45 protein-coding genes, 2 pseudogenes and 2 other annotated features (1 of these 49 running past the window's edge) are annotated in these 57,671 nt (G+C 48.7%); of the genes and pseudogenes, 29 read left to right on the top strand and 18 right to left on the bottom strand.

Features of this window, described 5'->3' with window-relative positions:
• From AM231_RS16365 to AM231_RS16335, 7 genes and pseudogenes are all read left to right on the top strand, one after another.
• A protein-coding gene (locus AM231_RS16365; RefSeq protein ID WP_054403459.1) for an extracellular solute-binding protein crosses the window boundary here: on the top strand, positions 1–919 show its 3' portion. Its footprint begins 602 nt before the window's first position; 919 of the gene's 1,521 nt are visible here — the last part of the coding sequence; its start codon lies off the left edge, out of view; the stop codon is at positions 917–919.
• Positions 920–1,036: 117 nt separating this feature from the next.
• Positions 1,037–2,680 carry a DUF4091 domain-containing protein gene (locus AM231_RS16360; RefSeq protein ID WP_054403685.1) on the top strand — a complete coding sequence of 548 codons (1,644 nt, stop codon included), beginning with the start codon at positions 1,037–1,039 and terminating at the stop codon, positions 2,678–2,680.
• A 54-nt stretch (positions 2,681–2,734) separates the two neighbouring features.
• Positions 2,735–4,504, top strand: coding sequence for a glycoside hydrolase family 35 protein (locus AM231_RS16355; RefSeq protein WP_054403458.1), 1,770 nt, complete (start codon positions 2,735–2,737; stop codon positions 4,502–4,504).
• An 84-nt stretch (positions 4,505–4,588) separates the two neighbouring features.
• The gene (locus tag AM231_RS29110; protein ID WP_207383584.1) at positions 4,589–9,523 is read left to right on the top strand and encodes a polysaccharide lyase family 8 super-sandwich domain-containing protein; all 4,935 of its coding nucleotides are present in this window, start codon (positions 4,589–4,591) and stop codon (positions 9,521–9,523) included.
• Between the two features lie 4 nt (positions 9,524–9,527).
• Positions 9,528–10,649 (top strand): glycoside hydrolase family 88 protein, encoded by a 1,122-nt coding sequence (locus AM231_RS16345; RefSeq protein ID WP_054403457.1) that lies wholly within the window; start codon positions 9,528–9,530, stop codon positions 10,647–10,649.
• A gap of 456 nt (positions 10,650–11,105) precedes the next feature.
• Positions 11,106–11,582 (top strand): annotated as a pseudogene (locus AM231_RS16340) (alpha amylase N-terminal ig-like domain-containing protein); the annotation flags it as partial.
• A 77-nt stretch (positions 11,583–11,659) separates the two neighbouring features.
• Positions 11,660–12,583: pseudogene (locus AM231_RS16335) on the top strand (condensation domain-containing protein); the annotation flags it as partial.
• On the opposite strand, the gene AM231_RS16330 reads toward AM231_RS16335, so the two are convergent.
• A complete protein-coding gene (locus AM231_RS16330; RefSeq protein WP_082341666.1) occupies positions 12,580–13,275 on the bottom strand; it encodes a MerR family DNA-binding transcriptional regulator in 696 nt (231 codons plus the stop codon). The pseudogene AM231_RS16335 and the gene AM231_RS16330 overlap by 4 nt on opposite strands.
• Before the next feature lie 148 nt (positions 13,276–13,423).
• On the opposite strand from AM231_RS16330, the gene AM231_RS16325 reads away from it, so the two are divergent.
• Positions 13,424–13,942 (top strand): DUF6022 family protein, encoded by a 519-nt coding sequence (locus AM231_RS16325; RefSeq protein WP_082341665.1) that lies wholly within the window; start codon positions 13,424–13,426, stop codon positions 13,940–13,942.
• 158 nt (positions 13,943–14,100) lie between these two features.
• Here AM231_RS16325 and AM231_RS16320 read toward each other — a convergent pair whose 3' ends face one another.
• The 3 genes from AM231_RS16320 to AM231_RS16310 form a co-directional block, all read right to left on the bottom strand.
• Positions 14,101–15,765 (bottom strand): MutS-related protein, encoded by a 1,665-nt coding sequence (locus tag AM231_RS16320; RefSeq protein ID WP_131724761.1) that lies wholly within the window; start codon positions 15,763–15,765, stop codon positions 14,101–14,103.
• Positions 15,766–16,062: 297 nt separating this feature from the next.
• On the bottom strand, positions 16,063–16,596 hold the full coding sequence (locus AM231_RS16315; RefSeq protein WP_082341664.1) for a glycosyltransferase family 61 protein: 534 nt from the start codon (positions 16,594–16,596) through the stop codon (positions 16,063–16,065).
• A 1-nt stretch (position 16,597) separates the two neighbouring features.
• Positions 16,598–17,305, bottom strand: coding sequence for a glycosyltransferase family 61 protein (locus AM231_RS16310; protein WP_054403452.1), 708 nt, complete (start codon positions 17,303–17,305; stop codon positions 16,598–16,600).
• Positions 17,306–17,533: 228 nt separating this feature from the next.
• Positions 17,534–17,766: a binding site (T-box leader), on the top strand.
• A 91-nt stretch (positions 17,767–17,857) separates the two neighbouring features.
• On the opposite strand from AM231_RS16310, the gene tyrS reads away from it, so the two are divergent.
• From tyrS to AM231_RS16280, 6 genes are all read left to right on the top strand, one after another.
• Positions 17,858–19,117 carry a tyrosine--tRNA ligase gene (gene tyrS / locus AM231_RS16305; RefSeq protein WP_054403451.1) on the top strand — a complete coding sequence of 420 codons (1,260 nt, stop codon included), beginning with the start codon at positions 17,858–17,860 and terminating at the stop codon, positions 19,115–19,117.
• A 172-nt stretch (positions 19,118–19,289) separates the two neighbouring features.
• Positions 19,290–20,390, top strand: a complete 1,101-nt coding sequence (locus AM231_RS16300; RefSeq protein ID WP_054403450.1) for an NAD(P)H-dependent flavin oxidoreductase — start codon at positions 19,290–19,292, stop codon at positions 20,388–20,390.
• A gap of 158 nt (positions 20,391–20,548) precedes the next feature.
• Positions 20,549–23,179, top strand: a complete 2,631-nt coding sequence (locus AM231_RS16295) for a winged helix-turn-helix domain-containing protein (protein ID WP_341271615.1) — start codon at positions 20,549–20,551, stop codon at positions 23,177–23,179.
• A 110-nt stretch (positions 23,180–23,289) separates the two neighbouring features.
• Entirely contained in the window at positions 23,290–24,210 is a 921-nt protein-coding gene (locus AM231_RS16290; protein WP_054403448.1) for an NAD(P)-dependent alcohol dehydrogenase, read from the top strand.
• Between the two features lie 150 nt (positions 24,211–24,360).
• Positions 24,361–25,668: a hypothetical protein gene (locus AM231_RS16285; protein WP_054403447.1), complete on the top strand. Its 1,308-nt coding sequence runs from the start codon at positions 24,361–24,363 to the stop codon at positions 25,666–25,668.
• Positions 25,669–25,799: 131 nt separating this feature from the next.
• On the top strand, positions 25,800–27,281 hold the full coding sequence (locus AM231_RS16280) for a stalk domain-containing protein (RefSeq protein WP_054403682.1): 1,482 nt from the start codon (positions 25,800–25,802) through the stop codon (positions 27,279–27,281).
• 173 nt (positions 27,282–27,454) lie between these two features.
• Here the strand turns inward: AM231_RS16280 and AM231_RS16275 are convergent, their stop codons facing one another.
• Positions 27,455–28,516 carry an LLM class flavin-dependent oxidoreductase gene (locus tag AM231_RS16275; protein WP_054403446.1) on the bottom strand — a complete coding sequence of 354 codons (1,062 nt, stop codon included), beginning with the start codon at positions 28,514–28,516 and terminating at the stop codon, positions 27,455–27,457.
• Between the two features lie 57 nt (positions 28,517–28,573).
• Positions 28,574–29,791, bottom strand: coding sequence for an MFS transporter (locus AM231_RS16270; RefSeq protein ID WP_054403681.1), 1,218 nt, complete (start codon positions 29,789–29,791; stop codon positions 28,574–28,576).
• A gap of 336 nt (positions 29,792–30,127) precedes the next feature.
• On the opposite strand from AM231_RS16270, the gene AM231_RS16265 reads away from it, so the two are divergent.
• The 4 genes from AM231_RS16265 to AM231_RS16250 all read left to right on the top strand — a co-directional run bounded on the left by AM231_RS16265 (position 30,128) and on the right by AM231_RS16250 (position 32,445).
• On the top strand, positions 30,128–30,709 hold the full coding sequence (locus tag AM231_RS16265; protein ID WP_054403445.1) for a TetR/AcrR family transcriptional regulator: 582 nt from the start codon (positions 30,128–30,130) through the stop codon (positions 30,707–30,709).
• Between the two features lie 85 nt (positions 30,710–30,794).
• On the top strand, positions 30,795–31,307 hold the full coding sequence (locus AM231_RS16260) for a GNAT family N-acetyltransferase (RefSeq protein WP_054403444.1): 513 nt from the start codon (positions 30,795–30,797) through the stop codon (positions 31,305–31,307).
• Positions 31,308–31,538: 231 nt separating this feature from the next.
• Positions 31,539–31,823 (top strand): autorepressor SdpR family transcription factor, encoded by a 285-nt coding sequence (locus AM231_RS16255; RefSeq protein WP_054403443.1) that lies wholly within the window; start codon positions 31,539–31,541, stop codon positions 31,821–31,823.
• A complete protein-coding gene (locus AM231_RS16250; RefSeq protein ID WP_054403442.1) occupies positions 31,807–32,445 on the top strand; it encodes an SdpI family protein in 639 nt (212 codons plus the stop codon). Before AM231_RS16255 ends, AM231_RS16250 begins: the two co-directional genes overlap by 17 nt.
• Before the next feature lie 92 nt (positions 32,446–32,537).
• On the opposite strand, the gene AM231_RS16245 is transcribed toward AM231_RS16250, so the two are convergent.
• Together AM231_RS16245 and mgtE are read right to left on the bottom strand one after the other, a co-directional pair.
• The gene (locus AM231_RS16245; protein WP_054403441.1) at positions 32,538–33,521 is read right to left on the bottom strand and encodes a glycoside hydrolase family 43 protein; all 984 of its coding nucleotides are present in this window, start codon (positions 33,519–33,521) and stop codon (positions 32,538–32,540) included.
• Positions 33,522–33,722: 201 nt separating this feature from the next.
• Entirely contained in the window at positions 33,723–35,078 is a 1,356-nt protein-coding gene (mgtE, locus tag AM231_RS16240; protein WP_054403440.1) for a magnesium transporter, read from the bottom strand.
• 374 nt (positions 35,079–35,452) lie between these two features.
• Between mgtE and AM231_RS16235 the strand changes: the two genes are divergently transcribed.
• Positions 35,453–36,409, top strand: coding sequence for a 3'-5' exoribonuclease YhaM family protein (locus AM231_RS16235; protein WP_053492053.1), 957 nt, complete (start codon positions 35,453–35,455; stop codon positions 36,407–36,409).
• Between the two features lie 64 nt (positions 36,410–36,473).
• Here AM231_RS16235 and AM231_RS16230 read toward each other — a convergent pair whose 3' ends face one another.
• Together AM231_RS16230 and AM231_RS16225 are read right to left on the bottom strand one after the other, a co-directional pair.
• Positions 36,474–37,934, bottom strand: coding sequence for a sensor histidine kinase (locus tag AM231_RS16230; RefSeq protein WP_054403439.1), 1,461 nt, complete (start codon positions 37,932–37,934; stop codon positions 36,474–36,476).
• Positions 37,931–38,620, bottom strand: coding sequence for a response regulator transcription factor (locus AM231_RS16225; protein ID WP_054403438.1), 690 nt, complete (start codon positions 38,618–38,620; stop codon positions 37,931–37,933). The genes AM231_RS16230 and AM231_RS16225 overlap by 4 nt, the downstream gene beginning before the upstream one ends.
• Positions 38,621–38,962: 342 nt before the next feature.
• Between AM231_RS16225 and AM231_RS16220 the strand changes: the two genes are divergently transcribed.
• The 7 genes from AM231_RS16220 (at position 38,963) to AM231_RS16200 (ending at position 45,980) form a co-directional block, all read left to right on the top strand.
• On the top strand, positions 38,963–40,183 hold the full coding sequence (locus AM231_RS16220; protein WP_054403437.1) for a DUF418 domain-containing protein: 1,221 nt from the start codon (positions 38,963–38,965) through the stop codon (positions 40,181–40,183).
• 406 nt (positions 40,184–40,589) lie between these two features.
• On the top strand, positions 40,590–41,657 hold the full coding sequence (locus AM231_RS16215) for a bifunctional 3-deoxy-7-phosphoheptulonate synthase/chorismate mutase (protein WP_054403436.1): 1,068 nt from the start codon (positions 40,590–40,592) through the stop codon (positions 41,655–41,657).
• Positions 41,658–41,736: 79 nt separating this feature from the next.
• Positions 41,737–41,966 (top strand) — a binding site (T-box leader).
• Positions 41,967–42,061: 95 nt separating this feature from the next.
• A complete protein-coding gene (locus AM231_RS16210) occupies positions 42,062–43,630 on the top strand; it encodes a 2-isopropylmalate synthase (RefSeq protein ID WP_053492058.1) in 1,569 nt (522 codons plus the stop codon).
• Positions 43,620–43,769 carry a hypothetical protein gene (locus AM231_RS29555; protein WP_207383583.1) on the top strand — a complete coding sequence of 50 codons (150 nt, stop codon included), beginning with the start codon at positions 43,620–43,622 and terminating at the stop codon, positions 43,767–43,769. The genes AM231_RS16210 and AM231_RS29555 overlap by 11 nt, the downstream gene beginning before the upstream one ends.
• 417 nt (positions 43,770–44,186) lie before the next feature.
• Positions 44,187–44,312: a hypothetical protein gene (locus AM231_RS30240; protein WP_278044627.1), complete on the top strand. Its 126-nt coding sequence runs from the start codon at positions 44,187–44,189 to the stop codon at positions 44,310–44,312.
• A 20-nt stretch (positions 44,313–44,332) separates the two neighbouring features.
• Positions 44,333–44,635: an ArsR/SmtB family transcription factor gene (locus AM231_RS16205; protein ID WP_054403680.1), complete on the top strand. Its 303-nt coding sequence runs from the start codon at positions 44,333–44,335 to the stop codon at positions 44,633–44,635.
• A gap of 142 nt (positions 44,636–44,777) precedes the next feature.
• Positions 44,778–45,980, top strand: a complete 1,203-nt coding sequence (locus AM231_RS16200; RefSeq protein WP_054403435.1) for an MFS transporter — start codon at positions 44,778–44,780, stop codon at positions 45,978–45,980.
• 169 nt (positions 45,981–46,149) lie between these two features.
• Here the strand turns inward: AM231_RS16200 and AM231_RS16195 are convergent, their stop codons facing one another.
• On the bottom strand, positions 46,150–47,031 hold the full coding sequence (locus AM231_RS16195) for a LysR family transcriptional regulator (protein WP_054403434.1): 882 nt from the start codon (positions 47,029–47,031) through the stop codon (positions 46,150–46,152).
• Between the two features lie 126 nt (positions 47,032–47,157).
• Between AM231_RS16195 and AM231_RS16190 the strand changes: the two genes are divergently transcribed.
• Both AM231_RS16190 and AM231_RS16185 read left to right on the top strand, forming a co-directional pair.
• On the top strand, positions 47,158–47,844 hold the full coding sequence (locus tag AM231_RS16190; protein ID WP_054403433.1) for an ankyrin repeat domain-containing protein: 687 nt from the start codon (positions 47,158–47,160) through the stop codon (positions 47,842–47,844).
• 33 nt (positions 47,845–47,877) lie between these two features.
• Positions 47,878–49,107 carry an amidohydrolase gene (locus AM231_RS16185; protein ID WP_054403432.1) on the top strand — a complete coding sequence of 410 codons (1,230 nt, stop codon included), beginning with the start codon at positions 47,878–47,880 and terminating at the stop codon, positions 49,105–49,107.
• A gap of 105 nt (positions 49,108–49,212) precedes the next feature.
• On the opposite strand, the gene AM231_RS16180 is transcribed toward AM231_RS16185, so the two are convergent.
• Positions 49,213–50,562 carry an alpha-L-fucosidase gene (locus AM231_RS16180; protein WP_054403431.1) on the bottom strand — a complete coding sequence of 450 codons (1,350 nt, stop codon included), beginning with the start codon at positions 50,560–50,562 and terminating at the stop codon, positions 49,213–49,215.
• Between the two features lie 58 nt (positions 50,563–50,620).
• Between AM231_RS16180 and AM231_RS16175 the strand changes: the two genes are divergently transcribed.
• Positions 50,621–51,508, top strand: a complete 888-nt coding sequence (locus AM231_RS16175; RefSeq protein WP_242615177.1) for an AraC family transcriptional regulator — start codon at positions 50,621–50,623, stop codon at positions 51,506–51,508.
• A 68-nt stretch (positions 51,509–51,576) separates the two neighbouring features.
• Here AM231_RS16175 and AM231_RS16170 read toward each other — a convergent pair whose 3' ends face one another.
• The 6 genes from AM231_RS16170 to AM231_RS16145 form a co-directional block, all read right to left on the bottom strand.
• Entirely contained in the window at positions 51,577–51,879 is a 303-nt protein-coding gene (locus tag AM231_RS16170) for a putative quinol monooxygenase (RefSeq protein WP_053492066.1), read from the bottom strand.
• Between the two features lie 6 nt (positions 51,880–51,885).
• Positions 51,886–52,878 carry a helix-turn-helix transcriptional regulator gene (locus AM231_RS16165; protein WP_054403430.1) on the bottom strand — a complete coding sequence of 331 codons (993 nt, stop codon included), beginning with the start codon at positions 52,876–52,878 and terminating at the stop codon, positions 51,886–51,888.
• A gap of 63 nt (positions 52,879–52,941) precedes the next feature.
• Complete coding sequence (locus AM231_RS16160) at positions 52,942–53,439, bottom strand: DinB family protein (RefSeq protein WP_053492068.1); 498 nt, start codon at positions 53,437–53,439, stop codon at positions 52,942–52,944.
• Between the two features lie 224 nt (positions 53,440–53,663).
• Positions 53,664–54,803 carry a zinc-dependent alcohol dehydrogenase gene (locus AM231_RS16155; RefSeq protein ID WP_053492069.1) on the bottom strand — a complete coding sequence of 380 codons (1,140 nt, stop codon included), beginning with the start codon at positions 54,801–54,803 and terminating at the stop codon, positions 53,664–53,666.
• Positions 54,804–55,184: 381 nt separating this feature from the next.
• Entirely contained in the window at positions 55,185–56,546 is a 1,362-nt protein-coding gene (locus AM231_RS16150; protein WP_053492070.1) for a dipeptidase, read from the bottom strand.
• A gap of 153 nt (positions 56,547–56,699) precedes the next feature.
• Positions 56,700–57,542, bottom strand: a complete 843-nt coding sequence (locus AM231_RS16145; RefSeq protein WP_054403429.1) for a cupin domain-containing protein — start codon at positions 57,540–57,542, stop codon at positions 56,700–56,702.
• Between the last annotated feature and the right edge of the window lie 129 nt (positions 57,543–57,671).

Raw genomic sequence — 57,671 nt, 5'->3', positions numbered from 1 at the left:
TCAGAACGGAAAGAACGACACTTATGGTCTTGCACAAGCAAGTGTAAGCTCTTACCTGATGTCGATGTTCGGTGCGGGAACGAACTGGAAAGAGCAGGCTGACGGCTCGCTTCTTCCATACTGGATAACAGAGGAAGCCAAAACGGCGCTTGAGTTTTGGAACAAAGCCTATGTAGACGGCTTGATCACGCCGGACCTGCCGGTCATGAAGTCCAGCCAGGTCAAAGAAATGTTGATCCAGGGTAAAGCGGGCATGGCGATTGCCAACGTCAACGAAGCCTTTATGTTTGGCCAGGAATTGAAAAAGGTCAACGCGAATGCCGAGCTGAAAGCATACGAAATTCCTAGCGCTCCGGACGGCAACAAATATCATGATCAGGCGTACGGCTCCTATGGCGTATTCCTGATCAATAAATTAACGGTTGACGAAGCGAAGCTGAAGAAAATTCTTGAGGTTTACGACAAAACCGCTTCTGTTGAGGGTTACAATCTGGTTACTTACGGCGTCAAGGACGTGCACTACACGATTTCCGAGGACGGCTCCATCGTACAGACTGAAGAAGGCAAGAACAAGGCATATGGAACGGCTACGACTGCACAATGGATCTCCGGCTATTTCAACAAGTATCAGCGTGCGGAAGCACCGGATATGCCGGCCGACGTGAAGGATTACAACTACAAGCTGATCGATGCCATCGCCAATTCCTCCGTGGCTAACCCTGCTGCAGGCTTGCCTGTGACTCAGGCTTGGATGGAAAAGGGCGCCGACTGGCAGAAGAAATTCGTGGATATGTTCACGAACGTGCTGATCGGCAAGTCCAGCATGGCGGATTGGGATAACTTCATTAACGGTTTGAAAGCAGATTCGAGCTTTCAGCAGCATTTGAAAGATACAACAAACAGCTACAAAGCCAAGTAATGAAATAATGATCTGGAAGCACCCCGGTAAATTCGAATAGCACACTCGAGTTTGCCGGGTTTTTATTATACCGCTCAAGGAGGAGATCAAGTGGAAACAATCTATTCGGCGGACCAGATGGAAACGAGACTGGTCAGCTCGCTGGTCAAAGTGTTTGCGGATGAGGAACTGCATGCGCCCGTTCATCCCTCCGGTTCTGCTTTGCGCGGCGAAACCTATTCTTTTCAGGTAGCTTACCGCTCCAAGGTGCATATGAGATCGCTGCAGGTTCAAGCGGAGTCCGAGCTGCTGCCGGACCTATCTATTCGAACCGTGGAATTATCCCCTGCGAATTTCGTCAACTATCATGATGCGGATGATTTTGTGCTACGTTCCACACCGGGATTGTACCCTGACCCGCTGTTTCCGCTGGATGCTGCGCGCGGATTGACGGGGTACCCGCATCAATGGCGTGCGCTTTGGGTCGCTGTGGAGGTTCCTGAGCAGGCTGCGGCAGGCTCGTATGATATTGCCATCAAGATCAGCGACAGCCAAGGAAATCTGTTGGGAGAAGAAACGTTCAAGCTGGAAGTGATCGCGGCGGAACTTCCGGAACAGAGGCTGCTGCACACCGAGTGGTTCCATGTGGATTGCTTGTCGACCTATTATAAGACGGACGTATTCAGCGAACGGCACTGGGAGCTGATTGAGCAGTATATCGAAACAGCAGTCAAGCATGGCATGAATATGATTCTGACCCCGCTCTTTACGCCTCCGCTGGATACCGAAATCGGAGGAGAACGCCCGACGGTTCAGCTGGTGGATGTGAAACGGACGTCGGGAACCTATCGGTTTTCTTTTGAACGGCTGAAGCGCTGGATCGAGGTATGTAACCGCACAGGCGTGAAATATTTGGAGTTCTCCCACCTGTTTACGCAGTGGGGGGCAAAACATGCGCCGAAAATTATGGCTGACGTGGACGGCCGGCACATCCAGCTGTTCGGATGGGAAACGGACTCCAGGGACCCGGAATATACCGCATTTGTCACGGGATTTTTGCAGGAGCTTGTGCAATTCATTAAGGACAACTCACTGACGGACCGGGTGTTTTTCCACGTATCGGACGAGCCGAAGCCGGAGGATCTGGACACCTATCGAACCGCCAGCGAGCTGGTGAAGCCGATTCTGAAGGATTTTCCGATTATCGACGCTTTGTCGGACTTTGAGTTCTACAAGAGCGGGTTGATCGAGCAACCGATACCGGCCAGCAATGACATCCAACCATTTTTGGACAACGGGATTGAAGGGCTGTGGACGTACTACTGTTGTGCCCAATATAAGCTTGTATCCAACCGCTTCTTCCATATGCCATCCTCGCGCAACCGCGTGCTGGGCATGCAGCTTTACAAGCTGAATTTGAAGGGCTTTTTGCACTGGGGATATAACTTTTGGTACGCACAGTTCTCGAAATATGCAATCAACCCGTTCCAGGTGACGGATGCCGGCGGGGGATTTCCGGCAGGCGACCCGTTCCTGGTCTATCCTGGCGAGGAAGGGCCGATTGAATCGATCCGGCTGGAAGTGCTGGCCGAAGCGCTGCAGGATCTGCGGGCGCTTGAGTTGCTGGAGCGGAAGTTGGGTAGAGAAGCAGTCGTTGCGATGCTTGAAGAGGGGCTGGAGGAAGAAATCACGTTAACCGTTTATCCGCAGGAGACCGAATGGTATATCCAAAAGCGGGAGCAAATCAATACCATGATTCGTGACAGCATGATGAAGGCGTAAGCGCAGTTTGGATCAAAAGCTATCACTGATCATGAGCAGAAGGGGCGAATATCGATGACATCATTCATGATACAAGGGGATCAATTCGTAATGGACTGCCAGCCGATCCGGCTGCTGTCCGGAGCTATACATTACTTCCGCATCGTGCCGGAATATTGGAAGGACCGCCTGCTCAAGCTGAAGGCTTGCGGCTTCAACACGGTGGAAACCTACGTGGCCTGGAATATGCATGAGCCGAAGGAAGGGCAGTTCAATTTCACCGGGATGGCCGATATCGTCAAGTTCATAGAGACGGCGGCGGAGGTCGGACTATATGTCATTGTCCGTCCGAGCCCGTACATCTGCGCGGAATGGGAGTTTGGCGGAATGCCCGCATGGTTGCTGGCGGATGAAAGCATACGCCTGCGGTGCTACGACCCGAAATTCCTGGCGAAGGTCGATGCTTATTATGATGTGCTGCTGCCGAAGCTGAAGCCGCTGCTATGTACGAATGGCGGTCCGATCATTGCCATGCAGGTGGAGAATGAATACGGAAGCTACGGCAATGACCTTAAATATCTCGAATATTTGAAGGACGGCATGATTGCCCGCGGGATAGACGTCCTGCTGTTTACGTCTGACGGCCCTGAGGATTTCATGCTGCAGGGCGGCATGATTCCAGGCGTGCTGGAGACGGTGAACTTCGGTTCGCGGGCGGAGGAGGCCTTCGAGAGCCTTAAGCAGGTGCAGCCAGATAAACCGCTGATGTGCATGGAGTACTGGAACGGCTGGTTCGACCACTGGAACAAGCCGCATCATACGCGCGATGCCCAGGATGCGGCGAACGTGTTTGAAGATATGTTGAATGCCGGCGGTTCCGTCAATTTCTACATGTTCCACGGCGGCACGAACTTCGGATTTTACAACGGGGCCAACAACCACGGGACATATGAGCCGACGGTAACCAGCTACGACTATGACAGCCCGCTGACCGAATGGGGAGATATTACCGAAAAATTTGTGCTCATAAAGGAGACGATCGAGCGGCATTTTGATGTAGAACCGATGCCGCTCCCGGAGCCCGTCCGCAAGCAAAGCTACGGTTCCGTAGAGTTGAAGCCGATTGCCCCGCTTTTTGATGTGCTGTCCGTTCTCTCCGAGCCTGTTCAGCGGACTTGCCCGGAGCCGATGGAAAAGCTGGGCCAGGATTACGGCTTTATTCTGTATACGACACAAATTTCCGGTCCCAGGAAGCAGTGCTCGCTGGAGCTTCAGGAGGTGCATGACCGGGCGCTAGTATTCGTTAATGGCGAATACAAAGGGGCCGTTGAGCGCTGGGACCCGAAACCTATCGAGTTTCAGGTTCCGGAAGGCGGGGCAGAACTGCGCATTTTGGTCGAAAATATGGGCCGTATCAACTATGGCCCTTACTTAAAGGACTACAAGGGAATCACCGAGGGCGCCAGACTGGGCTTCCAGTTCTTGTTTGACTGGACTATCCATACGCTGCCGCTGGATAACATCGGCTTGCTGAATAAACGAACTGTCGACCAGCCGGCAGAGGGGGAGCGTCCGTCGGAAGGACCTGTTTTCTATAAAGGCAGCTTCCATATCGCGGACGAGGCTGATATTGCCGATACCTTCCTGAAGCTTGAGGGATGGACCAAAGGCGTTGCGTACGTGAACGGCTTCAACCTGGGACGCTATTGGGAGGCCGGTCCGCAAAAGTCGCTGTACGTACCCGCTCCGCTGCTGCGGGCGGGCGATAACGAAATTGTTTTATTTGAGCTTCACGGAACTTCACAACAGCAGATTACGCTTCAGGATCACGCAGAATTAGAGTAGGACTACTATACTTAGCTTCAGACGAAAAGGAGCGCGATTATGGATATCGAAAAGAAACAGATATCAATCATAGTAGTATTCTGTATGACGATTCAGCTGGTTTTTGCGGGGTTGCCCATATTTAATGGGCAAGCCTACGCGAGCACGCAGACGGATCCAGCGGCGAATATGGTCGTTAACGGCGGATTCGAGAACGGGGCGTTGACGCCGCATGCGGACTGGACGGGCGGCAAGCCCGAGGACTGGAGCGTTTGGAAGCCGACGCCGGGCGGACAGGTGTCCGTTACGGAGTCCGTCTTTCACAGCGGCACCCGCGCAGTAGAGATCAGGCACGATACGACTGCGAGAACAGCGGTATCGCTGAGTCCGCTGGCGCCTGTCACGCCGGGGCAATCGTATACAATGCAGTTCTGGCTGAAAACGGACAATGTACAGCCTGCTGATGTCAGCAAAGGCGTGAACATTCGTACACAGTTCTGTGCGGAAAGCGGCACCAAGATCCAGGATGGACCGAGCATTCCTTTTGTGAAAGGAACTAGTGACTGGACGCTGTATGAGTTGAACATCCAGATTCCCAACGATGCCAAGGTTACAAGATTCAAAATTGAAGCGCTGCTGGAGACGGGCACGGGAACCTTCTGGATGGATGATGTTTCCCTAGTTCCAGAGAAAGGCCTCATTGCGCTGGATATCTCTCCGAAATCGGCCAACACGAAAAAAGGCGAAACCTTGCAATTGACGCCGATTGCTACACCGGCAGGCGAGCCGCTCGACGGCTTGGCCTGGAGCTCTTCCAATCCCGCTTTGGCTTCCGTTCAGAACGGATTGGTCACTGCGGTCGATCACGGATCGACAGATATTGAAGTCCGTACCAACGACGGGAAACACTCCGCGCTGAGCCGGATCTATGTGGAATCGGAAGCCCAATTGCAGGCATATGATCTGGTCCGGCAGAAGTGGGCGTCCAAGCTGGCCGGCGGCTCCGGCATCGACCGGAATGATCCCGATGTCGCTGCAAACTTGGAGGCACTGGTGAAGCGAATGACGAATCCGGAAAAAACGGGCAGATGGGATACGATGAACAAGGCAGCTGATCCGGACGCTCTGTGGCCTGGTGTGATCAGCAAAACCCAGAACGATTCGTGGCGCATTTCGTGGGCCTACGGCATTATCCGCGATCTCTCGCTAGCCTATTCCATCGAGGGCTCATCGCTTTACAAAAACGAAGAGTTGAAGCAGGATATCGTGCGTGCCATGGACTGGATGTACCGGCACCATTACAACCCGGGCAAAAACATAACCGGCAACTGGTGGGACTGGGAAATCGGCACGCCCCAGGAGATCATGAACATCTTGTCCCTCATGTATGACGCGATTCCACCGGCGATGCTGGATCAATATATGGTCGTGATCGACAGGTTCGTTCCCGATCCGAAAAAACGCGTAGCCAATTCGGCGGCCGTTGAAACGGGAGCGAATCTGCTCGACAAGGCCTTGGTGGTTACCTTGCGGGGCATTGTCGGCAAGCAGGAAGCCAAAGTGCTCCAAGGCAGAGTTGCCATCAATAATGAATTTTTGTACGTGAAGCAGGGGGACGGGCTCTATGAGGACGGCTCTCTCGTACAGCATAAAAACATAGCCTACACCGGCGGCTACGGAGCCGTCCTGCTCGGACGCATGGCGGATTTGTTCTTCCTATCCGAAGGCTCGCCATGGCCGATCACCGATCCGAACGCGGGCGATGTCTACAACTGGGTGGAAGACTCCTTTGAGCCGCTGATCTACAAAGGGGCCATCATGGATTCGGTGAAGGGACGCAGCATATCCCGGGCTACCGATTCGGACCATATCACCGGGCGCACGATCATCATGACGCTGCTCCGGCTTGCGGAGTCCGCACCGGCCGATCAGGCGGCAAGAATCAAAAGCATGGTGAAGGAATGGGCGCTGACGGACAAGACGTTCGACAACTACTATACCGGATTGCCGCTCTATGAGCTGAACCTGTTAAAGAAACTGATGCAGGATCAGAGCATTGCCCGGCGGGGCGAACTGGTTCATACCCAGATGTTCGCAGGCATGGACCGCGCCGTTCAGCTCCGACCGGAGTTCGGACTCGGCATCAGCATGTTCTCGGACCGCATCTCGGCTTTTGAATACGGCAATGGCGAGAACAAAAAGGGCTGGTATACCGGCATCGGCATGACAAGCCTGTACAACAATGATCTGAAGCAATTCAGCAATCAGTATTGGCCTACGGTTGACAGCTACCGATTGCCGGGCACGACGACGGACGGCTCCTATAAGGCTCCGGCGGAATGGGGTTATTACATGAACCCTAAAGATTGGGTCGGCGGGTCGGTTCTGGATCATTACTATGGAGCCGTGGGCATGGAATTTTCATTGTCCGGCAGTACGGGAAGCCCGCTGCAGGGCAAAAAGTCGTGGTTCCTGTTTGACGACGAGATGGTGGCGGTCGGATCGGACATTGCTAATACATCCGCCAATCTGACGGAAACGATCGTTGAAAACCGGCAATTAACGGACACGGGGACGAATCGTCTTATCGTGGATGGCCGGGAAATGCCGTCCCAGCTTGGCTGGCAAGACAAGCTGGCCAATGTGAAGTGGGTCCACCTGGAAGGAAACGTGGCGGGCTCGGATATCGGGTACGTCTTCCCGTCCGGGCAAGAAGTGGCAGGCAAGCGTGAAGCCCGCAGCGGTTCCTGGCGGGACATCAACACCAGCGGACCGACGGATGTCATTACCCGCAACTATTTGAGTCTGGCTGTTGAGCATGGCGTCTGGCCTCAAGCAGGGACATACGAGTATGTGCTGCTGCCTGGCAAGACACCGGAGCAAACGGCGGCGTATGCCGTGAACCCGGACATTCAGGTGCTGGCGGCGAGCGAGCGGGTTCATGCCGTCAAGGAACTGAAGCATAACGTAACCGGCATGAACTTCTGGAAGGCCGGTGCCTTCCAGCATGTGAAGACCGACAAACCAGTCTCGCTGATGCTGAAGGAAAGCGGCGATCTGCTGACGGTGTCGGTGGCCGAGCCGACGCAGAAGCAAGGCACCGTTATTGTGGATATCGGCAAGCTCGGTTTCGAAGTCATGTCAAAAGATCCGAGTGTAACCGTGATGCAGACATTCCCTTATACCCGCCTCGCGATTGATACGCAGAGCACGGCCGGGAAGACGCATGCCATTACGCTGAAGATCGACCCGAACCAGACGATCAGCATGGAAGGCTCGGAACCAGCGGCTGGCGAGGTTGTCAACTTGCCTGTAGCGGAGGATACCTTCGTCCGTGACGGCAGCTTTGCCGGAACGAATCAGGGGAACAAAACGTTTCTGGAGGTCCGCGAAGCCGGTGGCGGCTATACCCAGCGTTCATTCCTCAAGTTTGACCTGAGCGGGATTGCAGGGGAAGTGGAGTCCGCCCGTCTGAAGGTGCACGGAGCGATCAACGACAATAAAGCGACGGATACGACGACAGCTGTCATTCGTGCCCATCGGGTCCAGGACGACAGCTGGAAAGAGATGGAGATGCTGTGGGGCTCTCAGCCCCGCTATGAAGAGGCCATCGCTTCGATGACCATCGGTAAACAGCAGAAATGGCATGAACTCGATGTGACGGCTCAGGTCCGGGCAGAGGCAGCAGGGGATAAAACGCTGAGCGTGGCCCTGATCGAGCAGCCGCGAAATGCTAAAGCTTGGAATACGCAAATCAAAAGCAAGGAGCAAGGCCTGCAGGCACCTTATCTGGAGGTCAAACTGAAAGGAGCGCCTGCCGTCGTCGTAACGAAAGTGGCTGTTACACCTGCAAGCGTCAGGATGAAGCAAGGCGAGCAGGTCACGTTCACGGCAGCAGTCAAGCCGGAAAACGCGCATAATACTCAAACTGTATGGTCTGTGAAGGCGGCTGACCAGAGCTTGGCTTCACTGCAAGCGGCTGGCGGCCAAGCGGTTGTAACGGGGTTGCAGCCGGGTACGGTGGAGTTGACGGCTACAGCTGTGGACGGCGGGGTTCAGGCGTCCGCAACGATTGTGATTGAAGCGGCGGCTGGCGTTCCGGGACTGGATCCGGATCCAAACCCAAACCCAAACCCAAACCCAAACCCAAACCCAAACCCAAACCCAAACCCAAACCCAAACCCAAACCCGAGCCCAGGCCCGGGCTCAGGCTTGGATCCTGGGCCAGCACCAACACCTTCGCCATATCCCGCACCACAGCCTCCTGCGGATTCCAATGCGGCCAAGGTGCAGGGATTGCTTGGCAATAACGTTGCGATTGTTAGTACAGAAGCTCAGTTTAAGGCGGGCCATATCCGCGTTGCGGTTAAGGGCGAAACATCGCAGCTCCGGCTAACGCTTGCGGCCGTATCCGGTCTGCTGGCATGGAATAGCAACGCAGCTCTTGAGATAGAAGGGCAAGGCTTTTCCTTCACGCTTCCTCTTAAAACGCTGGCTCAGCTTCAAGGCGGGCAGTCCGTAACACTGGGGCTTGCAGCACCTTCAGCAGCAGAAGCAGCCGCGGTCACGGATAAGGCGAACCAACTGGGCGCTTCGGTGATCCAGGTCGCCAAACAAGCTGTCACTGAAGCATTACCGCAGCCAGGTGCATTGGCCCAGCGGCTGGATACAGGCAAGCTGGCCATGAATTTGCATGTAAATACAGCCGTGAAGCCCAGTCAGCTTGCCGTCGTCCGCTATGATAAGGAGCGCGGTACGCTGGTGCCTGTGCTGGCGCAATGGAAGGCAGCGGATAACGGAGCAGAAGCCAGTTTCCAGGGCTTACCGGGCGAGACGTACCTTGCCATGCAATACGAGAAGACGTTCCCGGACATGGAGCAGCACTGGGCTAAGCAGGATGCTGAATATCTTGCTTCGGGGCTGATAATACAGGGCAGGACTACGGAGCTGTTTGAGCCGAGTGCCGGTCACCCGTGCCGAAGCGGCTGCCATTCTGGGCCGTATGCTGAATCTGATGAATGGATAGATGGAAAGGAGTAAGGACATGTGGAAACAGGCAATTGAGAATGCAATGATCAAAGTCAAAAACAACGTGGAGCGTTTCGGAGATCGCTTCCCGCATGTCAGTGTCAACGGAAAGTATGAGTTAAACAACAATGAGGATTGGACAAACGGCTTCTGGAGCGGCATGCTCTGGCTGTGCTACCAGTACTCCGGCGATGAGGCTTACCGTGAGGCTGCACGCCTCACGGTGCAAAGCTTCAAACGGCGAATGGAGCAGCATATTGTACTTGACCATCACGATATCGGCTTTCTTTATTCGCTGTCCTCCAAAGCGCAGTGGATCGTGGAGCGCGATGAGGAAGCAAGGCAGCTGACGCTGCAGGCGGCCGATGTGCTGATGCGCCGCTGGCGGGAAAAAGGGCAGTACATCCAGGCATGGGGGCTGCCGGACGATCCACAACATGGGGGACGCATGATCATCGATTGCCTATTGAATCTGCCGCTGCTGTTCTGGGCTTACGAGCAAACCGGGGATGACCGTTACCGGCAAGTCGCCGTCCGGCAGGCGGATCAAAGCCGCCGCTATCTCGTTCGGGGCGATGACAGCTCTTATCATACCTTTGTGTTTAATACGGAAACGGGCGAGCCGCTTGGTGGGGCGACGCATCAAGGTTATACCAACGGCTCGACCTGGGCCCGCGGCCAGGCATGGGGAGTGTACGGGTTTACACTTGCTTATCGTTATACCGGGGACAAACTGTACCTAGATACGTCCAAGCGCATGGCAGCCTATTTTCTGGAACAGCTGCCGGAGGATCATGTGGCTTATTGGGACTTCAGTGCTCCGATTGATACGGCGACCTACCGGGACAGCTCGGCCTCTACCATCGTGGTAGCCGGGTTGATCGAGTTGCTGGAACATATGGATGCGGAAGATCCTCAGCTCGCCGGGTTTGAAGAGAAGATGAAGCTGTCCATGACCTCGCTTGTGCAGAACTATTCCACGATGGACGAGCCAGAGGCTGAAGGGCTGCTGAAGCACGGGTCCTATTATGTGCGCGGCAATTTGGCTCCCGATGATTTCATGATCTGGGGCGATTATTACTATCTTGAAGCGCTGATGCGTATGGATAAAGGAATTAAAGGATACTGGTACGAGTAAAGGGACAACACATTATAAAGCTTGCTGAATCTGGAGACGAAAGCGTTACAGCCGGTCAGGACCTCCTTGACGGAAGGGGATGAAGGGTCGGTCTGTGCTGCCCTTCATCTCTATTCCATGAGAAAAAATAAGATTAATCATCTCGTTTGTGAGGAGGGGGTATTTGTATATCACCCTCCATTTTTTCGTGGGTAATAGCATATTCTACTAATAAATATCAACGAAGTAAGACCAAAAAATGATTATAAAAAAAGAATGGATTAATTGTCGATATTATAAAAATTATTATTTTATAGCATTTTATGTATATTGTGGAATCCAGATACTGGTGATATACTCGTAGCAAATATACAGGCAATGCTACTGAAAAGTACAACCTCGACTTCGTCCGGGTTGTACTTTTTTTGTTTTATTTTTTCATCAATGAGGTGATAGGGATTTAATCTTGAAGCGCTATACCATAGGTACAAACAAAATTGGGCGTTTGTTTATCCATCATCCGGTGTCGTTTATCTTCGGCTGCGTACAATGAAGAATGATGTGGACAGGGCCCAAGTATGCTATGGAGATAAATACGATTGGTACAAAACGGAAAGAAAAGCAGAGATACACAAACATCTGTCCGACACGTTGTTTGATTATTGGGAGGTTAAAGTTAAGCCGCAGTTTGGCAGGCTGAGCTATCGCTTCCTGCTTCAGTCGGGGGATGACCGTATTTATTACGCAGAGCGTTGGTGCCAAGAGACACCAGCAGATTACGATTACGGTAATTTTGAATTTCCGTACGTGAATGAAGCTGACATTATACGCCCGCCAACATGGGTTCGAGATGCCGTATTTTATCAGGTATTTCCTGATCGATTCGCTAATGGTGACCCGTTGAATGATCCGATGGATAAGGAGAGAGACAAATGGGGAAATATTACTTTGTAGTGGGGGAGTTCATCATGATGAAGACTGTATTGGACAGCATTAACACCGTACCATTAAGCCATTAGCAGAAACGTTTCAGCTACTTTGAGATGCGGCATCTGAATACTCCCATTAACGTCGTCGGCTTCGTAAGCATGATTGATGGCAACGTCGATTTCGTCCTGCTTAAAAGGGCCATCATGGCTTTTGTTAGCAGGAATGAAGCATTTCGTTTGCGATTTACAGAGGTAGGAGAAGAGATCAGGCAATATGCAAGAATGGGAGATTTTAATTTTGAAATCGGCATTTGCGACTTCTCGGCGATGGCTGAACCGACTAGAGCAATGGATGAATGGCTGGATCAAAATACGAGAGAGCCAATCGCTTATACTGATGAACAGCTGTTTGAGTTTACGATGTTCCGGGTTAGTAGCGAGTCTGGCGGATTCCTAACCAAATTCCATCATATGATTGGGGACGGATGGTCCGCACAGCTGCTTACGAGGGCGATTGGAGATTTATATATGAACGAGCTGAATAAAGAAGAGCGTGGTATCGCAAAAGAGGATCCAGCGGGTTATTTATACTGCGTCACCGAGCAAGAAGAGGCTTATTTTGCGTCTGCACGAAGTGATCGCGATCGCCGATTTTGGAAGGAGCAGTTCCGCACATTGCCAGTTCCAATGTTCGAGGATGATCCTGACCAAATTGCAGGAGCGCGCAGCTCTTATTTGCTGGGTCATTCGCTTTCAGCTAAGTTGAAACAGCTCATGAATAAGCTGGACTGCTCAGATAACACGATATTTACCGGACTAATCCTCCTCTACCTGCATCTTAACTTGAAAAGGGATGATCTCGTTATTGGCACACCTGTGTTCAACCGATCCGGAAGGCACGAAAAGGAAATATTCGGCTTGTTTTCAAGCCTGAAGCTGCTCGATTTGAGCAGCTTTTTATGGATAATATTTTTTTCGGAACTGATATTGAACTATAGCATGTTTTATCAATGGAGAATAGGCTAGGACGTTATAAAATCCACTAATTCACAGAGGGGGGCCATTGCTTGCATCTGGGACCTGATTGTCTTGTTTAAATAGGTTATAACTTGGTCTGAAAGTTTCGAAATTTCTTCTACATTATATTGATCTAACATTTTTATCGATTGTTTTAGAGCAACGGTGTCCTCTGAATACACACAGTTTTGTAGTACTTGAATAAATTTAATTTTTACCAAATCAGTTTCGTTATATAAACGGTAATCATTTTCAGGATTTCTCTCAGCTGTGAAAAATCCGTCTTTCTCCCAGTAGCGAATGGCTGTTTTTTGGACTCCTGTCTGCGATGAGACCTCATGAATGCTAAATCTTTTTTCGTTGCTGAATCCTTGACCCGTATTGAAGTATTCCTCCAGCTCCTTCTTAAGCTGCTCTACTTTCTTTTTTTCTTCATATAAGATAACCTCCTTCTCCCTAACGATCCAGAGAGCCTTGTCCCACTCGCTTCTTAGTAAAGAATGAAGCACTCCTGTTGTCACTTCCATACCAAACGCGGGAGCCATGGCCTGAATGCATGCTAAATACATCTCATGCTGTAAAGTGTACATTCTATAGCCATTGGGCGAACGCTCAGCAGGTGGTATTAATCCTTTTGCTTCATAATTTCGCAATGTGCTGGCACTCATTTTGAACTTTTCTGCAGTTTTTTTCGGGCGCAAGCTCTCGCCATCCTTTCGCCTTAGAACGTTAAAACATAAGTAAGGTTTATTCTCCACAGTCCATTAATTACCTGCTCTATTCACACAAAACCTTTCAATTTGCTTGAATGTTTTACAATGGGGTTATCACGAATTAAGGAGGTCAGTCATGATGACTGAACAATTGCCCCAATTCCGTTATGCCATGTCGATTGAAGATATCGGCAATGAAGGCAATCGGTATATCGATTCCATCTGGTATTCCTTATATGAATCGATGTTTGAGGAGTTAACGGATGCTTTTCGCGAAATTGAGGATGCGGCTTATGGGATGTATTTGGATCGGCTGATGCCTCCATTATTTAAGTGTTTAGAGGAGGCTGGATTAGTCTCCATGGAGCCTGTGGAGGAAAATGACTTCATTATAGGTCAATGCTTGCTATTTCGAAACTCGCTTGAAAAATGGGGCGCCGAGAATAACAGGTCAAGAATATTCTGGAATGTCATCCGTCGCACAGATGGCCATATTGTCGGGACAATATTGACTGAAATTCCTCACTCTCATCTGAAATTCGAAATTCCCTCAGCACCAGTACTCTATACATTGAGAGAAAGTGACAGAGGACGGATTATGCAAGGGATCCGGCAAATCAAAACAATGGAAAATGCTAATGGTGGAGATGTCTAGATTAGTCCTAGGGGAAAGACGGGGAGACGTTCAAGAGAATCACCGATAAGCCAAACTTGATTGATATGATATGCCCTCATGGTAGACAACAGAAAAGAGACATCTATTAAGATGGGACTTAGATGTTGTCTGCTGGAGGGGATTTTTTATCGTGAAAATTATTCAGAGGGAATTGTAACAAGATTTCGTTCATGGATGGTTTGGGTGAGCTGCTTCAAACTTATGCCGTACTGTCGGGCGATATCTCTTGCGAAGCTTTGTCCTTGCGGCTTTCCGGGAGTTACTTTATAAGAGCGATTGGATTCGGTTAAATGATGATCGATTCCTTCTTTAATCCCTGCTACCATGCTGATGAGCTTGCTATCACCGGCTTGCTGGGCATTAATTTCATTTACGCTTTCTGCCAGTTCATGCAGATGTGTAGCGATAACAGCACGAAGACCTAACAATTTAAGCGCACACACAATATCTTTCATTAAATAGAGACTTTCCCCTGGACTGGTTGAAGAGAAAGATTCATTAAGTAAAATCAAACTGTTTGGTGTTGCGTTCTGAAAAATTTCACCTATTTTTTTGGATTCCACGCCTAGCCGTCCCGTCTCCATGCTGGAGTTTTCCTCCACGTTAAAATAAGGATAAAGTCCATCCACAGGACTCATTTCGGCTTCAACACAAGGAACATATAACCCAGCCTGCATTAGAACTTGCGTCAAGCCGATCGCTTGGGCATATGTCGTTTTTCCTCCAGAGTTAGGTCCTGTTAGAATAAATATCCGTCCATGATCGTCAAAGTTAACGTCATTGGTTACGATATGGTCCCCCAATTTGCCATCCTCATATCGAGTTGACAGTCTAAGTGCAAGATTAAGATTATAATTTCCTTTCAAGCGGGTTTTGCGTTCCTCAGATGGAAGCAGAGTAGGTCTGGACATTGGCATGCCCCAATCTCGCAATTTATTGATAAATTTAACAGCCCCAACATAAAAGGCTATATCCGTCTCTAGCGAAAGAATCCAGTTAAAATGCAGATAAGCATATCTTTCAACCATCGGTTGAATCGGTTTCAAAACATGCTTAAGCACCTTTTTTAGATCACGGAATAATATTCTTCGCAGTTCAGTCTCTTCTGGTGACATGTCATAAGTGGAAGTGTCATTTTTAGAAATATGTACGGTTTCCATATGTTCAGGGTTTTTGTACAACTCGGATATACCTTGGTACTCCTTACCGCTTGCAAAAAGTTTGCCGAGAAGAGAATTTCCAGAAAATTTCTTATCGTTAATAGAAATAAGTGTTGCTTCAACAGGGTTTAATTGAGCATCAAAGTTAATGCCGATGGTTACGCTCGAAATTGAATCTAGCCCTTTTTGTAGTATAGGAAGCTGTTCGGATAAGTTTTTAAAGTCGATATCTTCGGAAATTTGAATAATACGATCTCTCAGACGAATAAGTCCTTCGGATTTTAAATGGGCTTCGGTAAAGGCTTTAAGTAATTGTTGAACAAAATCGACATATATACTTAGCTCCTTGATTCTCGATACGGTTTGCAGCATATCAACACTTACGCTGGAATACTTTCCAGAAACAAACCGCATATCAGCAATGATAGATAAACTCTCTTCTAGACATAGCAACAACTCAGAGTTATTTAACAAGTCTTCTACAATATCTAACCTGAACTTAATTGTTTCAGGATCTACGCTTAGTTGTCTAAAAATATTTCGAATATCGTTAAAGTGTTTATGGTTATTGTCTATCATGTGAATGATGGCGTTAAGTTCTAGCTCATTGAAGTCCTGCTCAGTTAATCCTACTCCTTTCATTTCTATACCATGAGGAAAAATAAGATTTATATTTTCGTTTGTGAGGAGGGGCACTTGTATCAATCTCCTTTTTTATAGATGTGATAGTACTGTTCTTGAAACAGTTGTTAACGTTAATATTAAGAACGTAATATATTGATGATTAGTTATTTTATATTATATTTTACTATTTTTTGCCGATCCATGCCAAGGAGCCCTTAGACAACAAAAGCGCTGCCAAAGAGCTCCCTATCTAAACATATAGTGATACTTACTCGTGAAAATTTGTCTCAGCCAAGCTCCCTTTGATGAACTGATCTAACCGTCCAGAGTACCGTCCTTAGATATCCTTAATAAGGCACCAAGCCATTGAACACCTGAAGCCTTAGCAAGGGAAATGCACCAACCTAATTCAACCCGGCTAAGCGAAGGGTTTGCTCTAAACGCCGTATCCACGAAATAATCTTCTAATCCGGGGAAGTTAACGGAGGTGGACTCGGGCATTTGTCCATACAACATGTAATAATTCAGATCATTGTGATTGCTGATCATCCAATAGGTCGGGACAACATGGTGAATATGAAAAATTTCAATTACCCGGGTACCTGGTGTACAAAAAGCAAGGTTGCTCATTCCCGCTCCATGCTGCCCTACGATGGCTTTGGCAGACGCGAACATCTTTATTTGCTGAGCCACAGTCCAATCTTCGAGACAAAGGGAAACGAAGCCATGCGCCTCCAAACAGTGGATCACTTCATTTTCGTTAATGATCCTGCGTACGGATGCTTTTTTTCGTGAAATATAGAAGCGTTCAGGTGTAATGACAGATGTATCCCTTTTTGGCAGGAGCATCCTACGAAAAGCGAAGGGGTCCAGCTGGGTAGTGGGAGTTCATCATGAAGGAAGGCATAATTACCCGGTCTGCTTGAATATTGAAATGATTGTGTGTTCGCATCACTGTCGGTTCGGATATCCCCAGCATGGTCAGCGTCTCTTCAACAAAGAACCGATACGGATTCGGATTCATAATCAGGCTGTGACAAGAACACCCGGTGCACTGAAGCATATAAAATCTGGGGAGCACATCATATAACCAATGAAAATAATTATGAATACCGCAAAAAGTTAGAGCAGCAACGGTTCCGGGAACATGCTGCTGATCCTGATCACTTCTCCTGCTTAATGCGGGATGTTCTTCAGGGGTCATCATTCGGTTCAGCTTCTCATCGTATTCCGGCGAAAGATCATGGATGAGCTTTCCTTCTGTTGAGAGGACAGAGCCTGTCGGCCCCCATAATCGCCCGTAGGGGATAACGGCGACAAAGCCGCCAATGGGCTGGATTGTATAGGGTGTTAAATGGTGATGAATCCTCGATTCAATGCTGTTAGGAGCCCTGTAAACAGAAGGCCCACTAAAATCAAACGGAATGATGCGCCGATCATCCACAGAAGGTTGTATTTCGTTGTTAATGGAAGCTTCCCACTCCCAAATGCTCCTGTGAAAACCCTCTACTTTCCCATTTTGACCTAGCTCGAAGGAATTTCTTGTATATTCGTCCAATTCATATCCCGCCAGTATGCTTGTTATGATAAAGTTATTTTATGTGTTTAAAATATGTAATGACACAGCGCTCATCGCCCCTAGGCGGAGCTATGCCAGAAAGAGCAGGTCAATTCAGCAGCCTGGCCCTTATGAGTGTACATATGAGATAATACTGAATGGCTGTCTTCGACTGATGGCAGTTGACATCAAATTATTAATTCACTATACTGTCTGTAATCTTATAAGCGACATACGTTGAAAGAGCCCAGTAGCAGCTTGGTCCCTGTTCCAGAAAGCCGGGGGTTGATGAAACCCGGTACACACCAAGGCAGCGAATTACACTCTGGAGTATCTCGGGTAATGCCGAGCGGTAATGACGAACGATATCTCGTCGAATGAGCGGCATGAATGACACGCAGCAAACGCTGTAGATCATTTGTGCAATCTGGGTGGTAACACGGTTAATAATCGTCCCTATGTCTATAACAGACAAGGGGCGATTTTTTGTTTTTCAACGGCAATGGACGTTTCGTTATAAGGATACCAATGAACTGAAGGAGTGTTAACGCTGTGAATATTATCGATGAACTTGAATGGCGCGATGCGATTAACCAACAGACGGATGCCGAAGGTCTCCGGGAGCTTACGAATGAAAAATCAATCTCGCTGTACTGCGGCGTGGATCCAACTGGCGACAGCATGCATATCGGTCACTTGATTCCCTTTATCATGCTCAAACGCTTCCAGCTTGCTGGTCATCGGCCGGTCATTCTGATCGGCGGCGCCACCGGAACCATTGGCGATCCAAGCGGTCGTCAAACGGAGCGCTCACTGCAGACGCTGGAGCAGGTCCAAGCAAACGTGGATGCATTGACCGGCCAAATGAAGAAGCTCTTCGTGACTGAGGGCGACAATCAAATCCGCATGGTTAACAACTATGACTGGACGCATAAAATTAACATTATCGAATTTCTGCGTGACTTCGGCAAGAACTTCAGCATTAACTCCATGCTGGCGAAGGATGTAGTGGCAAGTCGACTTGATAGCGGTATTTCCTTCACGGAATTCTCTTACCAGATCCTGCAGTCGGTAGACTACCTGCATCTGTACCAGAATGAAGACGTGCAGCTGCAAATCGGTGGTTCGGATCAATGGGGGAACATTACAAGTGGTCTGGATTTGATTCGGAAGAAGGAAGGACCTGAGGCCAAAGCATTCGGACTGACCATCCCGCTCATGCTGAAAGCAGACGGAACGAAATTCGGCAAAACGGCCGGCGGCGCGATCTGGCTTGATCCGAACAAAACGACGCCGTTCGAGTTCTACCAGTTCTGGGCCAACACGGACGACCGTGATGTTGTGAAATACTTGAAATACTTCACCTTCTTGACCAAAGAGCAAATTGATGAATTGGCCGAGAAAGTGCAGACTGAGCCGCATAAACGCGAAGCGCAAAAAATGCTGGCTGAAGAGATGACGAGGTTTGTTCACGGTGAGGAGATGCTGGAGCAGGCCAAGCGCATTACGGCGGCTTTGTTCAGCGGGGATATTAAATCGCTCACGGCGGATGAAATCGAACAGGGCTTCAAAGAGATGCCGACATTCGAAGCGACACCTGAGACGAAGAATATCGTGGACTGGCTTGTGGATCTGGGCATCGAGCCATCCAAGCGGCAAGCTCGTGAGGATATTACCAAAGGCGCAATCTCGATGAATGGCGAACGTGTTAGCGACGTGGGTCACGAAGTGACAGCCGACCAGGCGATCGGCGGCCGGTTTATCATCATTCGCAAAGGTAAGAAAAACTACAGCTTGGTGAAAATGTCCTAGAACACGCTGCTTAACATAATTCCTGATGGGTTCAGGAGGGGGGCAGTCCTGGCTTCCATGCTGTAATGGGCCGCTAAACACTTTTTTAAGTGCTTGGCGGCTTTTTTTATAATAGAAGTTCATGGGATCGATAGACTCATAATTATATTTATAAAGGAGAGTAAGAGAGAACATGAATATTCAACTCCAGACCGATGTTTGTCATCTGCTTGGCATTCGCTATCCGCTCATTTTGGCAGGGATGGCCGGAGGGCCGACGACAGTTGAGCTTGTCGCCGCCGTATCCGATGCAGGCGGACTTGGTACACTTGGGGCGGCTTATATGGAGCCGGAAGCGATCCGTCATAGCATTAGGGAAATTCGAAAGCTGACGGATAAGCCTTTTGCCGTCAACCTCTTCGCCTCCCGGTCCACGGATTGCTGTGACCGAATCGAAGAAGTTCAGCGAGAGTTAAATGGAATGAGGGATGATCTTGGCATACCCCATTCGGATGCGCAAGAAGTAACCACCCCGGATTGGTTTGAGGAGCAATTTGCGGTTCTCCTTGAAGAACAGGTGCCTGTCATTAGTACGGCATTCGGGATTCTGGCCGAACCTCTTATGCAGCAGGCCAAAGCATCCAAGCTTCGTGTTGTCGGTATGGTAACAACTGTGCGGGAAGCGATCTTGGCAGAGCAAGCAGGCTGTGATGCCATCGTAGCTCAAGGCGGCGAAGCGGGAGGGCATCGAGGAACGTTTGATATCACCGAGCATCCGTTCGGTGCCCAAATTGGGTTGTTTGCATTGGTGCCGCAAATTGTGGATCGCATTAACATACCCGTTATTGCCGCTGGCGGCGTGATGGATGGACGCGGACTTGTAGCCTCCCTAGTTCTGGGAGCACAAGGTGTGCAGATGGGGACGAGGTTCCTAACTGCGGTGGAATCCGGTGCCCATGAGGCTTATAAGCACGCGCTACTGCAGAGTACGGAAGAGAGCACTGTCATCACCAAAGCGTTCTCGGGGCGGCCGGCAAGAGGGATCAGCAATTCATTCATCCGGCGCTGGGACGCAAGTGGTGTAAAGCCGCTGCCTTTTCCTACACAGAATACGGTGACCCGTGACATCCGGAATGCTGCTGCCCGCCAGGGCAATCCGGAATATATGTCCTTGTGGGCGGGACAAGGCACCAGAGGGCTCACTTCGGGACAGCTGGCAGCAGAGATTGTAGCGGAGACAATCCAGGAAGCGCTGTTAATATGTCCATATAATGTATCGGAGGCTTTAGAATGAGACAGGGAAATCCAGAAATCTGTCGAACATTTTTGATAGTAATTAATAACTGAAAACGACCGTAATGATGGTAGATGGGGGTTATGATGTCCACACCTATTTTGTCTACGAAACTATATATCCCAACTCTTCGGTCGAGAGTTGTTCCTCGTTCTCGCTTGATTGAGCGTTTGAGAGAGGGTCTACACTTACAGCGGAGGCTGACCTTGATCTCGGCCGCTGCCGGCTGTGGTAAAACCACACTGCTCAGCCAATGGATCGAAGACTGCTCGCTTCCAGTAGCCTGGCTGTCATTAGAGGAGAGCGATGACGAACCAGTAAGATTTCTGGCTTACGTCACGGCTGCTCTGCAAACCATCGGGGTGGATATCGGAGAGGGCGTAATGAATAAACTCCAGGCATCTTCTCCTCTACCATTGCCGATTAATTCTATCGTCACGGCCATATTGAACTCAATTGCAGCCAAACCGGCCCCCATCATGCTCGTACTAGATGATTACCACGTGATTCGTTCCAAACTGATAAACGACACTCTCGCTTATCTTATTGAGCACATGCCGCCGCAGATGCATCTGGTTATCGCTAGTCGTGACAATCCCGATCTGCCTTTAGCTCGGCTGCGTGCCCGGAATCAGGTGACCGAAGTGCGGACGACAGATTTGCGATTCACATATGCGGAAGCTTCAGAATTTATCCGCCAAGCGAATGGCCTGGATCTGTCCGAGGAAGAGGTATCGATCCTCGAATCCCGCACCGAAGGATGGGCTGTGGGCTTGCAGCTAGCAGCGCTGGCCTTGCAGGGACGGCAACACGCAGCAGACTTTATTAGCTCCTTTGATGGGAATCATCATTATGTGTTGGACTACCTGGTTGAGGAAGTACTGCAACAGCAGCCTGAGAACATTCAGGAGTTTTTGCTAGGCACATCGATTCTTGACCGGATGTGTGGTTCATTGTGCGAATATGTTCTAGGGGAAGGCGCTGGCGATTCCTCAACTTCTGCTATATCCGGACAGGAAATTCTGGAACACTTGGAGCAATCGAATTTATTTATGGTTCCGCTGGACAAGGAAGGGAACTGGTTTCGGTATCACCATTTATTCTCGGATGTGCTGCGTCAGCGTTTATTTCGCAAAGGCAGATCAGCCAATAGTGGGAAGAGGGAAGCATATGAATTGCATCGGCGTGCAAGCGCATGGTTTGAACGCCATGATGAGCACCAGGAAGCTTTTCAGCATGCGATTGCAGCTCAGGATGTAGATCGAGCTACCCGCTTGATTGAAGGGGGAGGAATGCCCCTGATTTTTCGGGGAGCTGTAGCACCTGTACTCCAATGGTTGGGTTCCTTGCCTAAGGAGGAGTTGGAGACAAGACCTGCCTTATACGTCATGCATGCTTCAGCATTATTGATGGTTGGCCAAATGACCGATATTGAACATAAACTGTTAGCAGCCGAAACCAAGCTGCAAGGTGTGCAAGACCCTAACGCACGGGATCTTTTGGGACATATATTCTCCATACGTGCTACGCTGGCTGTCAGCAAGCATCAACCGGATATCATCATGGAGGAGTCACGCCGAGCCTTGGAACATTTAAGTCCGGATAATCTGCCGGTCCGCACAGCCACGGTATGGACGCTGGGATACGCTTACCAGCTCAAGGGGGAACGTGCTGCGGCCAGTAAAGCATACCATGAGGCATTAGCTGTTAGTCAGCAGATTGGCCACATTATGATCACCATAATGGCGACACTTGGTCTGGGAATAGTTCAGGAAAGGAATAATCAGTTGCATATGGCGTCGGCAACATATCGGCGAGTCTTGGACTTGGCGGGCGATCCTCCCGTACCGGCAGCATGCGAAGCTCATCTGGGTCTGGCTCGAATCTGCTACGAGTGGAATGATCTGAAGGGTGCGGAACTGCATGGGCAGAAGGCATTGCAATTGGCCGGACAGTTTGACCAAACAGACCGGGTTGTGGCCTGCGAGGTGTTTCTCGCAAAGCTGGAACTTATACGGGGAGCATTGGGCGAAGCAGTAGCCAGATTAGCTCAAGCGGAATATTTTGCCCGCCAGCATAATTATGTGAATCAGCTGTCTTCTATTGCGGAAGCTCAGGTAATCGCGATGCTTCAACAAGGGGATTTATGTGTGGCGACTCAGCTTGCGAATCAGCATAAGCTCCCGTTAAGCCAAGCCAGAGTATTTCTCGCACAGGGGGATACGACAGGAGCATTGGCAATACTTGAACCATTGCGTGTACATATGGAAGAGAAGGAATGGGCAGATGAACGCCTCAAAGTCATGGTGATGCTGGCTCTGACCTTTCAAGCCCGGGGTGAGGAGCTGCGAGCATCACGCCTCATTGCGGAAGTTGTGGCGATGGGAGAACCCAGTGGTGTCATTCGATTATTTATCGATGAAGGGCAGCCGATGCAGGCATTGTTAAGAGCGGCGTATGCCAGCAAACCGAACCATAGCTATCTGGATCTGCTGTTGCATGCATTTAAGACTGAAGGGCGGGGACAGCAACTGGAAGGCGGAAGCTCATCACTTCCCACATCTCCGAATTCGATCCAGCAAGCAGCGTATCTGATCGAGTCGCTAACTCGGCGTGAATTAGAGATTCTTCATCTTATATCCCAAGGACTGTCAAACCGGCAGATTAGCGAAAAACTTTATGTTGCGCTCAGCACGGTGAAGGGTCATAACCGAATTATTTATGATAAACTTCAGGCTACGCGTCGTACCGAAGCAGTCATGCGTGCTCGGGAGCTGGGATTGCTCTAAGGATTATCGCTAATAATACTTTGTTTCATTAGAAAACCATACTTAAGTATGGTTTTTCCGGTACCTAACGGCAGATATACTGATTGCAAATGCAGATTTGGAGGAAAATCATGAAAGCAATGGTATGCACCGCTTATGGATCACCGGAAGTTTTGAAGCTCCGAGAAGTAGAAAAGCCATTACCAAAGGATCATGAAATTCGCATCAAGATTTATGCAACCACGGTCAATTCAGGAGACTGCCGCGTGCGTGGATTTCGCAGTCCTCTATTGTATAAGATACCGATGAGGCTGGTGCTGGGTTTGAGAAGACCAAGACAACCCATACTCGGCGTCGAGCTGGCTGGGGAAGTAGAAGCTATAGGCAAAAGTGTTACCCGGTTCAAGATAGGCGATCAGGTCTTGGCATTCAGGGGCATGCGCTTTGGGACATATGCGCAGTACATCTGTATGCCTGAAGATGGAATGTTGTTGCTAAAACCTCCTCATGTGACTTATGACGAAGCTGCCGCTATCTCTTTTGGAGGAACGACAGCGCTGCATTTTCTTAGAAAAGGCAATATCAAGCAGGGACACAAGGTGCTGGTTTATGGTGCTTCTGGAGCGGTGGGTACTATGGCCGTACAGCTTGCCAAGCGTTATGGAGCGGAGGTTACCGGCGTTTGCAGCACCGCGAATGTGGAACTGGTGAAAAAGCTTGGAGCCGACCGGGTTATGGATTATACGAGAGAGGATTTCACGAAAAGCGCAGAGCGTTATGACATTATCCTGGATGCAGTCGGTAAAATGCCGAAATCCCGCTGCAAGCATTCCCTGGCGCCCCACGGGAATTATGTTACCGTTGATGGTCAAGGGGTGGCAAAGGTGCTTATGGAAGATTTGCGGTTACTTACGGAGCTGCTGGCAGATGGTCAGATTAAGCCTGTTATTGACAGAAGGTATGGATTGGAAGAGATTGCTGAGGCACACAGGTACGTGGATGAAGGGCATAAGAAAGGCAGCGTCGTTATCACCGTGGGACATGACGAGTGAGAATTGATATAATACCCTTTTCACGAGCATTACGATATTTAAGCCGATCCTTTACGGGTCGGTTTTTCTCATTACGTGAAGAATTTATCTTGAAGGTGTCATGTGATAGTCTACAAGAAGTTGATATCACAACGAAATAGGAGGGTTATCATGACAGAACGGCTACCATGTCGAAGCGATGGATGTTCAGCTACGATACTGCCGGCAACCGCGGCCAAAACAGGCGGTTATTGCATGCCGTGCAAGCAGGAGATGGAGCGTAAGGAACGGCAACGTTACATTGAAGCACATCGGAGAGATGTCGACTTGTTTGAAGGGATTACAGATCCCGTAGAGGTCCTTAAGATCATGCATGCCCCGCTTAAACGGGATCCATTGATTCGCTACATTCCCTATCCACGCAAAAGAGAGGAGGTATATTCGACGTTATCTCCAGCCGAGGCTCAGCGAATGGTGACTATAGCCCTTGATCTGCTGGAAGCGGGTGATGAAGATACCTACCAGGACATTCTTGTCTCCCTGGTCTGCTACCAGAACACGTCGCTTGAATCCTGCATCAAGGCATTGATGGAACACGATATCTATTATCCTGGCATTTTGTTTAAAGATGCATCTGCCGATAGCAGGGATGAATTGCTGCAACGAGTAGAACACGACAGGGATAACCGTAACCATCTGCTGCTTACCTTGGCCTGGATCGGGGATGATCAGGTCGTGCGCCAATTTCAAGAATGGAGGTCCGATCCTCCCTCTTGGGCAAAGGAACTGTATGTCCCGCCTGAAGCTTATGCGCAAGAAGGAGGATGGGGAATCACGAAAAAAGGGAGCAAGCGGGATTTATTCTACCATGAGAGCTACGCCATAGAGAAAAGATTGTTGTCCGAGACCCCACGTTTAGCGTTATCTAATATGGAACCTGCAGAATTTCTGACGGAGCATTCCGCTTGCTGTCCATGGTGCAGAAGCAGTCTGACCACTTTGGTGGATCTGGACATCAGTCATCCAAAGCTTCAATTCCTTGGGTTGTCCGGAGAGAGGCTGCGGGTGAGCACCTGCGTGAACTGCAGCTGTTACGATACGATCTATATGGATGTGGATTTCCACGGGAAATCCGAATGGAGCCAAGCCAATAGTAGACAGGGTTATGAACTGCAGCTAGATTCCGATGAGGATGATAGAAGCTATACGGCGGCAGGGCAGTCCTTACGGCTGGCTGACAATCCTCGCAATAGCTATTATGCCGCCTATTGGGCACTGGGTCCGACCGTTTCGCAAATCGGTGGCTACCCGGCTTGGATTCAGGACGCGGTATATCCACCCTGTTCCTGCTGTTCCCAAAGCATGACCTTCATCGGTCAGCTGGATTGGGAACAGATCGAAGAGTATGGGGAAGGTATATATTATATGTTTCTATGTGCGGACTGCCAGGTAACGGCAACTTTGTTTCAGCAAACTTAAACACTCTCTTCTTCTAATACAATTCCCTGGAATTTGGTTGAGGTATTAAGATATATAGTTTTTTATTCACCCTTCAATTGGTGTGGTATTATATACCATTAGAGAAGGATCTGAGAATGGAGGCCACATTCGTGAAGAAATTGAATCGTAAGGTAGCTTATATGTTAATGACGATCCTGTTGATGGTCAATTGTACAATGATGGGCACTGTTGCAGCTGCGAAGGCAGTCAATGGAGATTCCAGATCTAGACCGGTTAGTGTTGCTGGAGGCAGCGGGCACGGCGTAGCAGCATGGGACGACGGTTCCGTTACCGCCTGGGGTTACAACAAGTCCGGTCAAATTGGTGACGGGACAAGCATTCATCAACTGGTGCCTAAGCAAGTCGCGGGTCTAACGGATATCATTCAGGTGGCCGCTGGCAACCATACTTCATTTGCCTTGGACAAGAATGGCGACGTATGGGCTTGGGGTGAATATTACTCTCCCTATGTTAGCGGAGATCCTCTATTGCCTTTCCAGAAGCGTGGAGGACTTACGAAGCTGGAAGGACTTAAAGATGTAGCGAGTCTGGCCATTTCCACGCATGGTTCAGTTGCGTTACACAAGGACGGGACGGCAACGATATGGAACGAGACATTTGATCCGAATGATCCTACAAAAATGACGGTAAAGTACTTCCCTATCAAGGGAGTCACGAATGCACAAAACATTGTCGTCGCTGGACATGAGGCTCTGATTCTCGGTCGTGACGGCAGCGTTGGCATGATAACGGTATATAACAGCTTTTACGATCGATACCGGCTGGAAAGTGAGTTTCGCGAGGTTAAGCCGCTTGTCGCTTCCTCCATTACCGGAATCGCATCATATTGGTATGACGTGTTTCTGCTTGATAAGAATGGGACAGTGCTGCAATGGAATGTGAATACGAAGCAGAAAGCGCCGGTTGCAGTGAAAGGACTTAAAGATATCAAAGAGATCAAAACGGGGTACAACCGTTTATTCATGCTTAAGAAGGATGGCACAGTCTGGCAGTGGAATTATAATAATCCAGCAGCTAAGCCTTTTCAAGTGAAAGGTTTGACAGGTATAACGGCATTATGGGGCAGCAAGGGACATACAGGCTATGCAATCAATAAGGATGGTCAGCTGCTGGCTTGGGGAGAAGAGCAATATCAAGGCAGCGGCTCACTTAACGAGCATGATGGGAAGCCAGTCTTGGTGCAGCCTCCTTTGTCTTGGACGGTAAATGGACAAGAGATTAGCTTCTACAGTTCATCCGCCATTGTAAAAGGCAAGCTATATGTACCGTATACTAGCGTATTTAAAGCACTGGGGATCAAAGTGAAACGCGGACAATCCAATCCCGATCCGAAACACGGTAATCAGGGATTTCCAGTCTGGTCTTTCTCTTATGGTGGGAATACCGTATCCATTAAGTCCAGTGATCCGGCAGTTGTATTGGTGAACGGGAAGGTGACGCGAGAAGACAGCAGTATTCCATTCCTGGCCAATACGAGCATGTTTCCATTGGAGTTGATTACATCCAAGCTTGGCATTCCGATGTCCTGGAATAAGACGACAGGTGAAGTGATCCTGGGGACAATTCCATAAGAATAGCATGAGGAAGACACGCCCATATGGCGTGTCTTTTGCTTTTCTGGATAAGACCATGACGCTAAAAAGATCGCTCCCCAACTAGGAGGGGAAGCAATCATTATGTAATTTCATTTATGAGGACATGGGATTTTTGATCTCCATGCACTCTTCAAACCGCAGTCATATTTTTATGAGACATGCTCTATTTCAGCTTCCCACTTCGATATTGCCTCGCGAACCCGGGGAGCTACCTCGGTTCCGAGCAGTTCGATCGCCTTCATTACTTGGTCGTGCGGCATCGTGCTTAACGGTACATACATCATGAATCGTGTAACGCCTACATTCTTGCGAAGATGAATAATCTTCTGGGCAACCGATTCCGGATCGCCAACGTACAGCGCACCTTCAAAGCTGCGCGCAGCATCGTAGCTAGAACGATCATAATGGGTCCAGCCCCGCTCCTTGCCGAGTTTGTTCATGCCAGCCTGAGTAGAAGGGAAAAAGGTGTCAGCTGCATGTTCATTATTCTCTCCGACGAATCCTATCGAATGCGCCCCCACCTGTAGCCGTGATACATCATGACCAGCATGCGCTGCTGCTCTCTTATAAAGCTGCACAAGGGGTTCAAAATTCATCGGGCTTCCGCCAATGATCGCTAGCATCAGCGGCAGCCCTAACAAACCTGCACGGATGGCGGAATTCTGTCTCCCTCCGCTGCCGATCCATACAGGTAAAGGGTTTTGAACAGGCCGTGGATACACGCCCAAATTGTTAATTGCTGACCGATGTCCGCCTGCCCAGGTTACTTTTTCGGGTTCCCGCAGCTTAAGCAGCAATTTCAAGTGTTCTTCGAACAGTTCATCATAGTCATTCAAGTCATAGCCAAACAACGGGAAAGATTCGATAAAAGAACCCCGACCGGCTATAATCTCTGCACGTCCGTTTGAAATACCATCCAGTATGGCAAAATCCTGAAATACACGTACTGGATCAGCTGAAGAAAGCACGGTCACTGCACTGGCTAACCGAATCTGTTTTGTACGGGCTGCAGCTGCAGCCAGCACAATAGCGGGCGAAGAAGCCGCATAATCTTCCCGATGATGCTCGCCTATGCCAAATACATCTAGACCCACCTCATCGGCAAGGACAATCTCCTCAACCACTTCTTGCAATCGTTGTGCGTGACTCATCACTTCACCCGTGTGTACATCCGGTTTTGTTTCTACAAATGAAGTAATACCAATCTCCATGTGAAATCTCTCCTTTAAGTTGCAAATAAATAGGTGAAGCAATCTGTTATCGTTTTGTTATCGTGATAAGGCATCCTTAGTACCTTTGGTCATAATCCAAAATACAAGAGCAAAAACGCTGACCGAAGCCCCCAACACAGATACTCCATTCCAGCCGTACTGTGCGTAAACATGGGTCGAAGCAATGGAGCCGGCAGCACTTCCGATAGAATAAAAAATCATATAAGCGCCAACGAGCCGACTGCGTGCTTTGGGACGTAAAGCGAAGATCATGCTCTGATTCGTGACATGCACGGCCTGCACCGCCAAGTCCAGGAGAATAATGCCAATGACCAATGCGAACAGTGACCGTTCTGTGCAGCTGATGGGCAGCCATGATAGTACTAGAAGGAACAACGCGATTCCTGTCGTTCGCTGTCCATAACCTCGATCGGCTAGCTTACCGGCCTTGGCCGCAGCCAAAGCTCCTACAACGCCCACGAGGCCAAATGCCCCAATGGCTGTGTGTGAAAGGGATAAAGGCGGTGCACTAAGAGGCAGCACTAATGGTGTCCATAAAATGCTGAAGACAGTAAAGATGAGCATAGCCAGAACAGCGCGGATGCGTAACAACCGTTCTTGTACGAACAGCATCAGTACCGACTTAAGCAGTTGAGGATAAGATATTGACTTTTCCTCATGCTTCACATTTGGAAGTGTCTTGTATAATGCATAAATCACAAGAAGCATCAGAGCAGCAGAAACCAGATAAACCGAACGCCATCCTGCAAGATCCTTCAAAACTCCGGCAACGGTTCGTGCTAGAAGGATGCCGATTACAATACCGCTGGTTACCGTACCAACGACACGCCCTTGTTCAGCAGGGGCTGCTATGGTCGCCGCGAACGCTACAATGGTCTGCGTCACAACGGCAAGCAATCCGACCAAAGCCAATCCTGCAAAGAGCATTGAGCTGGAGGAAGCAGTACCAACGATAACCAATGCTATCATGGAGACTGTCATCTGGTTGAGAATCAATCGACGCTGATTCAAGAAGTCTCCAAGCGGCACCAACAGCAGCAGTCCCAATGCATAAAAGATTTGAGTAGTGGTAATGAGAATTCCAATGATCGAATAGTCAATGCCAAACTCAAACGACAGCTGATCGAGCAGCGGTTGAGCAAAATAGATATTGGCAACCGATATTCCACAAGCTACTGCAAACAGTAACGTCACGTAACGAGTTAGGGGAGTGCGATCAACGGATTCTGCTGAGTTTACCTTTTCTTGTGGCATTTTCGCCCCCGTGTTGTTGTGGACCGCTTTTCGTTTTACCTTCTCATCCATTTCTGAGCATCTACCCCTTTTGTTTTTTTGTGTACCGATCGGTATGTTAAAACTCCAGATAAATATATCCGCATTGTTATTCCTTGTCAACATGTTTGTTTTAAATGATTGGTTTAGTATCTTGCGAATTTCGTCACATCTGTATGTATAAGATAATTAGGGGTTTGACAAAAGCAGCAGCACATCATAAAATTATTTATACTGATTGGTACTTAATTGAAACTTCTGCACGCCGTGAGAATCACAGATATTCCCCTTAAATAACAATAACGAGAGGTATTCATTATGGGACGAGTTCGCGAATTTGATGAAGAGAAAGTATTAGATGCCGCGATGCAGCTATTTTGGGAAAAAGGTTATGAGGCTACCTCATTAAGCGACTTGACTTCCAGAATGGGCATTCAACGGCCCAGTATATATTCAGCTTTTGGAGACAAAAAGGAACTGTTTGAAACAGCCCTGCGCAAGTATACGAGTTCGCGTGCTTCCGAGACGCGAACCAGGCTGCAAACTCATCAATCGGTTAGGGAGGCGTTCCGAGCCTTTTTTGAGAATGTAGTCGATGAGGAATACTCCGATAGCCCCAGCCGAGGATGTTTCTGCATCAACACGATGGTTGAGCTTGCGCCACATGATGAGAAATTTGAAATTCTCACAAGGGAACACCAGATGTACCTGGCCGTCATATTTCAAGAAACCATTGAACGTGGCATCCAATCGGGTGAGCTTGCGAGCGATACGAACGCCAAAGCTTTATCTCAAGCGCTCATCGTATCGTTAATTGGTCTGACTGTGATGTTGAAATCCCGTCCGGACCGCTCATTCGTCAACAATTCGATAGAGGTGACTCTTACATTACTTAGATAGGATGTTTTCGAGCTGTATGGTCATATGTTGTTGCAGCCTTGAAATCATAGTAAACTGTTCTAAAAAAACAACAGTAGGTGCATCGATGAATATTAACATACGGACAGGAAAGATAGAGGATCTTCAGGAAATTATGGCTTTGATTGCCCGCTGTGTTACGGTCATGCAGGCTGGAGGCAGCGATCAGTGGGATGATCAGTATCCGAACCGGGAAGTCATCGGGGTGGATTTACAGCGTGGAACGTTGTTTGCAGCTGAGGGTGAAGGCCGGATCTTAGGAATTATTGTCCTAGACGAATCGCAGGATGAACAGTACCAGACCATGAACTGGAAGCAGATAGAAGGACCTCATTTAATGATGCATCGTCTTGCCGTTGACCCAGAAGCACAAGGACAGGGTGTTGCGCGAAAATTGATTGCCTTCTCCGAGGAATATGCCGTACGTGGTGGTTACAAAAGCCTCCGATTGGACACTTATGCCAAGAATACGGCTGCGCTCAAGCTTTATCAAGGTTTGGGGTACGATCTGCGGGGTGAAGTGAATTATCCTGGGAGAGCTTTGGGCTTCCCGGTATTTGAGAAGGTACTCGATAAATAGCCTTACAATAAGAAAGTCTGCTGAGGATTAGTACTTATGCTGATCCGAGGTGGACTTTTGTTATTCTGAAGATAGGCTCTGGAGGGTTCCGACAGTTCCTAGGATGGAGGTTTGTCAGTATGGTTTATCGCCTCTATTTAGATTTTTTTCGAAATAGATATTGAAATCTGCATGGGATTGAGCGATAATGTATTTAGATGAAATTCTAAATAGAAATACGGGTGATGCAAATTGGGGTTTCCTGAAACATTCAAGGCGTTATCTGATCCGGTAAGGCGCGAAATTCTGGTTATGCTCAAGCGCGGCAAAATGCCAGCAGGTGAGATTGGTCAGCATTTCGATATGACCGGCGCAACCATTTCGTATCATCTATCGCAGCTGAAGAAGGCGGGACTGATATTTGAAACGAAATACAAGAATTATGTTTATTATGAAATTAATGTGTCGGTCTTTGAAGAAATTATGTTATGGTTCTCACAATTTAACGGGGGGAAACAAGATGGGGAAAAAGAATAGCTCCACACTCATTATGACCACGCTGGGATGTTTATTGCCGATTATTTTATCGATCACGCTGTATGACCAATTGCCCGCACAGATTGCCGTTCATTGGAACAGTGCAGGTAACCCGGATAATTATTTACCAAAGGCTATAGCTGTGTTCGGGCTCCCGGTCCTGATGGCGGTGCTTAACTTCGTTGTGCATATCGTCGTTAACAATGATCCTAAGAAGATGAATGCTGCTCCGGCTGTAAGATGGATTGGTTTATGGTTGATTCCCGTATTGTCAGTTATTATCATGCCTGTTACGCTGTTTAAGGCCATGGGTGCTGATCTGCCGATTCAGACGATTGCGCCGGCGCTTGTGGGCATTGTGATTATTGTAATCGGAAATTATTTACCGAAGACCAAACAGAACTATACGATGGGCATTAAGCTCCCATGGACGCTGCATAGTCAGGATAACTGGAACAAAACACATCGTTTTGCTGGTTACCTATGGATGGCGGGCGGGACGCTCATCATCATGACAACATTTTTAAAGTTAAATATTGCTTTAGCCATCATCCCAATTGTGGTGGTGCTTGTGGTTATTCCGACTGTATACTCGTATTCTATGTTTAAAAAAGGTGTATAAATTATCTCTTCTCCTGTGAGCCGAACCATTAGAACTAACTGGTAGTAAACAAGGCTGAGTCCCGAATTCTTGGGGTTCAGCCTTGTCTTGTTTTATTTGCCGTAAGGAACAATGGTTTGAATGGTGCCGTCCTCATGGTAGGTCAACTCCGTAAATTTGACGCTGCGTTTATTGTCTGCTCCTCCGGAGAGGGAGCTGTCATGATAGAAGAGGTACCATTTATCCCGGAACTGAACGATAGAATGATGCGTGGTCCAGCCGATAACAGGAGTGAGGATTGTGCCTTTAAATTCGAATGGACCCATCGGACTTTGACTCGTGCCATAGACGATTTTGTGCGTAGAACCGGTGGAGTATGAGAGATAGTAGATGCCATTGTATTTGTGAACCCAGGGGCCTTCAAAATATCTACGCTCTTCATCTCCTGCGACAATCGGCTCGCCATTCTCATCGGTAATGGATATTTCCCGGGGCGCATCCTTGAAAGTAAGCATATCGTCACTCAGTTCCGCAACCCGCGGACCGATGGCAGGTGCATCAGCAGCAGGTCCTTCCGCATTCGGAGTATGCGCTTCGGTCTGCCATTGCTCCAATTGCCCGCCCCAAAGGCCGCCGAAGTACATATAGGCCCGGTTATCGTCATCCACGAATACAGCGGGATCAATGCTGTAACTTCCCGGAATATAGTTGGGCTCTGCCTTAAAGGGTCCGGAAGGAGAGAAGCTTGTCGCCACTCCTATTCGGAATATATCGTCATGATCTCTTGCAGGAAAATACAAGTAGTACGTGTCGTTCTTATAAGCAGCATCCGGAGCCCACATCTGTTTCTTGGCCCATGGAACATCCTTTATATGCAGAGCTTCACCATGGTCCACGCAAGGAGCATTCACATCATCCATCGACAGAACATGATAGTCCTCCATGTCATATTGGTCCCCGTTATCATTGGATGTGTTCTCGTGATCAAGGTCATGAGACGGATAAATATAAATCTTACCCTCAAATACGTGGGCAGAAGGATCGGCGGTATAGATATGAGTTACAATCGGTTCATTAGGCTGCACGGGCTTGGTCATCACTGTTCCTCCTTGATTCAATACATTGTAAGCGCTTCTCATATTATTTTATCAGACGCTTATTGGTCCTTAAACCTAAGAAAATTAGGTATTTCACCTAAAAATATTAGATCTTTTCTGATCAGGAAGGCCAAAAGAGACTTCCGGTATTTGCACCGAAAGTCTCTATTACTAAGCAGGATTGCTATTTGTCCAGTCATGTTACATGTAAGACAGAAACATGGTAGCAATGCCGAAATAAATAACAAGCGATAGAATATCATTAATCGTTGTGATCAATGGGCCCGAGGCAACAGCTGGATCAACCTTGAATTTATACAGAATCAATGGAATGATTGTGCCGGCCATCGTACCCACGATAAGCGTTGCAATTAATGAGCTACCAACCACGAATCCAAGATACATATTGCCCTGCCAGAGGTAGGCGATTAGTGCGATCAGAACTCCGCATATGATCCCGATCATTAACCCAACCTTCAGCTCTCTGGCTAACAGCCGGAGCACCACGGATCTGGTCAATTGCTTCGTTGTCAGGCCGCGCACAATGACCGCGAGGGACTGTGTACCGGTATTCCCTGTCATCCCTGCAATCATAGGCATGAAGAAGGCCAAGGCCACAACCTGTGCCAGCGTCTCTTCAAACCTGGAAATAATGGTCCCTGAGATCAGACCGATGAATAATAGCAGAATCAGCCAAGGCAATCTTCGATAAGCAGCAACGGTTGCTTTGGTATTGAAGTTAATGGTTTTACCTCCGGTAGCGTTCATTTTACGAAAATCTTCATCCGCTTCCTTGACGATGATATCGAGGACTTCGTCGACCGTCACGATGCCGACAAGACGCTCATCTTTCTCAACGACCGGGATGGCAACCATATTGTATTTTTGGATAAGGAATGCCACTTCTTCCTGATCTGTATCCACGGGTACGGACAGAACGGGGCTGTGCATAATTTCCACGATATATTGGTCCGGTTCGGCCAAGATAAGTCCTCGGTATGAGACGACTCCCAGTAGCTTCCTATCCTCATCAATCACATACAGATAGTTGATTGTTTCCGAAATGGAGGCATAGCTTTTTAGCTTCTCTACCACTTCTGAAACGGTGTAATGCTGCGGAATCCACACATAACGGTTGGTCATGATCCGGCCTGCAGTTTCAGACGGGTACTCTATCATATTCAATACGAATTGGGACTCTTCTTCGCGCATCCCCTCAAGGAGTTCTGTTTTTTGCTGGATTGACAGGTCTTGGAGCAGAACCGCCAGATCCTCATTATTCATCCAATCCAACACGAGTGCTGTTTTTTCTTTACCCAGCTTGTGGAACAGATCAATTTGCTTGTCGTGATCCATAATCAGGATCAAGTCCGTAAGCTGTTCCACGTTAAGAAACTGTAAAAAAAGGAACTGTTCCGTGTCACTTAATCGGCTATGTACGTATGCCAGATCAGTAGGAAGAAATTCATGAATGATTCTTTGAAAATCATTGGATGTCTTTGCTTTCAGACTTTCTTTAATAACCGGCATTCGTCGTTCTATGGTACGAGAATTCATGCCAAGGGCCCCCTTTCTTATTCCGAATAATGATAGTGAAAGAATGGATGACGTATAATAGGGTTCACCATAACAGCTACTTATTAAACAGTCAAATGATAGAGAGTGAATGAAATAGGATTTAGGTCGGATGGTGGCAACAACAGTCATAAAGTTAAAGACGGTTGCAATTTCAAATAAGATATATACGCGTATATTGATGAATAGGGGAAAGCATGGTGAAATAACGCAAAGGCCGTGGAATTGGACATGGTGGAGGAAGATCATGATGACATAGACCCATATCGAAAGAGTTTGTTATAGTTAAGTTATCATGTCTGTTGTTTAATACAGAAGAAGAGATTGATTATTCAGGATGTTCGGGGAGGAACCAGATGAAGCCTATAAATAAATTAAGTATACAAGATGAAATTATCGGTTTTTATTTATTAAAAGAATTGAATATGAGGCAGACCAATGGTACACCGCCAAAAGATTATTTCGATATCGTGCTTGCGGATGCCAGTGGGCAAATATCGGCGAAATACTGGGATGTGACGGTCCAGGACAAGGAAACATTTCTGCCGATGCAATTAGTCAAAATTCAGGGTACCGTTCTGAGTTATCGGGATCAGCCGCAGGTCAAAATCAGTCGGATTCGCAAGGCCACCGAAGAAGATGGAGTTTCGTTAACCGATTATGTGCGAGCTGCTCCGATCCGTCCCGTTGACCTGGTGCATACGATTAATCTGACCGTAAATGAAATAAGAGAGCCGCAGATACGAAGCATCGTGCAGTACTGTGTTACGAAGGTGGAAGAAAAGCTGATGCATTACCCAGCGGCGAAAACCTATCATCACGCCTATTACGCGGGGCTTGCCTATCATATCGTCCGCATGCTGGAAATCGGCGATTTCATCTGCAAGCAGCGGCCGTTCTTGAATCCGGATTTGATCAAAGCCGGTATTATCCTCCATGATATCGCCAAGCCGGAAGAGATGATCGCACAGATGGGTGTCGTCACGGACTATAGCAACCATGGTAAGCTGATTGGGCATATTGCTCTTGCCTCCAACTGGATTGTGGAGGCTGCCATTTCGCTGGATATCCCGCTGGAATCCGAAGTTGTACTAGGTTTGCAGCATCTCGTGCTTTCCCATCATAATCTGGGAGAGTGGGGGAGTCCGGTCCAGCCGCAAACGGCCGAAGCCGTTGCGCTGCACCACATCGACAATCTGGATGCCAAACTGCAAATGGTAGAAGATGCACTGGATACAACGATTGAAACGGAGCCTTGGACGCCGATGATCCGCGGGCTTGACAATAAGGCGATATATCGGTTGAAGGTATAACGATGAGGCCCCCCTTGATCCATTGGATCATAAGGGGGGCCTCTTTATTTCTGCAAGTGGACGATCATGTTTCTTGGATGGGCAGCGTAAAACGCACGGTTGCCCCGCCAGATGGATTATTCTCCGCATAAATCTCTCCTCCATGATGCTGAATCAGCAGCTTGGCAATATATAATCCAAGCCCTGAGTGCCCTTTTTGTCTGGAGGAATGACTCTCCCCTTGATAAAACTGCTTGAATACCAGCTGCAGATCCTGCGTCTCTCCAAAGCCTGTTCCATTATCTGTAATAGCCATTATCACCTGCTGCCTGGTGATTTCAATCTGCCATTGAATCACACCGATTTCAGGCGGCGTATACCGAATACTGTTTGAGACAAGGTTGTCTAGGACCTGAATGATGCGATACGGATCGAAGATGACAGGAGTTTTGACCGTTCGGTTATCGTTAATTTCAGTATGAAAGGCGATGCTCTTGTTCTTGCATAAAGCAGCGTATTCGTACGTTTTATCATTCGCCAACTCTTCAATATCTACGGGGAGCGGCTGGAGCTTGAATGACATCTTCTCGAGTTCTGTAATGGTGTTCATATCCTGCAAAAGTTTTGAAGCACGAATGGTGTTGCGCCTGATCACTTGCAAATATTGTGCTCTTTTGGCAGCGTAGGATTCTCCCTTCATCTGCTCCATACCCTCGACATGCCCTTGAATAATCGTTAGCGGTGTACGCAGGTCGTGGGCAAGCGCTGCAAACATGGTGCTTCTTTCTTGTTCCATTCTCCACTCCCGCGCAATGGATTGCTCCAGCTCCTGGCGCATGTCTTCAAAGGCATTGGTCAGCCGGTTTACTTCGGTTATGGATGATGTTCCGGTCATGGAGAAACGTAAATTTCTCGCCTTAATCATTTCAGCTCCTTGCAGCAGCTGCTGCAATGGAGTGCTGATCATCCGGCTGAACCGCCTTCCGAATATGAAAGTGAACAAGATGATATATAGGAAAGGCGTTATGAAAAAGGTTAGGAACCCTATGGTTACCATGGGATTAAGCGCCGGATTGGCTGCAGTCACTTTGAGATTGTATCCTAGCAGAAGCGCACCTATCAATTCTCCTTTTTTGGATAAAACGGGTGTATATTTAACGACCTGGTTGAGGCTGCTGTGAGACTGGTTCAAGCGCGCTATTATTTTCTGCCCGGTAAGTGATTCTCTAATCTGAAGATCTCCATACAGAGTCTCACCTGCAGGTGAGACAACAAGATAATTCATGCCATGAGAAGGGATGAGCTTCTCTAAGCTTGCCTGCCCTTGCCGATCCATGATAGAATCGCCGCGGGTTTTTGCGTACTGTGTTATAGCAGGAATTTGCGCTTCGTAATGGTTCGCCGGGTGCGCAACATTGTGATTGAACAAGTAGCCGAGCAGCAGCACCAGGAATCCCCACGTCAACAGAGTAGCCAGTAAGCTGCAGGCCAGGATGGAGACGAAGTGTCGGGCAAACGTATTTTTAATGGAGCGATGTTTGGTCATTTGGGATCCCACTTGTAGCCGATGCCCCATACCGTTTGAATATAGGTGCGGTCTTGTGCGTAAGCGGCCAGCTTGGCCCGGACTTTCTTGATATGCTCCGTGATCGTGGAATCGTCACCCTCCGCATCGAATCCCCATAATTTCTCATAGATTTGTTCCCTGGAAAAAACCTGCCCCTGATGCATGGCCAACAATTCTACGATCCGATACTCTTTATTTGTAAGGGAAATGTCGTGTCCATTGCAGTTCACAGTATGTCCTTTACAATCAATCGTTAGGGATGGGAATCGAAGGACGCCTTGTACTTTTTGCATATAGATTCGCTGCTCTCTCCGCAGATGGGCATGGATTCTAGCTTTTAATTCAGCGAGGCTGAAAGGTTTAAGCAAATAGTCATCTCCGCCTGCGGCCAAACCTCTAATACGGTCCACTTCACTCTGACAGGCACTTAGAAATACAATGGGACATTGCGTTGTTTCTCTAAGCTGCTCGCATACTTCAATGCCGTTCATCTCAGGCATCATCACATCGAGTATAATCAGCGAAGGCTGCTGTTTGCTCTGAATCAAGGCATCCCGCCCGTTGGCCGCAGTCAATACATGATAGCCTTCTAGCTCCAGCGCATCTTGTATAAAAGAAATGATTTCTTCTTCATCATCCACTAATAGGATCGTTTCGTTTGCCATACCAGTACACCCTCCAAGAACTAGCTATAAAAAGATCTATCTTGTTATTGTACACGTCATTTCTAAAGAATGAATAAAGAAGTGGACTTAATATTCAGTAGATCAAGCATCACTACGCATGCGGATCATTCTTCCGATCGCTGTTGCCCCCAGATTTCTATCATTCAATTATTAATTGTTGAAATCCGGGTGCAAAGGCGACCGCTGCCGCTTCTCCAGAACGATTCCGCCTTCTCCGTTGAAGTAGGACACTTATAGTAACAAATAGCGAGATTTATTATCTTTATCCTTTCTTTATGATTGTACCTTAATCTGGGAGCATCATAATTAGGGGGTACGAGAATGGCATTGAATTCACAATCAAGAATAGAGCTGATTGACAGCTTGAGAGGGTTTGCACTATTAGGCATATTTTTGGTCAACATTTCCTTTTTCACAACATCGCTACAGACGATTTCGTATGGGGTTGATTTATGGTCTGGCTGGTATAATGAGCTGGTATTGCTGCTGCGAGGAATTATCATTGACGGCAAATTTGTACTCATTTTCTCTTTCTTGTTTGGTTTTGGGATGGTATTGATGCGGGAGAGTGCTCAGGCAAAAGGAAGAAATTTCAACCGCATTTATATCCGAAGATTGATAGCGTTGTTATTGATCGGATTGCTCCATGGGATCTTCATCTGGTATGGAGACATTCTGACACACTATGCGCTAATGGGTTTTCTCCTCATGCTGTTTCAGCGATGCAAGCCGAGAACACTGCTGATTTGGTCATTGTCCCTGCTGCTGATCGTACCAATCCTAGTGACGGGCGCAAGTCTGTTGAGCGACTCAGCAAGTCAGGCTTTTGACCCGGTAAGCCAAGCGGATGTTCGTCAGATAGGGATCTATTACCAGGAGCGGGATGCAGCCATTTACGGTGCAGGGACGATGACCCAGATCATCATTCAGCGGGTAAATGATTACATTGGCTCCATCTTTAATATGCTGCTCTTTTATCCGCAAATATTAGGCATGTTCTTAATGGGGGCTTACTTCTGCAAACGCCGGATTTTACATGATGTTCAAGAGAAGCGAAAGGGAATTATACAATTGCTCATTATTGGAGGAGGTATTGGGCTTGCCCTTCAACTTGTATTATCGCTGGTGAAAGGACTTCCGTTCTGGGGGGAAGCTGCAGCTTTGTTCGTAGGCGCGCCACTTCTAGCTCTGGCCTATATCGGAATGTTTGCACTTTTATACCAATATAAACTGTGGAAGAAGGCCCTTCATTGGTTTTCCTACCCAGGGAAAATGGCCTTCACGAACTATCTGTTACAATCGGTCCTGTGCGGATTGCTCTTTTACAGCTACGGCCTGGGATGGTACGGAACGATCGAGCCGATCTGGCAAATGCTGATTGTTGTCGTCATATTTGCTCTGCAAGCGGTGCTTAGCCGGGTTTGGTTAAAGAGGTTCCCGATCGGACCGCTCGAATATGTGTGGCGCCTGTTCACTTATTGGGGAAGCCCGCTGAATCAAGGGCGGAGAGGGCAGGCCCAGCCCTTGCATGCAGCAAAATGAAATACATCTTCACTGCATCAAAGCATGCAAGCTTTAAATAAAACCCTTGCATTTCTGATTCAGGGTGTAATACAATGCTTCTAAATTCAAAACGATATGGTTAAACAAGCGATGATGGAAAGAGTAAGCGAAGGAACATTCCTGACAGGAAAGGGCTGCCACCGACTGAGAGCGCCCGAGTGAAGGTTTCCCGCCGAAGTTCATTCCGGAGCTGGTATTCTGAAACGCTGCATGTTTCATGCAGGCGCACGTAGGTTTACCCGTACCCTTGCGTTAAGAGGTTCAAGTGAGATGTGTTTGCTTTTTTGGCATATCTAATAAGGGTGGTACCACGACTCCTCGTCCCTTTCCGGGCGGGGGGTCTTTTTGTTTTTATATACTAGAAAATATGAGGGAGAGATTGTGAATGACTCAACGTTTGGAACAATTAAGATCGGAGCTTGATACCGTTAATCTACAGCTGCTCGAGCTGTTGTCGGAGCGGGCGAGAATCGCGCAGGAGATCGGTCAGGAGAAACAAAAGCAGGGAGTTCCTGATTTTGATCCGGTACGCGAGAAAAAAATGTTGGATACTCTGGTGGAGCATAACCAAGGTCCTTTTGATAATGAAACGGTGCGTCATTTATTTAAACAGATTTTCCAGGCCTCCTTGAAGCTGCAGCAAGTCGATCACAAGAAGCATTTGCTGGTGAGCCGGAAGAAGAAACAGGAAGATACGCTGATTCAGCTGGGCAGCACCATCATTGGCGGCGGCACGCCGGTCATGATCGCAGGGCCATGCTCCGTTGAGAGTTATGAGCAAGTACGCCAGGTTGCGGCTGCCCTGAAGGAAGCGGGCATCACTGTCATGCGCGGAGGTGCGTTCAAACCGAGAACATCCCCTTATGATTTCCAAGGCCTCGGGGTTGAGGGCCTGAAAATTCTGAAGGAAGTGGCGTCCGAGTTCGGGCTGAAGACGATCAGCGAAATCGTGGACCCTGCGCATATCGAGCTTGCGTGCGAATACATTGACGTCATTCAGATCGGTGCGCGGAACATGCAGAACTTTGAGCTGTTAAAAGCGGCGGGCGACGTTCAGACGCCGGTGCTGTTGAAACGCGGTCTTGCGGCTACGATCGATGAGTTCGTGCACGCTGCGGAATACATCGTGTCCCGCGGCAATACACAGGTGATGCTGATCGAACGCGGCATTCGCACGTATGAGAAAGCGACGAGAAATACACTCGATATCTCGGCTGTGCCGATTCTGAAACAGGAAACGCATCTTCCGGTGCTGGTGGATGTGACGCATTCTACAGGCCGTAAGGACATCTTGGCTCCTTGTGCTAAGGCTGCGCTGGCTGCAGGTGCAGACGGAGTCATGGTTGAGGTGCACCCTGATCCGGCTACCGCACTTTCCGATGCGGCACAGCAGCTGAATATTCCGGAATTCCATGATTTCCTGACTAACGTGAGGAAGTCCGGATTGTTGTAAAAAGCGTCTTTTAACATCTGGAAAATGAAGGGTTGACAAATCGCCATTCATTCCCTAAGATAGTTATCAAAATTCATATTGAAATGTTTTGATTAGAAATAGTAAAAGCGAAATGACTTTTCAGAGAGCCGTTGGCAGGTGCGAAACGGTAACGTCGTTCCCTTTGAACTCGTCTATGAACAGCTGCCTGAACATGTAGGGTTAGCCGGAGTTCCACCGTTACAGGGATAGATGGTGATGGCCATCGAAGAAGATCATTTTGCATAAAATGAATTAGAGTGGTACCGCGGGTTCAACCTCGCCTCTATACGTAGAGGCGGGGTTTTTTGTTGGTTAAATTCCGGGTTTAACCAACCCTGCTTGATATAGATAAACCAAGATCAGCGACCAAGGAGGAATTCCGAATGGAACGAAATATTATCGTATTGGACACAACCTTGCGCGACGGAGAACAGGTTCCGGGCGCCAAATTGAACGTACAGCAAAAAATCGAGTTTGCGCAGCAGTTGAAGCGGTTGAACGTCGATATTATCGAGGCGGGCTTTCCCGCGTCTTCGGCAGGAGACTTTCAAGCGGTTCAGGAAATCGCCCGCACCGTGGGCGACAGCGTCTCAATCACTGCGCTTGCGCGCGCGGTGAAGGGCGATATCGATGCCGTATATGAAAGCATTAAGCTTGCGCAAAACCCGCTGATTCATATCGTGCTCGGTACCTCGAACATCCATGTGGAGAAGAAATTCAACCGCTCCAAGGATGCCGTGCTTCAGATGGGCGTGGATGCCGTGAAGTATGCCAAAACGCTGCTGCCTCAAGTTCAGTATTCGACGGAGGACGCATCCAGGTCCGATTTTGAATATCTGTGGAAAACGATCGAGGCCGTGGTAAAAGCCGGGGCAACGATGATTAACGTGCCGGACACGGTCGGTTATGCCGTGCCGGACGAATTCGGCGAGTTGATCCGCAAAATCAACGAACGCCTGAAAAACCTGAACGATCAGGTGATCCTTAGCGTTCACTGTCATAACGACCTCGGACTTGCTACGGCGAACACGCTCAGCGCCGTCCGGAACGGCGCCCAGAAAGTGGAATGCACCATCAATGGTTTAGGGGAGCGCGCCGGCAATACTTCGCTAGAAGAAGTGGTCATGGGACTGAAGGTCCGGGAGAATCATTTCAAGGCATCCACCAACGTCCAGCTCAAGGAGCTGATCCGAACCTCACGATTGCTGACCCATTTGACGGGCCTCGATGTGCAGGTGAATAAAGCGATAACAGGCGAGAACGCATTCGCGCATTCGTCCGGTATTCATCAGGACGGTCTGCTGAAGGATAAGCAGGTCTATGAAATTATGTCGCCGGAGGAAGTCGGCGCCGACAGCATGGAGCTGATCCTGACGGCGCGTTCGGGACGGCATGCGTTCAAGAATGCGGTGGAGAAGCTGGGCTTCGAGACGGGTGAAGGCGAGGATTTTGAAGCGCTGTTCGAGAAATTCCTGCTGCTGGCCGATGCCAAGAAGGAAGTATATGACCATGACGTCTTTTATCTGGTAACCCAGCACCGCACCCATGAAGAAGTCAGCAGCCATCTGTACGAACTGGACTCCTTCCAGGTTGTCACCAATGATCTGTATCCGACGGCAACCGTGAAGCTGAAGAAAGGCAGCGAGACATTCAGGGACAGTATGGTGGGGGATGGTCCGATCGATGCGCTGTACAGTGCCATTAAAGCGTTGGTCGGTTTGGACGTGCAGTTGAAGGATTACAAAATCAACAGTCTGTCGAGAGGAAAAGAAGCCATCGGCCGAGTGAACATCCGTATCGAATACCAGGGTAAAATCTATTCCGGGCGCGCGATGGATACGGATATCATCAAGGCCAGCGCGCTGGCATTTCTTAACGGAATCAACGCGGTCTTGCTTGATGCCGGCCACGATTCGCAGGCGCAGGCGCAAGCGCCGGTGAGTGCACGATAATAATGCCATCGTAAGGATCCAGATGGTTGATTACGATCGGGGGTTGTCGGATATGGAAGCTTTAAAAGAAAGCGCCCAGCGGGTTCAGAATATTTTGGCCGAAATGGGTTACAGCAATCAGGTTTCTTTTTCAATATGAGACGGTTTGGGCAGCGGCAGGACATCCGAAAGCCGTGTTTGCCTGTACGTCCCATGAGTTGGCTGCGTTCACCAAAGGGCAAGTAATAACGGTAACGTAACATAAATGAAAGAACCGACTTCGCGTAGCCCGGGAGTCGGTTCTTTTTGTGCGTTGCGTAAAGTAGCGTTGATGACGGCGTTTCGATCCGGGTATATAACGGCCAGCATAGGAAAACACAGGCTAGCTGAAAAAAGTACATGTCAACCGACGGGATTTGAATGGTATTATGAAAGCGTTTTATAACCTAAGGTGATACTCTTCGGGGGGGAGCGGGCTATCCGGCTTCATTCAAAGCTGGGCAGACTCGAAATTCGGGCAGTCATGTAGAAGCAACTGGATAGGCAATCTGCGTGAATAAGGAAGGAAGCGATGTGGATGAGGGTGAAGGAGCTTGAGAAGCTGACCAATACGTATATTCATCTGACGATGCTTCCGCTGAAGGATTTCGATAGCAGCAGGTTAAACAAGAAACCGGAGAAATCAGGATTGACATATCGATAAATCACGATATAATGATACCTATGAAACCAATCGAAGTTTTTAAAGCATTGTCCAATGAATCGAGGCTTGAAATATTGAATTGGCTCAAGGATCCGGAACAACATTTTACGCCCCACGAAGGGATTGATATGAGGAAAGTAGGGGTATGTGTAAGCCAGGTGACCGAGAAGCTGAATATGACGCAGTCCACTGCATCACAATATTTATCGATTCTGCATCGGGCAGGTTTGATCCAGACGGAGCGGCTTGGGAAATTCACATATTACAAGCGGGATGAAGATGCTATTCGGGAAATCGTTGAGTATTTGAAGCAAGAAATATAGCACAGGAACTGAATATTCTTTATGAAATAAGGAATATTCAGTCCTTTTTTATCTTACACATCTATATATCGTGATATGTATTTTTATTGGTTTAATACATCGACAATTTGTGATATGTAAATACAACTAAAGGAGTGGAATCATGACTAGTGCTTGGAAGATTTATTTATTGGCAATCGTCAGCTTTCTAGTGGGAACATCGGAATATATTGTATCGGGAATTTTGGATAAAATTGCGGACTCATTAGGAATTACCATAACAGCAGCAGGTCAGCTTATTACGATTTTCTCTTTGGTTTATGCCCTCATGACCCCTGTACTTATGGCACTGACAGCTAAGGTGGAAAGACGGAAGCTGTTGGTTTACTCTTTGGGCATCTTCGTGATCGCCAATATCTTGTCATTTGTTCTTCCGGGATATGTCCCGTTTGTGATCGCGCGAGTTGTTATGGCGATTGGAGCAGGCATGGTAGTTGTAACCGCACTCGGAATTAGCGCCGAAATTGCGCCGCCAGGCAAACAAGCGAGTTCGATCGCCACTGTCATCATGGGATTCACGGCTTCTCTCATTATAGGAGTCCCTCTTGGACGTGTCGTGGCTGCTGCTTTTGGTTGGAAATCGGTATTTGGGTTGATTGCCATCCTGGGCGTTATTTCAATGTTTATCCTGAATAAGACGGTTCCAAAAATAAAAGGAGATGCCCCCGTTCCACTGCTCCAGCAATTCGCACTGCTCAAGAAGCCTAAAGTGGCACTTGGCTTGGCGATTACATTCTTCTGGTTGGGTGGGTATTCGGTTGCCTATACGTATCTGTCTCCTTATCTGCTTAACGTCAGCGGGTTAAACGAAAAATGGATCAGCCCAGCTCTGTTTGCCTTTGGTATTGCCAGCCTCATTGGATCTAAGCTCGGTGGCTTCAGTACAGACCGCTGGGGAGTATCTCTTACATTGTCCGGCGGCATGCTGCTGCATATTCTCGCATTGATCGTTCTGACCTTTACTCATGCAGCGGCATCTGTTATTCCCGTGTTTGTTATTCTTGTGATATGGTCGTTAGCTGCTTGGTCATCCGGTCCGACACAACAGTATAACCTCGTCCAGCTCGAGCCGGGTTCATCTGGAGTCATGCTTGGCTTGAACCAGTCAATGATGCAGTTGGCTATGGCTGCAGGAGCAGGGATCGGAGGGATTGCCATCGAGCAAATATCCTTATCGTCTACTGCCTGGATTGGTGCTGCGGGCGTTGCGATCGCCATGGTCGTATCGATTGTGCTGTTCCGATTAAGGAAACAGGAGAGATTGAATATGCAGAAACTTGAACAATCGATGGGTACACACCAGTGACTCTTTATCTATCGTGAAAAAACATGGAATTGAATTGGACTTCTATGGAAGCAAGATACGCTTAATCACTGCTTCATATTTCACACACAGAATTTAAGAAACGAACCAGTCACGGGTTCGTTTCTTTTTTGTGAGACGGGTAAAGGTCTTCATGTTAATTGTGCTGCTATTAAGGATTGGTATAAGGTACGCTTGTTATCATGTCAATAAAGTTTAGAGCTGTTCGGGAGATATGATGGTCCTTCAGCCAGATCAAAGCAGTGGATGCGGTGGCGGGGATATCCTTGATTTGAACGGCATGAACAGATTCAGGCAAAGATTGTTTGATCAGAGTTTCGGGAACGATCGCCATGCCGAATCCCGAATCGACCAAGCGCAGCAACAGCGAAATGTCGGAGCATTCGGCAACGATGTTCGGCTGGAGCTTCTGCTCCGAGAAAGCCATGTGAATTGTATAGTATACGCCCAGCCCTTCCGTGCTAGGGAGAATAAGCGGATGCTGCGCAATATGGGAGAGCGATATCTCGCGTTCGATGGCTGGATCCGCTGTAAGCATATAGTAGGACTCGGTCTGCAGATGAAGGATCGAGAAATCATCCAGTTCCAGTGGTAGGCGAACGACGGCTAATTCGAGCGACCGGTTTCTCACCAGCTCGCAGAGCTGATACGACTCATTTTGCTGAATTTTATACGAGACTTGGGGATATCGTGCTTTGAACTGATGCAGCCATGACGGCAGCTCGACCGAGGACAGGGTGTTGATGCCGAGACGGAGCGTGCCCTTGTCGCCAATTCCAACCTCTTGAACCTCAGCTTTCGCCTCTTCCATGAGCTGTGTCATCTGTAGTGCATATTTGTACAGGGTTTTACCGGATTCGGTGATTTCCAGCCGCTTTCCTCTGCGATAGACCAATACAGCGCCCAGCTCTTCCTCCATAGCCTTCAACTGCTGACTGAGAGGTGGTTGAGAGATATGAAGCCTGCTCGCGGCAAGAGAGATCGTACCTTCCTCCACGATGGCGATAAAATAACGCAGCTGTCTGATATCCATAAAATGTCGCAATCCTCCTTGTATATGAAAAACCTTAGTAAGTTCAATTTTTTAAGTATTTTTCATATGGTTCCGTCTCATGTTAGCATAACCATATACACGATAGAAAGAGGAGGGCGTATTGGAGTGCTGCGTTTATCAGCGATTCTATTGGTCCTGTTCCTGTCGGCTTGTCAACCAAATCCGGAGAAAGATGAGGTGCAGAATATGGAACGTGAACTCATTAAATATGCCGAACAGGGCAATACGGAGCGTGTGCGACAGCTTCTACAGTCCGGCGCCAGCATCAATGCGACGGATGAGCAGGGGAGAACAGCGGTGATGGCAGCAACCTACCGCAATCATGTCGAGACGGTAAAGGCATTGATCCAGGAGGGCGCTGATATCAATATTCGGGACCATCAACGAAATAATGTATTTTTATATGCTGGTGCAGAAGGGATGGCGGAAATCCTGCAATTGGCGATCGAAGCTGATGCGGATGTGACGTTAACGAACCGTTATGGCGGGACGGCTCTCATTCCGGCCTCCGAGCGCGGGCATGTAGAGATTGTGCGACAGCTGCTGACCCAGACCAACGTTGATGTGAATCATGTCAATAATTTGGACTGGACCGCTCTGCTGGAAGCTGTCATTCTAGGTGACGGCAGCGAGAATTATCAGCGTATCGTTGAGCTGCTGCTGGAACATGGGGCGGATGCCCGGATTCCCGACGGGAAAGGTGTAACTCCCCTGCAGCATGCCAGGGAGCGGGGATATCAAGAGATCGAACAGATTATATTAAATGCAATTAATGAAGAACAAAGCGAATAGAAGGCAGGTATAACCGAAGAGGAGATGAACGCTATGAGTGAACATAGCACAGCATATTGGCTTCTGAATGTCCGTCTGGAAACAGGTTACCGCTATGAAAATGATGTCGTGACCGAAACTGAAACGGGACTTTTTCATATGAAAATAGAGAATGGTACCTTTGCTGAGATCCTTCCGGCGGATGCTGTGCCTGATACGCTATTGCCGACACGGGACATGAAGGGGGATCTGATGCTTCCTTCATTTAGAGATATGCATATCCACCTGGATAAAACCTACTATGGCGGTCCTTGGAAGGCGCCAACGCGTCCGGCCCACGGTGTATTTAGCAGGATCGAAGAGGAAGAAAGGCTGCTACCCGAACTGCTTCCTACTGCCAAGCAAAGAGCAGAAGGTTTGCTGGATCTGCTGCTGAGCTTTGGGTCTACCCATATTCGCTCTCATGTCAATGTGGATCCTGTCGTTGGCTTGAGAAATTTGGAGGCCACCTTGAAGGCAGTGGAAGGATACAGGGAAAAGGCTTTTGTCGAGATTGTAGCGTTTCCTCAGCACGGCTTGCTCCGCAGTCAGTCCGTATCCCTGGTCAGGGATGCGCTTCGAAATGGGGCAGCTCTCGTAGGCGGCCTGGACCCCGCAACGATAGACGAGAATATGGAGAAATCGCTCCATACCGTGATGGAGCTGGCCGTTGAAGCGAATGCGCCTATTGACCTGCATCTGCATGAGCCGTCTCATGTCGGGCTCAATACCTTTAAACGCATAGCCGACCTTACGGAAGAGGCGGGTTGGAATGGAAGAGTTACCCTCAGTCATGCGCTGGCTTTCGCTGATATCTCCTCAAGCGAGGTGGACGAAATGGCGACTCGACTGGCAAACCTAGGCATTTCGGTTACCTCCTCCGTACCGCTGGGTCGAACCATTCCGATCCCACAGCTGCAGCGCTGCGGCGTAGACGTTTCGCTGGGGCAAGACAGCATTATGGACCATTGGTCTCCATTTGGCAAAGGGGATAATCTGGACAAAGCGGGTACGCTGGCCGAACGCTTCAATATGAGCGATGAACGTTCGCTTGGACAGGCTCTCGGGTTCATCACGGGAGGTGTGACCCCGTTAGACCGAGATGGCGGCTACGCTTGGCCTAACGCCGGGGATGCAGCGGACGCGGTTATCGTAGAAGCCAGCTGCTCTGCCGAAGCCGTTGCCAGAAGGTCACGCCGACGGCTCGTGCTGTTCAAGGGTAACCCGGTTTATGAATCATTGTAAAGATATAGGTAAACACAAAAGAGCCTGGCGCGTTGTTTGCAAACATCGCGCCAGGCTCTAGATATCTGTTAGGAGATTTAGATTAAGATATATGCCATTATGTTGTTACGGCCGCTCCGCTGTGTCGTGCAGTTCCAGTTCAATAACGGTATTGCGCTTGTCAGGCAGCGGATACGTAAAGTGTTCAGGTCGGGCAAAATTCACGAAGGCATCTTCAACGAATTCCGCAGCGCTCCATGGGCGGCTAAGGAATAATTCATAACCGTCAGCTAGCAGCCTTGCCTTCTTCACTTTGTCGGCCATGCCGATCAGATTGATTGGTCCAATGGACTCCTCAAAAACATGGGCGTACAGTTTATTCCCTTTTTGCGTGTAGCGTCCCCACTCCGGCTTTGGATAATCAGCAGCCGCGCAGCCATAAATACTGTCACTGTTCTTGCTCATCCAGTCACCAATCTCCGCCAATATATCGAGGCTCTCCTTAGGGATATTGCCTTTTGCATCGGGTCCGACATTCAGCAGCATGTTGCCGTTCTTGCTGACGCACTCTACCAGCTTACGGATAATCGTGGTGGCCGATTTGTAGTTGCGGTCCGCTGCGGCATATCCCCAGTTGTTGTTCAGCGTAATGCAAGCTTCCCATGGGATCGGGGCACCTGTCACATCGACGACGCCATGCGGCGGGATAATCTGCTCAGGGGATGCAAAATCACCGCTATAAACAGAAGGCTCGGTGGTATAGATGCTGCCGCCGCTTTCGCCACTGCCCTCGAGGCGGTTATCGATGAGGATGTGAGGCTGGAGCTCGCGAATCATGTTCATAAGCTCGGTGGCGCGCCACACTTCACTGCGCATGTCATCATAGGAGAAGTCAAACCACATAATATCAAGTTTGCCGTAGCCCGTCAGCAGCTCCCGAACTTGCCCATGCATATAATCCAGGTAACGGTCGAAATTTTTAGGATCGCGTTTGAAGGCTTCATTCGCCCGCATGGGGTGAATGCGGTCCCCATATGCAGGATAGTCTTCGTGATACCAGTCGATCAATGAGAAGTATAAGCCGACTTTGAGACCTTCTTCACGGAAGGCATCCAGAAATTCCTGCACAAGGTCCCGGCCTGCCTTCGTGTTTGTAGCTTTATAGTCCGTCAATTTGCTGTCAAATAAACAGAATCCGTCATGGTGCTTGGCTGTCAGAACGGCATATTTCATGCCTGCCTTCTTGGCAGCTTTGGCCCATTCGCGAGGGTTATAATCAACCGGATCAAATTCATCGAAATACGTCTGATAGTCTTCGATGCTCATCTGCTCCGAGCTTCGGAGCCATTCGCCTCTGGCGGGAATCGAGTAAAGCCCCCAGTGGATGAACATGCCGAAACGGTCGTTTTGGAACCATTTCACACGCTCGGTTCGGTCGTGGATGACTTGGTTTTGTGGAGCGGTAGTTTTTGTCATTTGTCAAACCTCCGGTTGTTGGAATTGTCGAGTTTGATTTTATCAAGAATGTGATAGTATGAATAGAGAATTACTTAACTCTGGCGGGTATTATAATAACTTTAGAGGACAATGGAAGATGAAGAATGAACGAAGTGGACATGAAGCCATTCAGCAGATGCTCCTGAACATGCAGGTTCAAATCTGGGAAGCCGAGAGAACACAATGCTGGCCGGAGTGGAAGGAATTTGACTACACCGTGTCTTACAACAAGCTCTATTTTATTCTGGATGGAGAAGGATGGGTAAAGATCGGTGATGAAGAGCTGTATCCCGTTCCGGGACAGCTGGTTCTGATGCCTGCACGCACCAGGCAATCCTATTCTGTCATCAGCGGACGTCCCTACCTTAAATACTGGTCGCATTTCTCCGCAACGGTGGGCGACTCTGATGTGTTTTCCTGGCTGAATGTGCCCTATTGCTATGATTTGTCGGGGAGCGCGGAGATGCCTGCTTTGTTCCAGCAGCTTGTAGATTCGCATCGCTCCGAATCAATCGCTGCAAGATTGAGAGAAAAGTCGGTGATGCTGGAGATTCTATCCCGGGTATTCGAGCATCAGCAGCCGCAGATCCATGCGGATAAGATGGAGGATATGGGCCGGCTTCACAAAGTACAGCAGTACATTAAGAATCACCTGCATGAAGAGATAACCCTGGAGCAGATGGCAGGAACGCTGCATTTGCATCCGAATTACTTTATTAAGTATTTCAAGCGGCATTTTGGGATTACCCCGCAAAAATATTTAAGCCTCAAGCGGATGGAGCAGGCGAAGCTTATGCTGAGGACAACTCCGCTGAGCATTAAGGAAATTGCGGACGCAACTGGATTTGAATCGGCGAACTATTTCTCCAAAACGTTTCGTAAAGAGGTCGGCTACAGCCCCTCCGAATACCGGAACAACATATAGCATAGCAAAAAGAGGCCGTTCCTGAATTTCGATTCGGGAGCAGCCTCTTTTTTCATGACAGGAAATACCTAAACCCCTTTACCACCAAGCGGTTTAAGCTTTAGCGGCTCCGCGCCGGCGATCAGCGGCCGTCCGCGCTGCAGCAGCTCTGACGTATCGGCTCCCTGCAATGAAGCGGCATGGGCATCTTGGCTGCTCCACAATTCCGTAACCCATACGGCATTGGGATCACTGTCCGAGACGTTCACGATATAGAGTTCACAGTCTTCGTTATCGCTGAGCAGCGCTGCTGCTTCGAGCAGGATCTCCGCAAGTTCATCCCGTTTGCCGGGATGGGCGATCAGCTTTCCGTACATGGCGAATTTCTCCATCGTGGTTCACCCTTTCTTATTGGTCATGTGGCTTAACATGTGTTCATAATGGAGGCCCATGCTTGTCGTGATCTCTGTCAGCTTCAGGACAAGAGAAGCGGGCTCCTGAATGGTTAAAGCTTTGCCATAGGGGAGAAGAAAATAGGGAACGTAGGACGTCAGTGAAGACGTATCCAGTCGGAAATGAACTTCTCCATCCTGCCGTTTGACGAGGGTATGTCCAAATAACCAGTGCTGACATAGTTCATTCAGGACATGCTCATGGCCTTGGATGACAACATCGATCAAGGGTTCATGGCTGTCTGGACCGGGCAGAAGACTGCCAAGCAATGCTTCCTTGGCCGAGAAATCAGCAGGCCGTTCAAATACAAGTTCTGTCTGCTCCAATCCCATGATCCGATCCACGCGAAAATTGCGAATCTCATGTCGCAGATGGCAGAAGCCGGCTGCATACCAGTGACCTTTCCAATGGATAATGCCGTAGGAATCGAAGTTACGGGTCATGCTGTCGCCTTCCCTGCCCTTAGAATACGTCATCGTCAGTGTTTGCCTATGCGCCGCGGCACTCTCCAGCGTCTGAAGCAGCGGCCGAAGCCCGTCGTGGACAGGAGGCTGCAATACCGAGACGCCGCTGCCGTGCCGTTCGATATGAGAAAGCTGCTCCTCGTTCGTATAACGCTTCAGCTTGCCGATTGCCCGCTCCAGTGCGTCTGTATACGGATAGCCGGATTCTTTGGCAAAAATCGAGGCATGCACCAGTGCTTTCTGCTCTTCCGCATCAAACATCAGTGGAGATTCCGCAAACTGCCCGTGAATCCGAAAGCCGCCGTTCGGCCCGGAATCGGCAATGATCGGCGCACCGCTGGCGCACAACGAATCGATACAGCGGTATACCGTTCGAACATGGATTTCCAGCTCATCGGCGATTTGCTGCGCGGTCATCTTCTTGCCTGAGCGGAGCATCCACAGAATCGACAGCATATTATCCGCTTTGGACATCAAGGCAGGCTCCTTCCATTAGCAATGATCTACAGTGTTGAATTTAATTCGATTGTATCTTTTTTACACGAGCGGGTCCATGCCCTTGTCGATCCAAGAATCGTAGTTCGGACCGTAGATCTCGGGAATCCGTAGGCCGGCTTGTCTCATCAGCACCGTCATCTGTCCGCGGTGATGCGCTTGATGAATCAGAGTAAAATGCAGGAATGCCGCATTTGTCCAAGGCTCTCCGTCGAATTCACGGGTAGCAAGAAGATCCTCCTCGCTCCATTGTGACTGAACCGCATCCAGAAGGGCATGCCGGACCTGACGGTAGTTATCCCGAATTTCGGCTGCCGAATGAGGAATTTCCTGCTCGCGAGACGGGCCCTCAAATTGCAAACCGAGCATGGTCATGTACTGAATGGACATCACCAAATGCCAGGCCAGGTGACCGAGCGTGCGATGCTGGTCCGTCATGGCGGTTTTAAGGGAATCGTCTGTCAAAGTCTCCATGACTTGTTCCGTTATATGCGCCTCTTTTAACCATTCTGTTGTAAAATCCGCTTTGCTTATGTTCATGTGTTAACCCTCGCTTTGGTTTAGGATGTGTGCTGCAAGTCGAGTATATAACACCATTCCTGACAGTTACGGTCAGTGATTAGGAGGCATATTAGAATTCTAGTGGAAATAGCGCAGACAATCCTACCATTGAATCCTCCATAAGGGCACAAAAAACCAAGCATTGACCATCGTATGCCACAGATGGGACAAGAATGCTTGGCTGCTCTTTTGGGAATATGGAGTTAAGGCTTCAAGATTACCTTTGTACATTCCTCCTGGTGATCGCTAAATATCCGGTAAGCGTCACTGGCTTGTTCCAGGGGCAGCCGATGGGAGATGATCTCGGTCGGGTCGAATTCGCCGGCGGTGATTTTCTTATACAATTCAGGCATATAATGAATGACTGGAGCTTGTCCCATAGTGAGCGTAATGTTTCGTTCAAATATATGGCCGAGAGGGAACATATTGTACAGCGAACCGTATACGCCGGTCAGCTGAATGGTGCCAAATTTCCGAACGGCATCCATCGCAATATCGATTGCGCTTAACGTCCCGCCCTGGAGCTTCAGTTTTTGGCCAATGGCTTCCATAGCTGATTTCTTACCGTCCATCCCTACGCAATCAATGACAATGTCTGTGCCGCCCTTGGTAATCTCGCGGATATAGGCACCCATATCGTCGTAATCTTCAAAGTTGTAGATCTCCACGTTGTTCATTCGTTTTGCTTTTTGCAGCCGGTAAGGGAGACGATCCACAGCGATGACTCGTTTAGCACCCTTCATCCAGGCGAATTTCTGGGTCATCAGTCCAACCGGCCCGCATCCGAGCACCGTTACGGTATCACCTGGCTTCACTCCTGCGTTCTCAACACTCCAATACGCAGTAGGCAGAACATCCGATAGAAAGAGAAGGGCCTCGTCTTCCAGCTCACATGATTCCGGAATGACAAATGGCATAAAATTACCGTACGGTACACGTAATAATTCGGCCTGTCCTCCCGGATAGTTTCCATAACGCTCCGTGAATCCCATATATCCGCCTGTATGGTTATCCGAACTGCGATTCGAATTGTCGCATTGGCTTTCCATATCATGTTCGCAATAGAAGCATTGACCGCATGATATATTGAACGGGAGAACCACACGGTCTCCTTTTTTCACGCGAGTTACATTAGCGCCGACTTCTTCAACGATTCCCATAGGCTCATGGCCTATGACGTAATCTTTAGCAGCTGGCAGAGCTCCTAGATATATATGAAGATCGGAACCGCAAATAGCTGTAGAGGTAATACGGACAATGATATCATCCTGCGTCTGAATCGTAGGATCTTCGACATGCTTGACTTGAATGTCTTTTGCACCTTGAAATGTGACTGCTCTCATACATTCCCTCCTCATCTATCGCGCATCATCTTTGGTTAAATACCCATTATGCGTTTTTATGAACATCTCTATCATTATTGTTACCTGCAGGAAATTGTATGCACTCAAATGTTAAGAACTTCATTTTAACTGCAAGTGGAAAGAAATAGAGGAGGATGCTGACATACCGAATGTACATAGCTGTAGGAGAATGATAGTGGGTTAATTGATGAGGCATTAGCTTCTTATTCGCTGTAATTAAAAAGTGTTTGTATTGTGCAAACGCATCTACATATAAGCAAAAGACGCATATCAACAGGATGCGATTCCTGCGATATGCGTCTCTTATTACGGGTATCTGATCTGACCTGTTATGGTCTGTTGCTTACGAAGCGAAGGTTATTACACTAGCTTCAGATACTGTACGATGGTCAGCAGCCCTTTATCGAAATTCTCCAGATTAAAATGCTCATTCGGAGCATGCAGATTCTCATCAGGCAAGCCAAAGCCCATCATGACGGCAGGAGCATGGAGTGTACTGGACAGCTTCTCCACGATCGGGATGGAACCGCCATCTTTAGTGAAGAGGGCGCGGGTTCCATATACCTGCTCGAATGCGTCCGCCGCTTTTTGCAGCATAGGATGGGATGGATCGATGTTGAAGGCGAATGCCTTTTCCTTCGGTTTGAATGTAATCTTTGAACCGGTAGGAGTGTGGGCATGTAAGTGTGCTTCAATTGCATTGAGGACCGCTTGCGGATCCTGGTCTGCAACCAGGCGACACGTAATTTTGGCATGGGCTTCCTTTGCAATTACCGTCTTGCTGCCCTCACCCTGAAACCCGCCGTATACGCCGTTCAGCTCAAGAGTCGGACGCGCTCCCACGCGTTCAACGAAGGAGAAGCCTTCTTCGCCATACAGGGAATCCAGGCCGAGGTCCTGCTTCAGCTTTTCCTCATCGAATTCTTGTTTGGCAAACTCCTCGCGCATCTCGGGAGACAGCTCCAGCACGCCGTCATAGAAACCCTTCACGGCAACGCGGCCTTGTTCATCATGAAGCGAAGAGAGCAGGGAGACGAGGGCATGCAGCGCGTTAGGAACGCCGCCGCCATATGTACCGGAATGAAGGTCCGTATTGGCTGTTTCCAGAGTCAACTCCAGCGAACATAATCCGCGAAGACCTGTGGATATTGCCGGTTTGCCTGGTGCCAGCAGGGACGTATCTGAGATTACGATAGCATCGGCAGCCAGCTTGTCCTTGTTCTGATCAAGGTAAAGCGGCAGGTTCGGGCTAGATACCTCTTCCTCGCCTTCGATACAGAATTTAATGTTGACAGGAAGCTCTTTCTCTTGCTTCAGCATGGCTTCCACGGCTTTCACATGCAGGAAGAGCTGGCCTTTGTCATCTGTTGCTCCGCGTGCATACAATTTACCGTTACGGATTGCTGGTTCAAATGGCGGGGTTTCCCATAAATGAAGCGGGTCTACAGGCTGTACATCATAGTGGCCGTAGACGAGCACGGTCGGTTTGCCTTCGGCATGCAGATAGTCTGCTGTGATGATGGGGTGCCCGGCTGTTTGGTGGATTTCTACATGCTCCAGCCCTGCTTCGGTCAGCTTGCTGGCAAGCCATTCGGCAGCTTTTGCAACGTCGCCTTTATGGTCCGATAAGGCGGAAATGCTGGGAATGGACAACCATTCCTTTAATTCATTCAGATGTTCTTCGCGATGTTCAGCAAAATACGCTTTATAATCAACGCTCATGTATAGGAACCTCCTTAAATTTACATTGGGCATTCAAATGATGCCGTACCTTACTATTCTAACCCTTTTTCTAAGATAACGAAATAAAACGGCGTATACAAAAAAGAAGATACACAGCTTGGGATTGTCGCTGCGTATCTTTAGAAGCTCACTTCATCCCCAGAAGGGACTCGAGAAAATATCCCCCTGATTGCCGATCGTTTGCTGCTGCGGACGCCGGGTCTGCTGCTGCTCAGATGGAGATGGTGGATGTAGAGGGGATGTTTCTTGAAACAGTTGCCGCTGCTGGAACAGCTGCTGCTGTTGCTGGAATTGTTGCTGCTGTTGCTGGAATTGTTGCTGCTGTTGCTGTTGAAGAAGCTCATAATCACGATTACTATAAGTTCCTTTATGATCGTAGTGATGATTATGATGTGAGGGATGATATTGATGCATCATCTGTCCCTGGACTTGTTCTTGGTGCGTACAATTTTTGGGTGGACCGATGACAACCGTGTCGGTAATAGGCGCAAGTGTATCTTTGACTTTGGCTTCATCCAGACAGTAGGTATGGGCGAACACGCTGGCCGGCGTCAATCTCAGGAGGTCCGAACCTCCGATGAATTCAGGCACCGGCGCGTCGAAAATCGCAATCAGATGCGTGTTGTCAACCGTCGCCATTTCGTAATGCCACCAGCCTTGGGGTACGAGCGCAACTTGACCGGGCGTTACCGTGAAGTTCAGCAGCTCTTTCGTAAACGGATTGACGAGGGAGACGATGACGGAACCGGAAATAACATATATCAGTTCCGATGCATTCTGGTGGATATGCGGCTCTACCACGTTGCCGGTGCTGAGGTATATATCCAGCAGGGAAGCGTTGCCGAGCGTGTTCAATTCTTTTATGGAGAGAGAATTAATGTAATTCTGACTGTCTTTTTTGAAAAACGGGTTATTGCTCATATCATAAGTAAACCGAACGGACGGTGAGGTGAAATCCATATAAGAAGTTGCCACTGTGACTCCTGCCCTTCATCATGTAGTAGGCGTTGACCCATAAAATACGTTATTCCTCTGGGCAATCATCCGTGAGCCCAATTTCATGAATCTACAATATACAAGTCATCCTTAGCTGGGAGGTTTCGG

This window comes from Paenibacillus solani (assembly GCF_001277345.1).
GTDB lineage: Bacteria > Bacillota > Bacilli > Paenibacillales > Paenibacillaceae > Paenibacillus_AQ > Paenibacillus_AQ solani.
Note: the sequence above shows the minus strand (reverse complement) of the source record. Positions and strands in the feature narration are given on the sequence as shown.

What these genes read in the sequence shown, in the direction of transcription:
- AM231_RS16360 (WP_054403685.1), top strand. Translation starts at nt 1,037, where the DNA reads ATGGAAACGAGACTGGTCAGCTCGCTGGTCAAAGTGTTTGCGGATGAG.
- AM231_RS16355 (WP_054403458.1), top strand. Translation starts at nt 2,735, where the DNA reads ATGACATCATTCATGATACAAGGGGATCAATTCGTAATGGACTGCCAG.
- AM231_RS29110 (WP_207383584.1), top strand. Translation starts at nt 4,589, where the DNA reads ATGACGATTCAGCTGGTTTTTGCGGGGTTGCCCATATTTAATGGGCAA.
- AM231_RS16345 (WP_054403457.1), top strand. Translation starts at nt 9,528, where the DNA reads ATGTGGAAACAGGCAATTGAGAATGCAATGATCAAAGTCAAAAACAAC.
- AM231_RS16325 (WP_082341665.1), top strand. Translation starts at nt 13,424, where the DNA reads ATGATGACTGAACAATTGCCCCAATTCCGTTATGCCATGTCGATTGAA.
- AM231_RS16320 (WP_131724761.1), bottom strand. Translation starts at nt 15,765, where the DNA reads ATGAAAGGAGTAGGATTAACTGAGCAGGACTTCAATGAGCTAGAACTT.
- AM231_RS16315 (WP_082341664.1), bottom strand. Translation starts at nt 16,596, where the DNA reads ATGCTCCTGCCAAAAAGGGATACATCTGTCATTACACCTGAACGCTTC.
- AM231_RS16300 (WP_054403450.1), top strand. Translation starts at nt 19,290, where the DNA reads ATGAATATTCAACTCCAGACCGATGTTTGTCATCTGCTTGGCATTCGC.
- AM231_RS16290 (WP_054403448.1), top strand. Translation starts at nt 23,290, where the DNA reads ATGAAAGCAATGGTATGCACCGCTTATGGATCACCGGAAGTTTTGAAG.
- AM231_RS16285 (WP_054403447.1), top strand. Translation starts at nt 24,361, where the DNA reads ATGACAGAACGGCTACCATGTCGAAGCGATGGATGTTCAGCTACGATA.
- AM231_RS16275 (WP_054403446.1), bottom strand. Translation starts at nt 28,516, where the DNA reads ATGGAGATTGGTATTACTTCATTTGTAGAAACAAAACCGGATGTACAC.
- AM231_RS16270 (WP_054403681.1), bottom strand. Translation starts at nt 29,791, where the DNA reads ATGCCACAAGAAAAGGTAAACTCAGCAGAATCCGTTGATCGCACTCCC.
- AM231_RS16265 (WP_054403445.1), top strand. Translation starts at nt 30,128, where the DNA reads ATGGGACGAGTTCGCGAATTTGATGAAGAGAAAGTATTAGATGCCGCG.
- AM231_RS16260 (WP_054403444.1), top strand. Translation starts at nt 30,795, where the DNA reads ATGAATATTAACATACGGACAGGAAAGATAGAGGATCTTCAGGAAATT.
- AM231_RS16250 (WP_054403442.1), top strand. Translation starts at nt 31,807, where the DNA reads ATGGGGAAAAAGAATAGCTCCACACTCATTATGACCACGCTGGGATGT.
- AM231_RS16245 (WP_054403441.1), bottom strand. Translation starts at nt 33,521, where the DNA reads ATGACCAAGCCCGTGCAGCCTAATGAACCGATTGTAACTCATATCTAT.
- mgtE (WP_054403440.1), bottom strand. Translation starts at nt 35,078, where the DNA reads ATGAATTCTCGTACCATAGAACGACGAATGCCGGTTATTAAAGAAAGT.
- AM231_RS16235 (WP_053492053.1), top strand. Translation starts at nt 35,453, where the DNA reads ATGAAGCCTATAAATAAATTAAGTATACAAGATGAAATTATCGGTTTT.
- AM231_RS16230 (WP_054403439.1), bottom strand. Translation starts at nt 37,934, where the DNA reads ATGACCAAACATCGCTCCATTAAAAATACGTTTGCCCGACACTTCGTC.
- AM231_RS16225 (WP_054403438.1), bottom strand. Translation starts at nt 38,620, where the DNA reads ATGGCAAACGAAACGATCCTATTAGTGGATGATGAAGAAGAAATCATT.
- AM231_RS16220 (WP_054403437.1), top strand. Translation starts at nt 38,963, where the DNA reads ATGGCATTGAATTCACAATCAAGAATAGAGCTGATTGACAGCTTGAGA.
- AM231_RS16215 (WP_054403436.1), top strand. Translation starts at nt 40,590, where the DNA reads ATGACTCAACGTTTGGAACAATTAAGATCGGAGCTTGATACCGTTAAT.
- AM231_RS16210 (WP_053492058.1), top strand. Translation starts at nt 42,062, where the DNA reads ATGGAACGAAATATTATCGTATTGGACACAACCTTGCGCGACGGAGAA.
- AM231_RS30240 (WP_278044627.1), top strand. Translation starts at nt 44,187, where the DNA reads ATGAGGGTGAAGGAGCTTGAGAAGCTGACCAATACGTATATTCATCTG.
- AM231_RS16205 (WP_054403680.1), top strand. Translation starts at nt 44,333, where the DNA reads ATGAAACCAATCGAAGTTTTTAAAGCATTGTCCAATGAATCGAGGCTT.
- AM231_RS16200 (WP_054403435.1), top strand. Translation starts at nt 44,778, where the DNA reads ATGACTAGTGCTTGGAAGATTTATTTATTGGCAATCGTCAGCTTTCTA.
- AM231_RS16195 (WP_054403434.1), bottom strand. Translation starts at nt 47,031, where the DNA reads ATGGATATCAGACAGCTGCGTTATTTTATCGCCATCGTGGAGGAAGGT.
- AM231_RS16185 (WP_054403432.1), top strand. Translation starts at nt 47,878, where the DNA reads ATGAGTGAACATAGCACAGCATATTGGCTTCTGAATGTCCGTCTGGAA.
- AM231_RS16180 (WP_054403431.1), bottom strand. Translation starts at nt 50,562, where the DNA reads ATGACAAAAACTACCGCTCCACAAAACCAAGTCATCCACGACCGAACC.
- AM231_RS16175 (WP_242615177.1), top strand. Translation starts at nt 50,621, where the DNA reads ATGAATAGAGAATTACTTAACTCTGGCGGGTATTATAATAACTTTAGA.
- AM231_RS16170 (WP_053492066.1), bottom strand. Translation starts at nt 51,879, where the DNA reads ATGGAGAAATTCGCCATGTACGGAAAGCTGATCGCCCATCCCGGCAAA.
- AM231_RS16165 (WP_054403430.1), bottom strand. Translation starts at nt 52,878, where the DNA reads ATGTCCAAAGCGGATAATATGCTGTCGATTCTGTGGATGCTCCGCTCA.
- AM231_RS16160 (WP_053492068.1), bottom strand. Translation starts at nt 53,439, where the DNA reads ATGAACATAAGCAAAGCGGATTTTACAACAGAATGGTTAAAAGAGGCG.
- AM231_RS16155 (WP_053492069.1), bottom strand. Translation starts at nt 54,803, where the DNA reads ATGAGAGCAGTCACATTTCAAGGTGCAAAAGACATTCAAGTCAAGCAT.
- AM231_RS16150 (WP_053492070.1), bottom strand. Translation starts at nt 56,546, where the DNA reads ATGAGCGTTGATTATAAAGCGTATTTTGCTGAACATCGCGAAGAACAT.